49 protein-coding genes (2 of these 49 only partly in view) are annotated in these 57,117 nt (G+C 71.5%); 27 read left to right on the top strand and 22 right to left on the bottom strand.

The window, feature by feature from the left end; translation table 11 throughout:
- The 4 genes from ACFC1K_RS08375 to ACFC1K_RS08360 form a co-directional block, all read left to right on the top strand.
- Positions 1-213: the 3' end of an LpqB family beta-propeller domain-containing protein gene (locus ACFC1K_RS08375; protein WP_375871250.1), read on the top strand. The gene continues 1,497 nt to the left of window position 1, outside the view; only the last 213 of its 1,710 coding nucleotides appear in the window; its start codon lies beyond the left edge, outside the window; it ends in the stop codon at positions 211-213.
- A 96-nt stretch (positions 214-309) separates the two neighbouring features.
- Positions 310-969: a phosphoribosyltransferase family protein gene (locus ACFC1K_RS08370; protein ID WP_375871249.1), complete on the top strand. Its 660-nt coding sequence runs from the start codon at positions 310-312 to the stop codon at positions 967-969.
- Positions 970-1,091: 122 nt separating this feature from the next.
- Entirely contained in the window at positions 1,092-1,751 is a 660-nt protein-coding gene (gene hpf, locus ACFC1K_RS08365) for a ribosome hibernation-promoting factor, HPF/YfiA family (RefSeq protein ID WP_310289407.1), read from the top strand.
- Positions 1,752-1,918: 167 nt separating this feature from the next.
- Complete coding sequence (locus ACFC1K_RS08360) at positions 1,919-3,130, top strand: amidohydrolase family protein (RefSeq protein WP_375871248.1); 1,212 nt, start codon at positions 1,919-1,921, stop codon at positions 3,128-3,130.
- Positions 3,131-3,190: 60 nt separating this feature from the next.
- On the opposite strand, the gene ACFC1K_RS08355 is transcribed toward ACFC1K_RS08360, so the two are convergent.
- Positions 3,191-4,549, bottom strand: a complete 1,359-nt coding sequence (locus ACFC1K_RS08355) for a hypothetical protein (protein ID WP_310289411.1) — start codon at positions 4,547-4,549, stop codon at positions 3,191-3,193.
- Positions 4,550-4,754: 205 nt separating this feature from the next.
- Between ACFC1K_RS08355 and ACFC1K_RS08350 the strand changes: the two genes are divergently transcribed.
- The gene (locus ACFC1K_RS08350) at positions 4,755-6,458 is read left to right on the top strand and encodes a SulP family inorganic anion transporter (protein WP_375871247.1); all 1,704 of its coding nucleotides are present in this window, start codon (positions 4,755-4,757) and stop codon (positions 6,456-6,458) included.
- Between the two features lie 124 nt (positions 6,459-6,582).
- On the opposite strand, the gene ACFC1K_RS08345 is transcribed toward ACFC1K_RS08350, so the two are convergent.
- The 8 genes from ACFC1K_RS08345 to ACFC1K_RS08310 form a co-directional block, all read right to left on the bottom strand.
- The gene (locus ACFC1K_RS08345) at positions 6,583-8,385 is read right to left on the bottom strand and encodes a DEAD/DEAH box helicase (protein WP_375871803.1); all 1,803 of its coding nucleotides are present in this window, start codon (positions 8,383-8,385) and stop codon (positions 6,583-6,585) included.
- A gap of 120 nt (positions 8,386-8,505) precedes the next feature.
- A complete protein-coding gene (locus ACFC1K_RS08340) occupies positions 8,506-11,265 on the bottom strand; it encodes an FtsX-like permease family protein (protein ID WP_375871246.1) in 2,760 nt (919 codons plus the stop codon).
- Between the two features lie 98 nt (positions 11,266-11,363).
- Entirely contained in the window at positions 11,364-12,080 is a 717-nt protein-coding gene (locus ACFC1K_RS08335; protein WP_375871245.1) for an ABC transporter ATP-binding protein, read from the bottom strand.
- Entirely contained in the window at positions 12,077-12,715 is a 639-nt protein-coding gene (locus tag ACFC1K_RS08330) for a PadR family transcriptional regulator (protein WP_375871244.1), read from the bottom strand. Before ACFC1K_RS08330 ends, ACFC1K_RS08335 begins: the two co-directional genes overlap by 4 nt.
- A gap of 57 nt (positions 12,716-12,772) precedes the next feature.
- Entirely contained in the window at positions 12,773-13,984 is a 1,212-nt protein-coding gene (locus tag ACFC1K_RS08325) for an ABC transporter permease (protein WP_375871243.1), read from the bottom strand.
- Complete coding sequence (locus ACFC1K_RS08320) at positions 13,981-14,835, bottom strand: ABC transporter ATP-binding protein (RefSeq protein ID WP_375871242.1); 855 nt, start codon at positions 14,833-14,835, stop codon at positions 13,981-13,983. Before ACFC1K_RS08320 ends, ACFC1K_RS08325 begins: the two co-directional genes overlap by 4 nt.
- Entirely contained in the window at positions 14,832-15,761 is a 930-nt protein-coding gene (locus tag ACFC1K_RS08315; protein WP_375871241.1) for an efflux RND transporter periplasmic adaptor subunit, read from the bottom strand. The genes ACFC1K_RS08320 and ACFC1K_RS08315 overlap by 4 nt, the downstream gene beginning before the upstream one ends.
- Before the next feature lie 128 nt (positions 15,762-15,889).
- Positions 15,890-18,277 (bottom strand): glycoside hydrolase family 5 protein, encoded by a 2,388-nt coding sequence (locus ACFC1K_RS08310; protein ID WP_375871240.1) that lies wholly within the window; start codon positions 18,275-18,277, stop codon positions 15,890-15,892.
- A gap of 213 nt (positions 18,278-18,490) precedes the next feature.
- Here ACFC1K_RS08310 and secA point away from each other — a divergent pair, with 213 nt between their 5' ends.
- The 3 genes from secA (at position 18,491) to ACFC1K_RS08295 (ending at position 23,067) form a co-directional block, all read left to right on the top strand.
- Positions 18,491-21,328, top strand: a complete 2,838-nt coding sequence (secA, locus tag ACFC1K_RS08305) for a preprotein translocase subunit SecA (protein ID WP_375871239.1) — start codon at positions 18,491-18,493, stop codon at positions 21,326-21,328.
- Positions 21,329-21,411: 83 nt separating this feature from the next.
- Positions 21,412-22,638 (top strand): pyridoxal phosphate-dependent aminotransferase, encoded by a 1,227-nt coding sequence (locus ACFC1K_RS08300; RefSeq protein ID WP_310289426.1) that lies wholly within the window; start codon positions 21,412-21,414, stop codon positions 22,636-22,638.
- A gap of 72 nt (positions 22,639-22,710) precedes the next feature.
- Complete coding sequence (locus ACFC1K_RS08295; RefSeq protein ID WP_375871238.1) at positions 22,711-23,067, top strand: hypothetical protein; 357 nt, start codon at positions 22,711-22,713, stop codon at positions 23,065-23,067.
- A 117-nt stretch (positions 23,068-23,184) separates the two neighbouring features.
- Here ACFC1K_RS08295 and ACFC1K_RS08290 read toward each other — a convergent pair whose 3' ends face one another.
- Complete coding sequence (locus ACFC1K_RS08290) at positions 23,185-23,625, bottom strand: Rv3235 family protein (protein WP_375871237.1); 441 nt, start codon at positions 23,623-23,625, stop codon at positions 23,185-23,187.
- 129 nt (positions 23,626-23,754) lie between these two features.
- Between ACFC1K_RS08290 and ACFC1K_RS08285 the strand changes: the two genes are divergently transcribed.
- Positions 23,755-24,363, top strand: a complete 609-nt coding sequence (locus ACFC1K_RS08285) for a hypothetical protein (protein ID WP_375871236.1) — start codon at positions 23,755-23,757, stop codon at positions 24,361-24,363.
- A gap of 37 nt (positions 24,364-24,400) precedes the next feature.
- Here ACFC1K_RS08285 and ACFC1K_RS08280 read toward each other — a convergent pair whose 3' ends face one another.
- Complete coding sequence (locus ACFC1K_RS08280) at positions 24,401-24,682, bottom strand: excisionase family DNA-binding protein (protein ID WP_056370437.1); 282 nt, start codon at positions 24,680-24,682, stop codon at positions 24,401-24,403.
- Positions 24,683-24,780: 98 nt separating this feature from the next.
- On the opposite strand from ACFC1K_RS08280, the gene ACFC1K_RS08275 reads away from it, so the two are divergent.
- Genes ACFC1K_RS08275 through ACFC1K_RS08265 form a run of 3 tightly spaced genes read left to right on the top strand, consistent with a single transcriptional unit; the run spans position 24,781 to position 28,231 of the window.
- Complete coding sequence (locus tag ACFC1K_RS08275; protein WP_310289433.1) at positions 24,781-25,413, top strand: SAF domain-containing protein; 633 nt, start codon at positions 24,781-24,783, stop codon at positions 25,411-25,413.
- Positions 25,410-26,723: a CpaE family protein gene (locus ACFC1K_RS08270; RefSeq protein WP_375871235.1), complete on the top strand. Its 1,314-nt coding sequence runs from the start codon at positions 25,410-25,412 to the stop codon at positions 26,721-26,723. The genes ACFC1K_RS08275 and ACFC1K_RS08270 overlap by 4 nt, the downstream gene beginning before the upstream one ends.
- 23 nt (positions 26,724-26,746) lie before the next feature.
- The gene (locus ACFC1K_RS08265; protein WP_310289436.1) at positions 26,747-28,231 is read left to right on the top strand and encodes a histidine kinase N-terminal domain-containing protein; all 1,485 of its coding nucleotides are present in this window, start codon (positions 26,747-26,749) and stop codon (positions 28,229-28,231) included.
- A 73-nt stretch (positions 28,232-28,304) separates the two neighbouring features.
- Here ACFC1K_RS08265 and ACFC1K_RS08260 read toward each other — a convergent pair whose 3' ends face one another.
- A complete protein-coding gene (locus tag ACFC1K_RS08260) occupies positions 28,305-28,553 on the bottom strand; it encodes a WhiB family transcriptional regulator (protein WP_018171995.1) in 249 nt (82 codons plus the stop codon).
- Positions 28,554-28,800: 247 nt separating this feature from the next.
- Here ACFC1K_RS08260 and ACFC1K_RS08255 point away from each other — a divergent pair, with 247 nt between their 5' ends.
- Complete coding sequence (locus ACFC1K_RS08255; RefSeq protein ID WP_375871234.1) at positions 28,801-29,226, top strand: histidine kinase; 426 nt, start codon at positions 28,801-28,803, stop codon at positions 29,224-29,226.
- Here the strand turns inward: ACFC1K_RS08255 and bcp are convergent.
- From bcp to aroA, 3 genes are all read right to left on the bottom strand, one after another.
- Positions 29,223-29,693 carry a thioredoxin-dependent thiol peroxidase gene (gene bcp, locus ACFC1K_RS08250; protein WP_375871233.1) on the bottom strand — a complete coding sequence of 157 codons (471 nt, stop codon included), beginning with the start codon at positions 29,691-29,693 and terminating at the stop codon, positions 29,223-29,225. The genes ACFC1K_RS08255 and bcp overlap by 4 nt on opposite strands.
- A gap of 9 nt (positions 29,694-29,702) precedes the next feature.
- Positions 29,703-30,764 (bottom strand): ribosome small subunit-dependent GTPase A, encoded by a 1,062-nt coding sequence (rsgA, locus tag ACFC1K_RS08245; protein ID WP_375871232.1) that lies wholly within the window; start codon positions 30,762-30,764, stop codon positions 29,703-29,705.
- A gap of 83 nt (positions 30,765-30,847) precedes the next feature.
- Complete coding sequence (gene aroA / locus ACFC1K_RS08240) at positions 30,848-32,221, bottom strand: 3-phosphoshikimate 1-carboxyvinyltransferase (protein ID WP_375871231.1); 1,374 nt, start codon at positions 32,219-32,221, stop codon at positions 30,848-30,850.
- 62 nt (positions 32,222-32,283) lie between these two features.
- On the opposite strand from aroA, the gene ACFC1K_RS08235 reads away from it, so the two are divergent.
- Together ACFC1K_RS08235 and ACFC1K_RS08230 are read left to right on the top strand one after the other, a co-directional pair.
- A complete protein-coding gene (locus tag ACFC1K_RS08235) occupies positions 32,284-33,006 on the top strand; it encodes a sigma-70 family RNA polymerase sigma factor (protein ID WP_375871230.1) in 723 nt (240 codons plus the stop codon).
- Positions 33,003-33,245, top strand: coding sequence for a zf-HC2 domain-containing protein (locus tag ACFC1K_RS08230; protein WP_045297433.1), 243 nt, complete (start codon positions 33,003-33,005; stop codon positions 33,243-33,245). Before ACFC1K_RS08235 ends, ACFC1K_RS08230 begins: the two co-directional genes overlap by 4 nt.
- Before the next feature lie 17 nt (positions 33,246-33,262).
- Here the strand turns inward: ACFC1K_RS08230 and ACFC1K_RS08225 are convergent, their stop codons facing one another.
- Together ACFC1K_RS08225 and ACFC1K_RS08220 are read right to left on the bottom strand one after the other, a co-directional pair.
- Positions 33,263-34,168, bottom strand: a complete 906-nt coding sequence (locus ACFC1K_RS08225; RefSeq protein WP_375871229.1) for a diacylglycerol kinase — start codon at positions 34,166-34,168, stop codon at positions 33,263-33,265.
- The gene (locus ACFC1K_RS08220; protein WP_375871228.1) at positions 34,165-35,829 is read right to left on the bottom strand and encodes an FAD-binding oxidoreductase; all 1,665 of its coding nucleotides are present in this window, start codon (positions 35,827-35,829) and stop codon (positions 34,165-34,167) included. The genes ACFC1K_RS08225 and ACFC1K_RS08220 overlap by 4 nt, the downstream gene beginning before the upstream one ends.
- 34 nt (positions 35,830-35,863) lie before the next feature.
- On the opposite strand from ACFC1K_RS08220, the gene ACFC1K_RS08215 reads away from it, so the two are divergent.
- From ACFC1K_RS08215 to ACFC1K_RS08205, 3 genes are all read left to right on the top strand, one after another.
- Positions 35,864-36,451 carry a TetR/AcrR family transcriptional regulator gene (locus tag ACFC1K_RS08215; RefSeq protein WP_375871227.1) on the top strand — a complete coding sequence of 196 codons (588 nt, stop codon included), beginning with the start codon at positions 35,864-35,866 and terminating at the stop codon, positions 36,449-36,451.
- Positions 36,448-38,007, top strand: coding sequence for a glycerol-3-phosphate dehydrogenase/oxidase (locus ACFC1K_RS08210; RefSeq protein WP_375871226.1), 1,560 nt, complete (start codon positions 36,448-36,450; stop codon positions 38,005-38,007). Before ACFC1K_RS08215 ends, ACFC1K_RS08210 begins: the two co-directional genes overlap by 4 nt.
- Positions 38,008-38,096: 89 nt before the next feature.
- Entirely contained in the window at positions 38,097-39,488 is a 1,392-nt protein-coding gene (locus ACFC1K_RS08205) for an APC family permease (RefSeq protein WP_375871225.1), read from the top strand.
- A gap of 33 nt (positions 39,489-39,521) precedes the next feature.
- Here the strand turns inward: ACFC1K_RS08205 and ACFC1K_RS08200 are convergent, their stop codons facing one another.
- A complete protein-coding gene (locus tag ACFC1K_RS08200; RefSeq protein WP_375871224.1) occupies positions 39,522-43,259 on the bottom strand; it encodes a multifunctional oxoglutarate decarboxylase/oxoglutarate dehydrogenase thiamine pyrophosphate-binding subunit/dihydrolipoyllysine-residue succinyltransferase subunit in 3,738 nt (1,245 codons plus the stop codon).
- 178 nt (positions 43,260-43,437) lie between these two features.
- Between ACFC1K_RS08200 and ACFC1K_RS08195 the strand changes: the two genes are divergently transcribed.
- Entirely contained in the window at positions 43,438-44,895 is a 1,458-nt protein-coding gene (locus ACFC1K_RS08195) for a GuaB1 family IMP dehydrogenase-related protein (protein WP_375871223.1), read from the top strand.
- Between the two features lie 228 nt (positions 44,896-45,123).
- Here the strand turns inward: ACFC1K_RS08195 and ACFC1K_RS08190 are convergent, their stop codons facing one another.
- Positions 45,124-46,092, bottom strand: a complete 969-nt coding sequence (locus tag ACFC1K_RS08190) for a hypothetical protein (protein ID WP_375871222.1) — start codon at positions 46,090-46,092, stop codon at positions 45,124-45,126.
- A gap of 344 nt (positions 46,093-46,436) precedes the next feature.
- Positions 46,437-47,312, bottom strand: a complete 876-nt coding sequence (locus ACFC1K_RS08185; RefSeq protein ID WP_375871221.1) for an LLM class flavin-dependent oxidoreductase — start codon at positions 47,310-47,312, stop codon at positions 46,437-46,439.
- 134 nt (positions 47,313-47,446) lie between these two features.
- On the opposite strand from ACFC1K_RS08185, the gene ACFC1K_RS08180 reads away from it, so the two are divergent.
- Positions 47,447-48,775 carry a hemolysin family protein gene (locus ACFC1K_RS08180; RefSeq protein ID WP_375871220.1) on the top strand — a complete coding sequence of 443 codons (1,329 nt, stop codon included), beginning with the start codon at positions 47,447-47,449 and terminating at the stop codon, positions 48,773-48,775.
- Positions 48,772-49,830, top strand: a complete 1,059-nt coding sequence (locus ACFC1K_RS08175; protein WP_375871219.1) for a hemolysin family protein — start codon at positions 48,772-48,774, stop codon at positions 49,828-49,830. Before ACFC1K_RS08180 ends, ACFC1K_RS08175 begins: the two co-directional genes overlap by 4 nt.
- Positions 49,831-49,890: 60 nt before the next feature.
- Here ACFC1K_RS08175 and ACFC1K_RS08170 read toward each other — a convergent pair whose 3' ends face one another.
- On the bottom strand, positions 49,891-50,955 hold the full coding sequence (locus ACFC1K_RS08170; RefSeq protein WP_310289467.1) for an NADH:flavin oxidoreductase/NADH oxidase: 1,065 nt from the start codon (positions 50,953-50,955) through the stop codon (positions 49,891-49,893).
- Positions 50,956-50,996: 41 nt separating this feature from the next.
- Here ACFC1K_RS08170 and ACFC1K_RS08165 point away from each other — a divergent pair, with 41 nt between their 5' ends.
- The 5 genes from ACFC1K_RS08165 (at position 50,997) to ACFC1K_RS08145 (ending at position 55,633) form a co-directional block, all read left to right on the top strand.
- A complete protein-coding gene (locus tag ACFC1K_RS08165; protein ID WP_310289468.1) occupies positions 50,997-51,920 on the top strand; it encodes an ADP/ATP-dependent (S)-NAD(P)H-hydrate dehydratase in 924 nt (307 codons plus the stop codon).
- Positions 51,921-51,955: 35 nt separating this feature from the next.
- Positions 51,956-53,167: a glycosyltransferase 87 family protein gene (locus tag ACFC1K_RS08160; RefSeq protein ID WP_375871218.1), complete on the top strand. Its 1,212-nt coding sequence runs from the start codon at positions 51,956-51,958 to the stop codon at positions 53,165-53,167.
- A gap of 31 nt (positions 53,168-53,198) precedes the next feature.
- A complete protein-coding gene (locus ACFC1K_RS08155; RefSeq protein ID WP_310289471.1) occupies positions 53,199-53,525 on the top strand; it encodes a thiamine-binding protein in 327 nt (108 codons plus the stop codon).
- 124 nt (positions 53,526-53,649) lie between these two features.
- Positions 53,650-54,834, top strand: a complete 1,185-nt coding sequence (locus ACFC1K_RS08150; RefSeq protein WP_375871802.1) for an MFS transporter — start codon at positions 53,650-53,652, stop codon at positions 54,832-54,834.
- A gap of 40 nt (positions 54,835-54,874) precedes the next feature.
- Positions 54,875-55,633, top strand: a complete 759-nt coding sequence (locus ACFC1K_RS08145) for an NUDIX domain-containing protein (RefSeq protein ID WP_375871217.1) — start codon at positions 54,875-54,877, stop codon at positions 55,631-55,633.
- 11 nt (positions 55,634-55,644) lie between these two features.
- Here the strand turns inward: ACFC1K_RS08145 and ACFC1K_RS08140 are convergent, their stop codons facing one another.
- On the bottom strand, positions 55,645-56,850 hold the full coding sequence (locus ACFC1K_RS08140; protein ID WP_375871216.1) for a homoserine O-acetyltransferase: 1,206 nt from the start codon (positions 56,848-56,850) through the stop codon (positions 55,645-55,647).
- Between the two features lie 101 nt (positions 56,851-56,951).
- On the opposite strand from ACFC1K_RS08140, the gene ACFC1K_RS08135 reads away from it, so the two are divergent.
- Positions 56,952-57,117, top strand: the 5' portion of a protein-coding gene (locus ACFC1K_RS08135) for a hypothetical protein (RefSeq protein WP_375871215.1). The gene runs 80 nt beyond the window's last position; only the first 166 of its 246 coding nucleotides appear in the window; the start codon lies at positions 56,952-56,954; the stop codon falls past the right edge of the window.

Raw genomic sequence — 57,117 nt, 5'->3', positions numbered from 1 at the left:
GCCGACTCGACGGTCATCGAGCAGGTGGTCGGCGCGCCGACCTCCACCTCGACGGCGTCTTCGGGCATGGCCTCGATCGCAGGAGGGAGCGGCATCTCGAGTCTGCGGCTGCGGGCCGAGGACGGGACGCTCTACGTCAAGCGCGGCACGAGCTGGCAGCCCACCGCGACGGGGATCGGGGTTCTCGCGACCCAGCAGGGCGCGCCGCAGTAGGGGGTTCCTCCCCAGGGCGGTGCCGGCGCCGGCGGTCCACCGATCCGGGATGCGGGAGCCGACACCGCAGCGCGTCTCCGAGATGCTGAGGCGGTGATGCCGGAGATCCTCGTCGCCGTGCGGGAGGCGTGCGCCGATGCGCTGGCGCTGCTGCTTCCCGTCTCGTGCGCGGGGTGCGACGAGACCGACGTCGCCCTCTGCGAGCGCTGTGCGCTCGCCCTTGCTCCCGACCCCCGGGGGCAGCTCATCGAGGCCCCGGGCGGCCCTGTCGCGGTGTGGAGCGGCCTGGCCTTCGAGGGGGTCGCGGCGCGCGTCCTGCGCGCGATCAAGGAGGACGGGCGCACGGGCCTGGCCGAAGCACTCGCCCCGGCGCTCACGGCGGCGCTCGTCCACGCCGGTGCCGAAGACGCCGTGTGCGTGCCCCTGCCGACCTCGCGCCAGGCGTATCGCCGACGCGGCTACCGCGTGCCCGATCTGCTCGTGCGTCGCATCGGCCGGCGGCCGCGCCGCCTGCTCCGGTACGCCCGTCGTACCGGGGATCAGCGCGGGCTCGACCGCGACGCCCGGGCGCGGAACGTCGCGCAGAGCCTCGTGGCCACGGGCGGCGCGGGGCGGCGGGTCGTGGTCGTCGACGACGTCGTGACGACCGGTGCGAGCCTCGCCGAAGCGGTCCGCGCACTGCGTGCGGAGGGTGCCGACGTGGTGGCGGCGATCACCGTCGCAGCCACTCCGCGGAGGCATCCCACGGGTCGGTGAACGGCTTCCCGACGCAATCGAAACTCACAGGTGACAGAGTCCGAACGCCCGGCTAGCGTGGGGGTGACAAGGCGACTGATGGTCCGCCCTTGGCCGGGCGGACCGGAACAAGGAGGTCAAGGATGGAAACCAGCATCGTCGGCGTGGGAGTGGGGATCACAGATCGCTTCCGCGGTGTCGTCGAGGAGAAGGCCCTCCGCATCGAGAACCTCGCGCCCCGCGCTCAACGCGTGGAGGTCAAGGTCACGCACCGGGCGTATCACAACGGTCGCATGGAGGATGAGACCGTCGAACTCACTGTCAACGGCAAGGGGCCCGTCATCCGGGCCGAGGCGACGGACGGCGACAAGTTCACCGCCCTCGACCTCGCGGTCGACAAGCTGTGCGAGCAGCTGCGCCGCGCGAAGGACAAGCGCGTCGACGCGCGCAACCACCCCCGCGGCGCCAAATTCGAGAAGGGCAGCGGCGCGCTCCAGGGGATCGATCTGCAGCCGGCATCCGTCGACGTGCTCCGCGCCGTCGCCACCGGCGAGATCCCGATCATCACGGGCAACGAGGAGGAAGAGGGCTACACGCCCGTCGTCATCCGCACGAAGGAGTTCCACCCCGAATGGATGTCGGTGGAGGAGGCCGTCGACCGCATGGAACTGGTCGGCCATGACTTCTTCCTCTTCATCGACGCCCGCACCGACCACCCGAGCGTCGTGTACCGCCGCAAGGGCTGGGACTACGGCGTGATCTCGCTCACCACGCAGACGCAGCCGGACGAACTGGCGTCCTGACACGTACTCCGAGGGGTGCGGCTGCTCCGGCAGCCGCACCCCTCGTGCATCTCCGGACGAGAACGGATGCCGCGGCCCCGCCGGAGTGCGATGGTATTCGGTATACCATCGACACGTCGCGTCGGTCCGGCCGCGGCATCCGCTCATCCCGTCGAGAGGCACCACACGTGATCATCCGCAACGCGCGCCCGTGGGGCGCCGAGCCCGCCGACATCGTCATCGAGGGCGGCCGCATCGCCGAGATCCGCGCCCACGACGCTTCCGCTCCGGCGGGCGCGAACGACGTCGACGGCCGTGGCCGGCTCCTCCTGCCGTCGTTCAGCGACGTGCACGTCCACCTCGACTCCTCGCGCATCGGGCTGCCGTTCCGTCCTCACACGGGCGCGCCCGGAGTGTGGGGCATGATGCTCAACGACCGGAACAACTGGCGGAACACCGATGTGCCGCACGCCGAGATCGTCGCGGGCACCCTCGAGCAGATGATCGCGAGGGGCACGACGCGCGTGCGCACCTACGCGCAGGTCGACGTCGACTGCAAGCTCGAGAAGTTCGACTCCGTGCTCGCGGCGAAGGAGCGTTTCCGCGACCACGCCGACGTGCAGATCATGACGTTCCCGCAGGCCGGCATCCTGCGAGAGCCGGGCACCGTCGAGTACCTCGAGGAGTCGCTCAAGCAGGGCGCCGACGTCATGGGCGGGATCGATCCCAGCCAGCTCGACCGCGATCCGGTCACGCACCTCGACATCGTGTTCGGCCTCGCCGAGAAGTACCAGGTCGAGATCGACATCCATCTGCACGAGCCCGGCGCCCTGGGCGTGTTCAGCACCGAGCTCGTGCTGGAGCGCACCCGCGCCCTCGGCATGCAGGGCAAGGTCACGATGTCGCACGCCTACGACCTCGGCTCGGTGTCGGAGACGGTGAGCCGCCGCCTCATCGAAGAGTTCGCCGAGCTCGACATCGCCATGGCCACGGTCGCGCCGTCGACCACGGGGCATCTTCGACTCGTCGATCTCGTCGACGCCGGCGTGCGCGTCGGCCTCGGAGAAGACGGGCAGCGCGACTACTGGAGCCCGTACGGCAACTGCGACATGCTCGACCGCACGTGGCAGCTCGCCTTCGTCAACGGCTTCCGCCGCGACGACCACATCGAGCTCGCGCTCGCCGTCGCCACCATGGGCGGAGCCTCGATCATGAGCCACGCCTCGCCTCGCGTCGCAGGCGTGGGCGATCGCCCGGGTCTGGCCGCCGGCGACCGCGCCGACCTCGTGCTCGTCGACGGCGAGACGCCGACGAGCGCGGTCATGGACCGCGGCGTCGACCGCACGGTGATCCACGATGGGCGAGTGGTGGCCGACGGCCTCGAGGTCGTCACTCTGTGACCCCGGCTCCGTCCCGCCCGTGTTTCGGCGCGAGGACGGGGGTGGCGACGAGGCGGGACGTCAGTCGAACATGCCGTCGAGGAGGCTGCCGATCACGAGCCCGCCCAGGATGCCGCCCATGAGGTCGGAGCCACCGCTGCGACGGCCGCCGCCGTACCCCTGCTGACCGTACCCCGGTCCGCCCCACTGGTCGGGCTGCGGACGTGCGGCGTCGATGTCACGCTGCGCCAGCTGCAGCGCCTCGCTCGCGAGGAACGCCGCACGGCGGGCCATCGCGAACGCCTGCTCGCGGTGGTCCTCGTCGATCGCGGTGACCGCGGCGGCCGAGGAGCCGAGGTACCGGTCGAGGTCGAGGCGCACGCGCTCGGCCTCGGCGAACCGGGTGCGCGCGTCGGCGCCGATCCACCCGCGGTGCCCCGCGATCACGTCGCGCGAGACGGCGAGCTGCCGGTCGGCGTCATCGATGGCGTGACGCACGTGCTCGAGGGGCGGGATGGGTCGGGCGGCGCGCTCGCGTGCGGCCGCGATCGCGGCATCGAGTCCCGCATTCGCCTCGCGCAGTCGCGAGAGCTGCTCGAAGGGGTCGGTGTTCACGCCCGCGGCCGGAAGGGCCGCCAGGGCGGCCTGCAGCTCCTCGATCGCGGTCTGCACCGCGGGGGAGTGCGGCTCCTTGAGCGCGACGACGAGGTCGCCGCGGGAGTCCTCGACGATCGCGGCGAGCGTCGACTCGGCGCGCAGCGCCTCGACCTCGAACGTCTCGACCGCGTCGAGCAGCGTCTCGGCGCGCCGCACGGACTCGGTCGAGGCCTCGAGCGCCATGTTGGCCTGCTCGCGCTGACCCGCCTCGCGACGGCGCTCGGCGACGCCGGCGCTGTGCTCCGCGAAGCCGAGCAGCTGCTCCGCCTCCGCGGGGTTCGCGTCGATCTGCGACAGTGCGTGCGACGAGTAGCGGATCGCCAGCCGGTCGACGGTGGAGCGGGCGTCGGGGAGGCGCAGGCGCAGGCGCGCAGCATCCGCCCGCACCTTCGCGATGATCTCGGGAGCGCGCCGCGCGCGCTCGATCGGCGCGGCGAGCGCCTCGGTGCGGTCGTCGAGGAGGTCTTCGGCCCACTCGCACAGCTGCACGATGCGCGCGTTGCGGGTGCGCAGCTCTTCGGGGGTGTCGGGGATCTCGTCGTGGTTGAGCTGGTGGAGGTGGAACGCCTCCTGCAGGTGCGTCCGCACCGACCCGAGCGCGTCGCGCAGCTCCGCGGTGGGGCCGGGGCCGAGTTCCGCGTCTGCGAACGCCAACTCGTCGGTCGTGAGGCGGATGCGCTCGTCGGCCGCCACCAGCGCCTGCTGCGCGCGGCGCGCCAGGTCGGCGTCCTGCGTGTTCAGTTCTTCCTGCTCGCGCTTGCGTCTGCCCCAGAATCCGGCCATGAATCGATCCTACGGGGGCCGCTGGGAGCGGGCTGAGGCGAGCGGGCGCCACCGTGGAATGTTCGCGCAGAGCGTGGCTCTGGCGCACGCGCGCCCCGGTGCCCCAGAATGAGCGCACACGTCGCGTGGCCGGGTGCCTGGGGGCCCTCGCGGCCCTCCTCGCCGACGCGGAGGGGCCGGCGCGATCCTCGCCAAGGGAGTCGACATGGCCCTGCCCACCTTCCTCGTTCCGGTCTCGCTGCGCGGCTACAAGATGTCGTGGCTTCCCCGCGACATCATCGCGGGCGTGACGCTCGCCGCCGTGGCGATCCCGGAAGTGATGGGGTACACCTCCATCGCGCAGACCCCGATCGTCACCGGCCTGTACACGATCCTGCTGCCGCTGCTCGCGTTCGCCCTGCTGGGGTCGTCGAAGCTCCTCGTCGTCGGGGGCGATTCCGCGACGGCGGCGATCATGGCGGGAGGCCTGCTGACCGCCGGCATCGCCGGACTCAATCCGGGCTCACCCCAATGGGTGGCGCTGTGCGGGTTGACGGCCCTCGTCTGCGGGCTGCTGCTCATCCTCGCCCGGGTGCTGCGGCTCGGCTTCATCGGCGATTTCCTGTCGGCCTCGGTGCTCATCGGATTCCTCACAGGCGTCGGCATCCAGGTGGCGACGAGTCAGATCCCCGACATCCTCGGCGTGCCGAAGGGTTCGGGCAACTGGTTCCAGCAGCAGTGGGCGTGGATCTCGGAGCTCGGCCAGCTGTCGTGGCCGACCCTCGCCTACGGCGCCGCAACCATCGGCATCATCTTCGCGTTCAAGATCTTCCTGCCGAAGGTGCCCGGCGCGATCATCGCCGTGGTGGGGCTGCTCATCCTGGCCACGTTCACGAACGCGTCGAGCTACGGGGTCGACGTCATCGGCGCGATCCAGGGCGGATTCCCGCCGATCGGCTTCCCGACGGGAGTGACATGGGGTGATGTGCCCGCGGTGCTCTCGACGGCGTTCGCCTGCTTCATCATCATCATCGCCCAGAGCGCGGCGACCTCGCGGAGCTTCGCCGCAAAGCACGGTGACCGGGCGGATGTGAATCGCGACATCGTCGGGCTCGCGGCATCCAATCTCGCCGCCGGCTTCAGCGGCACGTTCGTCGTCAACGGATCGCCCACGAAGACGCAGATCCTGGACGGGCAGAAGGGGCGCACGCAGGTGGCCAACCTCACCGTCGTGGCCGTGGTGCTCATCGTGTTGCTGTTCCTCACGAACCTGCTCACCGACCTCCCGAAAGCGGTGCTCGGCGGCGTGGTGTTCGTGATCGGACTCGAGCTCATCGACATCCGCGGCCTGATGCGCGTGTCCCGCGTGCGTCGCGGCGAGTTCTTCATCGCCCTCGCGACCGCGCTCACCGTCTTCATCGTCGGCGTCGGCGCGGGTGTGATCCTCGCGCTCGCGCTGTCGCTGCTCGACGTCGTGCGCCGGCAGTACCGCCCCCGCGACTTCGTGCTCGGTGTGCGCGGCAAGGAAGGGTACGAGTACACGACGGCGGCCGCCGGCGCGCAGACGGCACCGGGGCTCGTGGTGTTCCGGTACGACGCCGACCTCTTCTACGCGAACGCGTCGCGGTTCGTCGACGACGTGCAGCAGGTCGTGCAGAACGCGCCCGATCCGGTGAAGTGGCTCGTGCTCGACTGCGCCGGCATCTCCGACATCGACTACTCCGCCGGCGAGGCGTTCTCGAGCCTCGTCGACTGGCTCGACGCCCGCGGCGTGGCGCTCGTGCTCGCGCGGCCGGAGACCGCGGTCCTGGACGAGTTCACGGCCTACGGCATGGCGAAGCGCATCCCCGCCGACCGCATCTACAACGACCTCGAGGATGCGGTGCGGGCCTTCCCCGCGCAGCAGGGGACGACCGGCTCACCCGCCTGACACGCTTCACCCGGAGTCCCGTTCGGGTGGCGCAACACGCCGGGTCGCGTCAGCGATCCCGCGTGTCGTCACACCTGAACCGGGGGGGGTGATGGATGCTGCGGCCCCGGGCGCAGCCGCCGGGTCAGCCGTCGCTGCGCTTGTGGCGAGGCTTGCGCGCCGGGCGGTCGTCGCCGTACGAGCCGTGCGAGCCCGAGTCACGGTAGGAGCCGCGATCGCCGGAGCCGCGGTTGTCGCGGTACGACCCGCCGCCCGCGGCGTCCTTGCGTCGCTGCGGACGCCCGCTGTCGGGACGCAGTTCGATGAGCTGACCCGAGATGCGCGTGTCGGCGAGGCGGTCCAGGGCACCGGCAGGGAGGTTCGCCGGCAGTTCGACGAGCGAGAAGTCGGGCATGATCTTGATCGCGCCGAAGTCGTCGCGGCGCAGGCCGCCCTCATTCGCGAGCGCGCCGACGATCTGACGCGGCTCGACACGCTGACGCTTGCCGACGTTGATGCGGTAGGTCGCGAAGCCCTCGCGGGGCGTGCGGCGCTCGCTCCGCTCGGGCCGGTCGCCGTACGCGGGACGGTCGCCGCGATCGGTCCGCTCCGTCCGCTCGCGCCGCGGAGCCGGCTCCGGGTCGGCCTCGAGGAGCAGGGGGGTGTCGCCCTGCGCGACGACGGCGAGGGCCGCCGCCACATCCGCCTCGGGCACGTCGTGGTTGCGCACGTAGTGGGCCACGATGTCACGGAAGGCTTCGATGCGCTCGGCCTCGCCGAGGGCCGCCGTGATGCGGTCGTCGAAGCGCGACAGGCGCGTCACGTTGACCTCGTCGACGCTCGGCAGCGGGATCTCGGTGAGCTCCTGGCGGGTGGCGCGCTCGATCATCCTGACCAGTCCGCGCTCACGGGGCGTGACGAAGCTGATCGCGTCGCCCGTGCGCCCGGCACGGCCGGTGCGGCCGATGCGGTGCACGTAGGACTCGGCATCCGTCGGGATGTCGAAGTTCACGACGTGCGACACGCGCTCGACGTCGAGGCCGCGCGCGGCGACATCGGTCGCGACCAGGATGTCGAGCTTGCCCGACTTGAGCTGGTTGACCGTCTTCTCGCGCTGAGGCTGGGCGATGTCGCCGTTGATCGCGGCGGCGGAGTAGCCGCGGGCGCGGAGCTTCTCGGCGATCTCCTCGGTGACGCTGCGGGTGCGGCCGAAGACGATCATCGCGTCGAAGTTCTCGACCTCGAGGATGCGCGTCAGGGCGTCCATCTTCTGCTGCCACGCGGTGATGAGGTAGCGCTGCGAGATGTTCGCCGAGGTCTGGGTCTTGGACTTGACCGTGATCTCTTCGGGGTCGTTCAGGTACTGCTGCGCCAGGCGGCGGATCGTGGCGGGCATCGTCGCCGAGAACAGGGCGACCTGCTTGGTGTCGGGCGTCTCGGCGAGGATCGTCTCGACGTCCTCGGCGAAGCCCATCTTCAGCATCTCGTCGGCCTCGTCGAGCACGAGGTACTGCAGCGCCGACAGGTCGAGGGTGCCCTTCTCGAGATGGTCGATGATGCGGCCGGGCGTTCCGACGACGATGTGCACGCCGCGTCGGAGGGCCGAGAGCTGCACGCCGTAGCCCTGTCCGCCGTAGACGGGGAGGACGTGCACGTCCTTCAGGTGGCCTGCGTACTTCTCGAACGCCTCGCACACCTGCAGCGCGAGCTCGCGCGTCGGGGCCAGCACGAGCGCCTGCGGGGTCTTCTGGCCGAGGTCGAGGCGGTCGATGATCGGCAGGGCGAACGCGGCGGTCTTGCCCGTTCCGGTCTGCGCCATGCCCACGACGTCGCGGCCGCCGAGCAGCGTCGGAATGGTCGCCGCCTGGATCGCCGAGGGGGTCTCGTAGCCGATGCCTTTCAGCGCCTTGAGGACGGGCTGGCTCAGCCCGAGGTCGGAGAAGGTCATCGCTGCGGGCTCGGTCTGAGCCTCGGCTTCGATCTGGTCGGCGTTCGTGTGCACAGTCAACCGTAGCGCGGCGCGCCTGTGAGGCGACAGGATGCCGTTTGCCCGCGCACGTCGCGGACGTCAGGTGATCGCGGTGCGACGGGTCAGATCGGGGTTCCGCGGCGGCACGAGCCAGTTGGTCACCGCGATCGCCAGGGGAAGCGCGACGACCAACGCGGCGATGAGCCACCACGGGATGTCCGCGACCTGCTGAGCGCCTCCGGACTGGATCGAGAAGCCGATCGGCGGGAGCACGCCGACGGCCGCCCCGGCGACGGTGCCGAGGCCGGCGATGATGAGCCCCTGCCAGAAGCCGATTCCGCGTCGGAGCGACCTCGTGCCGCCGACGGCGGCGATGGTCGCATCGTCGGGACGGCGCTCGAAGCGTGCCAGGCCCAGGGCGACCGCGCTCGCGCCGAGCACGAGGACGGCCACGGCGGCGAGGAGAGGCACCATCCACGCCGCATCGCTCGGGGGGCCCTCCTCGACGTCCGGCGCGAGCGTGAAGGAGGCGCCGCTCAGGAGCTCCGCCTGCGCCTGCATGCGGTCCCGCTCCGCCCACGTCGGCGGAGCGGGCGTCGTCGCGACGACGCGTTCCGGCATCAGCGCCATGTCCAGGCGCTCCCCCGTGCTCGGCGCGACGGCGATCGCCACCGGCTGCAATGGGGCATCCACGACGATCGCCTCCCGTCGCTCGGTGCGCTGCGGTTCGGCGACCGGGGGAGCGTCCGGCCGGCGCTCCCAGATGTTGTCGGGGACACGCCCCTCGTAGACGTCGGTGCCCGCGAACGTCGCGATGTCGATCGCCCCGCCCGAGACGAACCGATCGTCGGCGACGAGTGCGGCGCCGTCCCGGTATGCAGCGAGGGCGGATGCCGTCAGCTCCACTCCCATCACCACCGCCACGTCCTCGGCTGCCACGACGGAGATCGGGTTGCTCGGGTCCTGGCCGAACGAGGAGTAGGAATCCTGCACCTCGGGGTCCAGCAGGTGCTGATCGCCGAGAAGCGCGATCGTGAATGTCACGTCGTCGGGCACCTCGTCGGCGGACGGGTACTCCCAGACGGTGTTCAACTGGCGGGACACCACGGCCGCCCGGTCTGCACCCGCGTCGTGTGCGATCTGGAGGGCGGCGGCGGTTCCGGCCTCGGCGTCTTCGGAATCGAGCACGCCGGAGGACGAGGAACCGGGCCAGATCGGGATGGCGATGCTCCCCGGCGGCGCGTCGTAGTACCACAGCCGGGCGGTCTGGGCCGTGTGCATCGAGGACTGGGAGAGCGCGAAGACGCCGATGAACACCGTCGCGGCGATGGCGGCGAACGCCGGAACGGTCCGTGAGGCGTTGGCGGCGGCGTCCCTCGAGGCGAGCTTCGCCGCCATGCCGATGCGGGAGAGGCCGCGCGATGCCGTCCACAGCAGCCACCGACCAGAGAGAAGGATGCCGAACTGCGCGACGATCGGCCCGACCACGATGCCGTAGGCGGGCAGGTAGCGCATGAGCGAGTCGTAGCCGAAGAAGTTCGTGGCGTTGATGGCGGCGACCGCGAATGCGCACAGCAGTGTGATCGCCACCCCGCTCACGATCAGCACCGAGCCCCAGATGGGACGCGCGACGACGGGTCGCTGCGGGCGGCGCGCGCCGCGCAGTGCGCGGATCGCGTCGGTGCGACCGACAGTGCGGGCCGGCATCCAGGCCGACACGGTGCCGACGATCACGGCGAAGACGAGCACGGCGGCGATGAGTTCCCACGGCACGTGGAAACCCCAGAACATCGTCGTGCCGCCGCCACCCAGGGCGATCACGAGCGCGGCGATGCCGATCCCGCCGGCGATCCCCACAACCCCGCCCACGAGACCGAGCGCGGTCCCCTGCAGCAGCACGACGCGCGACAGATCCCGGCGGTCCGCCCCGACGCTCGCGGCGACCGCGAGTGCGCGCTGCTGACGTCGTGCCGCGACGGCGAAGGCGGCGCCGGCCAGCATCACCACCACATAGCCCGCGAACAGCGCCGCGACCGACAGCATGAGCACGAGCGGCCACATCTTCGCCCACCGGTCCGTCGAGGCGGACGAGTAGTAGCGGTTCGAGAACTCGGGCGCCTCGAGCGCCACGGTGCGTGAATAGGCGACGACACCGCCGTCGTCATTGAGCCGCTGCACGTCCGCCCACGAGAGCCCGAGCTCCGGGAGGTACCACTTCCGGGTGCCTCCGACGGATCCTCGTGCGTGCTCGGGAAGGAAGACGGCCGCGACGCCGTCGGCGATGGTTGCGGCGTCGAGCGTGCCGGTCACCGTGAAGGCCGGACCGTCCGACAGCCGGAGCGTCTCGCCGATCTCGAGCCCGAGCCGTTCCAACGCGGCGGTGGTGACCATCGCCTCGCGAGCCGTCACCGGGCGATCGCCCGCCACCAGGACGAACGCCTCACCGAAGCGCGGATCCCACGTCGTCCCGGCCCACGCCGGGAGGACCACGGAGCCGTCATCGGTGGCGACCGACACCATGCCCCTCGACACGGGGAGAACCTCGGTGCCCGCCGCCAGCAGCCCGGTCGGGTCGTCCAGCGGTTCGCCGTCCGGCATCGTCATGACCCCGTCCGCGTCGATCGGGTACCCGCTCCACTCGGGCTCGGTGGGCACCTGCCAGAACCCCTCGCCGGGAACGCCGGACGGCGCGATCCACGCCTCCATGTCGCCGAGTTCGGCAGCCGTGCGCTCCTCGGGGGTCGCGATCGCGCTGGCGGTGAAGATGAGGAATCCCGTCATCCCCGCGATGGGAAGCGCCACCAGCGTCGTCACGAGCAGGCTCGACACCCATGCGCGTCGCAGCTGCCGCTGTGCCATCCGGACGGCGACCCTCCAGCGGGCCGTCCGCGAGACCGGGCCGCGGCTGCGCGGACAGGCCGAAGAGGGCGCGTGGACGCTCGGCTCGAGGGTGCTGGTCATCGTGCCTGCAGAAGCGAGTCCGCGCCCGCGCGCCGCGACTCGTCGACGATGCGGCCGTCGCGCAGGAACACGATGCGGTCGGCGAAGGCGGCGTGGCGTGCCTCGTGGGTGACGAGGATGCCGGCGGCTCCGGCATCCACTCGCGCGCGCAGCATCTTCAGCACCATCTCGCCCGTCACCGAGTCCAGCGCGCCGGTCGGCTCGTCGGCGAGGATCAGCCGGCGCCCGCCGACGACGGCGCGGGCGATCGCCACGCGCTGCTGCTGGCCGCCCGACAGATCGTCGGGGTAGGAGCCGGCCTTGTCCTCCAGGCCGATCGATGAGAGCGCGTCACGTCCGGCGCGTCGTGCCACCCGGGACCGGAAGCCGTCGAGCTCGAGCGGCAGCGTGACGTTCTCGAGCGCGGTGAGCGTCGGGATGAGGTTGAAGTCCTGGAACACGAAGCCGAGCGAGCGCCGCCGGAGACGCGCGAGCTGTGCCGGCGTCTGCTCGCTGAGGTACTGCCCCTCGACGACCACCTCGCCGGACGTCGGGATCGCCAGACCGCCGGCGATCGACAGCAGGGTCGACTTGCCCGAGCCCGACGGCCCCATCACCGCGACGAGCTCGCCCTGACTCACGTCGAAGTCGACGCCCGACAGCGCCGAGACGGCCGTCGCACCGGTGCCGTACTGCTGCGTCACGCCGATGAGACGCAGCACGGTGTCGGTCATCGTGCCTTCTCGGGCGCTTCGACAGGCTCAGCGACCGGTCCCTGAGCCTGTCGAAGGGCCGGACGCCCGCGCTTGGGCTTGGCGGTCGAGAGCTCGAGCGCCATGGCGCGATGCGGGTGCAGCGCCAGGCGCTGCTCGGAGTGGTCGAGCCAGCGCACCTCCGCTTCGGCCGAGAAGATCATGGAGTCGACGACGAGCGACCACGCGAGCTCCTCCGGTCCGTCGGGGTTCGCCCCGGCGTACTTCGCCCGATTCAGCTCCTGCAGCTGCGCGAGCGACGAGCGGCGCTGTGTCTGGATGATGTCCGCCACGTCCACTCCCGGCAGGGTCGCGGCGACCGCGAGCTTGATCGCGAGCTCGTCGCGGGTGCCCTGCGCGCGCTGCACCGGCGAGGCCAGCCAGTCGCGCACCTCGGCGGCTCCGGCATCCGTGATCTCCCAGTAGACGTGACCGTGCTCGTCGACGTCGCCCTTCTCGACGAGTCCGTCGCGTTCGAGGCGGTCGAGCGTGTTGTAGATCTGGCCCACGTTGAGCGGCCAGGTCGATCCCGTGCGCCGGTCGAACTCGGCACGCAGCTGGTAGCCGTAGCACGGGCCCTGATCGAGGATCGCGAGCAGACTCTGACGAACGGACATCGGGTTCTCCTTCGGGTGGAGGGGCAGAAGCCCTGAACAGCTAGAAGCCCTGAACAGCTAGAAGCGGAGTGCGTCGATGACGTTGGAACGCACCGCCATGAGCGCCGGGATGAAGCCGGCCAGCGCGCCGATCGCGACGGCGGCGACGAGCCCGGTGACGGCGGCGCGCACCGGGAAGGGCGGGATGTCCTGCATCGCGGAGAACATCTCCATGACGAACGGCGCCTTGAGCACGGCCACCGCGATCGCGATGCCGATGACCCCCGCAACGGCCGTCGCCACGACACTCTCGAGCAGCACCGACGTGAAGATGCGGCCCTGCGTCGCTCCGAAGCTGCGGCGCACGCCGATCTCGCGGATGCGCTGGCGCATCGCGACCAGCTGGATGTTCACCAGACCGAGCCCGCCGAGCAGCAGCACGAGGGCCGCGATGCCGCCGGTGACGAGCTCGAACACCGCCATCGAGCTCTGCGCATCGGGGCGCGACGCCCAGTCGGTGCGCATGACTGAGACCTCGGTGCTGTCGTCGAGGCCCGCGCGCAGGTCGGCCGCGAGTACCGGGCCGAGCTCGGCGACGCCGTCCTCGGGCACCCACACCTCGTACATGACCATCACGTCGGCCGGAAGCGCGTCGAGCCGCGCCGCGTACGAGTCGAACATCATGGTGATGCGCTTCTCCTCGTCGCCGTTGTACTGCCGCGGTGTCACGCCGATCACCGGGTACGCGCCCGCCGTGTCGCCGGTCGTGCGGAGGGCGAAGCCCGCGCCGAGATCGGGGCGTCCGTAGACGTCCCACAGTGCCTCGCTGATCACCACGGGCGGTGCGAGCAGCTCCGCGTCCGCCTCCTGGAACCAGCGCCCTTCGAGCAGGGGAGTGCGGTGGATGACCGGGTACGCCGGGTCGACGAGCCGCGCGTTGACGGGGCGCACCTGCTCCGGCGTCTGCACCTGCAGCGGCACCGGGTCGACGATGCGCGTGAGGTAGTCGAAGGAGTACCGCTCCGACACCTGGGCGACGTGGGCGTCGAACGCGTCCCAGTCCATCGGGGCGCCGTCGGTGCGCGACACCGAGATCGACACCGTCGCGGGCCGTCCGCCGCTCTGGTCGGACTGCTCCTCCATCTGCTGCTGCTGGTACTCGCTGAGCGCCACCACCGCCGTGAGGGCGCCGACCGACACCGCGATGCCGATGAGGCTCAGCAGCACCCGCAGCTTGTGGTGGCGCAGCTCCGACCACGCCTCGCCCAGCGCTCCGACGAGCCCGCTCACGAGGCCACCTCCGCCGGCTCGGCGCGTTCGTCCCGGGATGCGGGACGGACGGATGCTGCGTTCCCCGCGTCTGCTCGGGCGTCGGCGAGCGGTGCGCCTTCGGTGGCGGGTTCGTCCACGCTCTCAGCGACCTCGGGTGCACCGGCGGTATCGCCCGCGGTCGCGTTGAGGTCGAACTCCGTGAGCACGCCCGCCTCGAGCCGGTAGTGGCGGCGGGCGCGCGCGGCGACGTGCAGGTCGTGGGTGATCGTGACGAGTGCGGCGTCGGCCTCGGACGCGATCTCGTCGAGCAGTTCCATGACGCTGCCGCCCGTCTCGACGTCGAGCGCGCCGGTGGGCTCGTCGGCCAGGATCAGCGCGGGCCGGCGCACCAGGGCGCGCGCGATCGCGACGCGCTGCTGCTCGCCGCCCGACAACTGCTCGGGCGTGGACTCGAGGCGGTGCCCGAGCCCGACGCGCTCCAGCATGCGGGTCGCTGCCGCCCGCCGGGTCCAGAAGGCGCGGCCCGAGGCGTACCCGAGCGGCATCTCGACGTTCTCGAGGGCGGTGCGCCCCGCCAGCAGATTGAACTGCTGGAACACGAAGCCGACGTTGCGGCCGCGCAGGCGATCGAGCTTGCCGCGGCGCATCTTCCGGACCGGCTCGCCGTGGAACCAGACGGCCCCCTCCGAGGGGGAGTCGAGCATGCCGAGCAGGTTCAGGAGCGTCGACTTGCCCGACCCGCTGCGACCGACGATGGCGACATGGTCGCCCGCCGCGACGGCGAGGTCGACGCTGCGCAGGATGTCCAGGCGCGTGTCATCGGGCAGCAGCACGTGCTTGGCCACGCCCTCCAGCCGGACGAGGGTCACCAGTTCCACCCCGCGGGCTCGCAGTACTCGCCGCCCATGCCGTCGTCGTAGCAGACGGGCTCATCGGCCGCGGCGACGCCGGGCACGTACTGGCGCACCTGCTCGCCCTCCTCGACGCCGCTGGTCACCTCGACGATCGTGCCGTCGCTCACGCCGAGCGCGATGGTGCGCTCCTCGAGCTCGCCGTCGCGGCCGTCGATCCAGACGACGCCCGAGCCCGCGCCGCCCTTGACGGCGGTGGTCGGTACGACGAGCACATCGCTGACGGTGCCGAGGTCGATGTCGAGCTGTGCCTGAAGACCTGCGAACACGACCTGGTCGGCGGGCACCGCGCAGGTGACGGAGGTGGTGCCGTCCTCGGCGACCTCGACCTTGAGGCCGGTGCACGTGAACGGCGCCGGGCCGCCCTGGATCGTGACCGAGCCCTCCGTCGGCGCACCCTGCAGACGGTAGAGCTGCACCGGCTCGACGGTCGCCCGCACGTGGTAGCGCGCCGGCGTCAGCTTCGCGAGCTCCGCGCCGATCGACGCCGGCTGCCCCTTGACGACGGCGAGTTCCGTGATGTCGCCGGCCTCGGGCGCCAGCACGTCGATGTTCTTGACCGGGTCGGCCTGCTTGATCGTGAAGAGCTTCTGCCCGGCCGCGACCGCCTGTCCCTCGCCGACGTGCACGGCGGTGACGGTGCCGTCGATCTCGGAGCGGAGGGGATAGGCCGCATCCCTCGCGATCGTCCCCGGGAGGCTCAGCGCGTTGGCGACCTCGGCGCGCTCGACGGCGACGACGGGATCGGCGATCTGCGCGGACGGCTGCAGCGCGGCGGTGGGCGCGGTGTCGGGGAAGAACGCGATCTTCACCAGGGCGAGGGCCGCGGCCCCCAGCACGAGCACCAGCAGGATCGGGAAGATCCATCGACGCCAGACCACCATGTCGCACCTCTCCGTCGGGGTATACCCAGTATGTAGTCACCGAGTATATGCATACCGGGAATGCATGACGGATGCTGCGGCCCCGCGTGTCGCGGGTAGCGCCGCGACGTCGGCGAAGGCGACGCGGATCAGCCGGCGGACGCGGAGTAGTCGCCGCCCTGGGCGCACGCGGTCATCGTCCAGCCGCCGTCCTGCGCTTCGAGCCGCACCTTCGTGAGCCCCTCCGTCTGAACGTCCGGCTCAGCGGCGCCCGGGATCCAGACGTCGAGGCCGCACGTCGGCTCGTCGACCGCGCCCGCGAGCGCGAACCGCGCGCCGTCCGCCTCGAGCGAGCCGAGTGCGCCCGGCGCGGCACGCGGGTACGCCCGGCTGAGCTCGCCGAGGAGCACCTCGTTGCCGGCCGCGTCCTCGCCGGTCGCACAGTCCTGCGGAACGAGCGCGAGCCCGATCGGCCCGATGCCGTTCTGCGGGTCGCCGCACGCCTGCTTCCACACCCAGTAGGCGCTGCCGAGCAGGTGGGCGTCCTCTGCGTCGGCGTAGCGCTGCATGCGCGCGTTCACGTCCTCCGGCTCGCCCCAGTAGCCGTATTCGCCCGACCACAGCGGGATGCCATATTCGTCGGCCACGCGGCGGGCGAGGTCGAACTGGCGCTCCATGCTCACGATGGAGGGGATGCCGAGCGAGCGGTCCATCGTGATCGACTCGGCGTACAGGTGCGGCGAGAAGACGATGTTCGCGTCGTCGGTGAACCCGAGCGACGGGCCGCTGTCGAAGCCGAGGCCCGACCACAGGATGCTCGGCTCGACGAACACGATCTGCGGCGCCCCCGCCTCGCGGATCGCGTCGATCGCGCGGTCGTAGTAGCGGCCGAGCAGCAGCGACGTCGTCACCGGCGCCGTCTGCCCGAAGCCGGGCTCGTTCATGAGGTCGAACCCGGCGACGGCGGGCTCGTCCGCGTACCGCGCCGCCAGCTCGCCCCACGTGCGCACGAGCGCCGTCTGGACGCCCTCGGTGTCGAACCAGAAGTGCTCGAACGCGCGGTCGCCGGCGGGGGAGATGTCGCGCCCGGTGAACGCGCAGCGCGGCGTGCCGTCGAAGATCGTCGCCCAGCCGGGCGCGCCGTCGTAGCCCCACATGGGGTCTGTGCCCGGGCGGCACTCGGTGCGGGGAGCCGTCGGCGCGTTCGACCAGCCGTCCTGGTGCAGGTCGATGAGCGTGCGGATGCCGTTCGCCTCCGCCCAGGCGACCGCGTCGTCGATCTTCGCCAGATACGCCGCGTCGAGCTCGCCGTCCTCGGGCTCCAGGGCCGACCACGAGATCCCCAGCCGCACGGCGTTGAAGCCGTAGGAGGCCATGCCCTCGAAGTCCGCCTCGGTCAGCGGCCGCGTCGCAGGCACGTCGTCCTGCGGCTGGTAGAAGTCGACGAGCTGGTTGACATTCGCCCCGCGCAGCAGCACGTCGTGCCCCTCGCCGTCCGTGATGCGATCGCCGTCTGCGCGCAGGAACCCCGCGGGGACGGATGCCGCATCCGCCGCCGCGTCGTCGGCGCCGGCCGCCACCGCGACCGGGGTGACGACGAGCGCCGCCGCGACCGCGGCGACCACCGCCACGGCGACGGGGCGGCGCGCCGGCGCCGGCTCGATCGTGTCGGCATCGGTGTCGGCATCCGTCGTCCGTGCCACGGCGCGCCGTTCGCGCAGACGATCGGCGACGAGGGCGGCCAGTGCCGCGACCCAGCCGAGGCACGCGGCGAACGACAGGCCGTCCGCGACGTGCACGTACGCGGCCATGAGCGGCCAGAGGTCGCCGCGGAACCCGTCGTCGACCACCACCCCGATGGCCGACTGCAGGAGTCCGAACAGCGCCCCCGCGGCGAGGATCCCGAGCCACGTCCCGAGGAAGCCGGGCACGCGCCGGCGCATCCATCGCACGCACACCCAGGCCGAGGCGATCATCAGGACGACGGCCACGGCCACCGACAGGAAGCCGCGCTCGGGGCGCGCCGACGGGATCAGGTCCGCGTAGGCCGCGCCGGTCCACCACGATCCCGCGGCAAGGGGCGCGATCACGCCGAACGCCACCACGGCGGGCCACACCGCTCCGCGGTCGAACACCGGGCGGGTCGACCGCCCGCCCGCCCAGCGGGTCACGGCAGCGATGATCGACGCCGCCGGCAGGGCCTTCGCGGTCACATAGCCGGCCGCCCACGCCGAGAGCGCAGCATCCGTCGTCATCGCGAAGCACGCGGCCGCCTGCGCGAGCAGCACCGCCAGCACGACGCCCGCGAACATGGTCCAGAAGCGCTCGCCGGCTCGGGCGGCGGCCCACCAGACGACGCCGAGCAGCACCGGAAGGAACACCAGGTACGGCGCGAGCGACCAGCCGAGCTGCCACTGCAGGGTTCCGCCGGGCCAGCCGACGAGAGCGAGGAGTCCGGTGGGATCGAGGATCGCCTGGATGAGGACGAGAACGGATGCCGTGGCCACGGCGATGATCGGACGGCGGAACCGGCGCATGAACACTCCATCGTGTCTGCAGAGGGCGAGGGCCCACCCGCTTCGGGATCACGGGGGAGCAGCATCCTCTCATCCGTCCCTATGGATGAATGCACACCCAGCGCACACCAAGGTCACGGGTGGATAACATAGGCAGGTATGCCTGGGGTCATGCACCCCGGCGGCACTGGCGCCGTTGCGCCGCTCCCGAAAGCTTGAAGATGGAGACACTCCGTGGCCAACCCCCTCGAGAAACTGCTTCGCGCCGGTGAGGGTCGCATCCTCCGGCGGCTCCAGCAGGTGGTGAAGGCCGTCGGCGCGCTGGAAGAGGACTACGAGCACCTCACCGACGAAGAGCTCCGGGGTGAGACCGCCGAGCTCCGCGCCCGCTACCAGGCCGGCGAGACCCTCGACCACCTCATGCCCGAGGCGTTCGCGGCCGTCCGCGAGGCCGCGAAGCGCACCCTCGGGCAGCGCGCCTACGACGTCCAGCTCATGGGCGGCGCCGCGCTGCACCTCGGCAACATCGCCGAGATGAAGACCGGCGAGGGCAAGACGCTCACCGGTGCGTTCCCCGTCTACCTCAACGCGATCGCCGGCGAGGGCGTGCACGTCATCACGGTCAACGACTTCCTCGCGTCGTACCAGTCCGAGCTCATGGGCCGCATCTACCGCGCGCTCGGCATGACCACCGGCACGATCGTCGCGGGCCAGACGCCCGAGGTCCGCCGCGAGCAGTACAACGCCGACATCACGTACGGCACGAACAACGAGTTCGGCTTCGACTACCTGCGCGACAACATGGCGTGGCGCAAGGAGGACCTCGTCCAGCGCGGTCACTTCTACGCGATCGTCGACGAGGTCGACTCGATCCTCATCGACGAGGCGCGCACGCCGCTCATCATCTCGGGGCCGTCGTCGGGCGAGGCGAACCGCTGGTTCGTCGAGTTCGCGAAGATCGCGAAGACGCTCGAGTCGGGCGTCGACTACGAGGTCGACGAGAAGAAGCGCACCATCGGCGTGCTCGAGCCCGGCATCGAGAAGGTCGAGGACTATCTCGGCATCGACAACCTGTACGAGTCCGCGAACACGCCGCTCATCTCGTTCCTCAACAACTCGATCAAGGCGCTGGCGCTGTTCAAGCGCGACACCGACTACGTCGTGATGAACGACGAGGTCATGATCGTCGACGAGCACACCGGCCGCATCCTGGTCGGGCGCCGCTACAACGAGGGCATCCACCAGGCCATCGAGGCCAAGGAGGCCGTGCCGGTCAAGGCCGAGAACCAGACGCTCGCCACCGTCACGCTGCAGAACTACTTCCGCCTGTACGACAAGCTCGCGGGCATGACCGGTACCGCCGAGACCGAGGCGGCCGAGTTCATGTCGACGTACCAGCTCGGCGTCGTGCCGATCCCGACGAACAAGCCCATGATCCGCAAGGACCAGGCCGACCTGGTCTACAAGAACGAGACGGCGAAGTTCGCCCAGGTCGTCGAAGACATCGCCAAGCGCCATGAGGTCGGCCAGCCGGTGCTCGTGGGCACCGTGAGCGTCGAGAAGAGCGAGTATCTGTCGCGCCTGCTCGCGAAGAAGGGCATCAAGCACGAGGTCCTCAACGCGAAGAACCACGCGCGCGAGGCCGAGATCGTCGCGCGGGCCGGTCGCCTGGGCGCCGTGACCGTCGCGACGAACATGGCCGGTCGAGGCACCGACATCATGCTCGGCGGCAACGCCGAGTTCCTCGCGGTGCAGGAGATGAAGACCAAGGGCCTCGACCCGGTCGAGACGCCCGACGAGTACGAGGCCGAGTGGGACGCGGTCTACGAGTCGACGCGTGACCGCGTCGCGCAGGAGAGCACGAAGGTCGTCGAGGCCGGCGGTCTCTACGTCCTCGGCACCGAGCGCCACGAGTCGCGCCGCATCGACAACCAGCTGCGGGGCCGCTCGGGTCGTCAGGGCGACCCGGGCGAGAGCCGCTTCTACCTGTCGCTGACCGACGACCTGATGCGCCTCTTCCAGTCAGGCGCCGCCGAGGCGATCATCGCCCGGACGAACTTCCCCGACGACGTCGCGATCGAGTCGGGCATGGTCACGCGCGCGATCAAGTCGGCGCAGAGCCAGGTCGAGGCGCGCAACGCCGAGATCCGCAAGAACGTCCTCAAGTACGACGATGTCCTGAACCGCCAGCGCGAGGCGATCTACTCCGACCGCCGCCACATGCTGCAGGGCGACGACATCGCCGACCGCGTGCAGCACTTCATCGAAGACGCGATCAACGCCGTGATCGACGACCACACCGGGTCGGGCCACAGCGAGAACTGGGACTTCGACGCGCTGTGGACGGAGCTCAAGACGCTCTACCCCGTGGGTGTCACCATCGACGAGGTCGTGGCTGAAGCGGCAGGCCGCAAGGGCGGCATCACCGCCGACGGGCTCAAGCGCGAGATCCTCTCCGACGCCCGCATCGCCTACGACACGCGCCAGAACACCCTCGGCGAGGCCGCGACGCGCGAGCTCGAGCGCCGCGTGGTGCTCCAGGTGCTCGACCGCCGCTGGCGCGACCACCTCTACGAGATGGACTACCTCAAGGACGGCATCGGCCTGCGTGCCATGGCCCAGCGCGACCCGCTCATCGAGTACCAGCGCGAGGGTTACCAGATGTTCCAGGCGATGATGGGGCAGATCAAGGAGGAGTCGGTCGGCTACCTCTACAACCTCGAGGTCGAGGTGCGCCGCCAGGGCGAGGCCGGCGCCGAGCAGGTCACCCAGGTCGAGGCCAAGGGGCTCGGCGCGCAGCCGGTCGAGGCCCAGCGCCTCCAGTACTCGGCGTCGAACGACGCCGGCGAGGTCGAGGTGCGCAACGATCGCGGCCAGGTGCAGCAGGCGGCGACCACGCGTCTGCGCCAGGCGGCTGCCGCCGCAGCCGCGGCTCCCACCCCGCAGCAGGCGCCCGCCGCCGAGCCGCAGCGCGGAGCCTTCGGCCAGCGGACGGATGCCGAGGCCCCGGCTGCGCCGGCGGCTCCGCAGAACCGCGCGCAGCGTCGCGCGGCCGAGCAGCGCAAGAAGTAGGACTCGCTCACCAGGTGGCCCGCGCGCGAGCGCGGGCCACCTGGCGTCCATTGGCCCTCCTCGGCCGCGGATATCCTGAAGCGATGAGTCCCCTCCGCCCCCTCGATCAGTCGAGCAAGCTCCAGAACGTTCTCTACGAGATCCGCGGGCAGGCACTGGCAGAGGCAGACCGGCTGGAGGACGACGGCCACACGATCCTGAAGCTCAACACGGGCAACCCGGCGGTCTTCGGGTTCGAGGCGCCGTTCCAGATCGTGCGCGACATGATCGAGGCTGTCCCGCACGCGCACGGGTACAGCGACAGCAAGGGCATCATGTCGGCGCGGCGCGCGGTCGTGTCGCGGTACGAGCAGGTGCCCGGGTTCCCGCAGTTCGACCCCGACGACGTCTATCTCGGCAACGGGGTGTCCGAGCTCATCACGATGACCATGCAGGCGCTCCTCGACGAGGGCGACGAGGTGCTCATCCCGGCGCCGGACTACCCGCTGTGGACGGCGATGACGAGCCTCGCCGGCGGCACGCCCGTGCACTATCGCTGCGACCCCGACGCGGAATGGCAGCCCTCGCTGGAAGACATCCGCGAGAAGGTCACGCCGCGCACCAAGGCGATCGTCGTCATCAACCCCAACAATCCGACCGGCGCCGTCTACAGCCGTGAGGTCCTCCAGGGGATCGTCGAGATCGCGCGCGAGAACTCGCTGCTGCTCCTCTCGGACGAGATCTACGACCGCATCCTCTACGACGAGGCGCAGCACATCCCGCTCGCGACGCTCGCGCCCGACCTGCTGTGCCTCACGTTCAACGGCCTGTCGAAGACGTACCGCGTCGCGGGCTATCGCTCCGGCTGGCTCGTGATCACGGGTCCGAAGAAGCACGCCGCAGGTTTCCTCGAGGGCATCCAGCTGCTCGCGTCCACGCGTCTGTGTCCCAACGTGCCGGCGCAGTACGCCGTGCAGGCCGCGCTGTCGGGCGTCCAGTCGATCGACGCGCTCATCGCGCCCGAGGGCCGCCTCCATGAGCAGCGGGACGCGGCGTGGGAGGGCCTCGAGCGCATCCCGGGCGTGACGTGCCTGAAGCCCAAGGGTGCGCTCTACGCGTTCCCGCGGCTCGACCCGAACGTGTACGAGATCCGCGACGACGCCAAGCTCGTCTACGACTTCCTCGTCGCCGAGCACGTGCTGCTGGTGCAGGGGACCGGCTTCAACTGGCCGACCCCGGACCACCTGCGCATCGTCACGCTGCCCGAGGCCCGCGTCCTCGCCGAGGCCGTCGAGCGGCTCGGCAACTTCCTCTCGTCGTACAGGCAGTAGCGACGGGCTCCGCGCGCCGTGCGGTTCGTCAACCCCCTCGCGTGACACGGGTCTGCGTCGTACCTTCGCGGCATGTCCATCCAACTGAACCAGCCGGCGCTGCGCCACGCGCGCGCGCTCATCCGGGACGGCAAGGTCGTGCGCGATGAACGCGACGATTGGTCGGAGGCCGCGCCGACGGCCGACGAGGAGAACTCGTACATCGAGCGAGAAGGATGGACCGAGTACTCCCACTGGCACATCGGCATCGACCACCGCGAGAACGAGGAGACCAAACAGGCGTACTCGTTCCCGGTGGGCGACTTCACGAAGGTCCACCGGTCCGGGGTGATCTCGGCCGAGAGCCGCGCCGGACAGCACGACCACTATGAGATCCGCGACGCGCTGCGGTCGCTGCTGGAGCTCATCGACAAGGACGACAAGAGCTGACGACGGGACCGGCCGCATCGTCGGGGCCGGTTCCGTCGCAGGGTCGTACAGCCGCCGCAGCCGCCGCGCGGCGCCGTCAGACGTGCGCGTGCGACGACAGCTTCGTCGGGGCGTCGGTCAGAGGAGCGCGAGCGAGGTGGCGCGCCAGCGGCCGTCCATACCCTCGATCCGCACGGCCAGGGCGCGCGTGCGCGCAGGCCCCCGGACGACGACGACCGCTTCGATGATGCCGTCGGCGGGGGAGGACTCGTGCACCGACATGATCGTGTGCACGGGGCGCTTCGCCGCCACACCGCGGGCGCTGCGGGCCCGCGTCGCGAGGTTCGCACGCGTGACGAGCTTGCGGTAGGCGTCCTCGGTGAGCCAGCGGGCGAGCTGGTCGACTTCGCGGACACCCGCGAAGACTTCGAGCACGCCGACCGTGAGGTTGCGCAGGAACGGCTCCGGAGCGGGGAGCGCTGTGGACGGCGTCCGCTGCGGCGCGAAGAACTCTGCGACCTGCGCGCTGCTGCGGGACGCATAGGGTACGCGGGCGGTGCCCGCGGGCGTCGTTGCCATGGGTGCCAATCTCGACAGGGGGATGTCTTCCCGGACAGTAGACCACACAGCGAACTCTCAGGAAAATCCGCCCTGGTCGGCTGTGGATAACTCGTCGGCCGATCGGCCGCGGTGCCCTACTCTCGCTGAGTGCGCTGGGACCGCTTCTTCGACGACCTCGAGGATCAGCTCGCCTCCGAATGGGAGGCCGAGCGTGCCGCGCTCGACACCGAGGCCGAGCGTCTGCGGCTCTCGCGGGTGCAGCTGTCCGAGCGCCTGACGCTGCTCGCCGCCCGCGATGGCGCGTCGCCGACCGTGGCGTCGTTCGACCTCGCCGATGGTGCGACGGTGCGCGCATCGGTGACCGGCGTGGGCGCCGACTGGGTGGCTCTGGCCCTCGCCGACGGACCGGGTGGCGCGGTGGTCGTGCCGTTCGCCTCGATAGGGGCCGTCGGCTTGCCGCACGCCGACCTCCTGCGCACGGCGCGCCCGGCGCCGCCGCGATCGCCCTTGGCCGACCGGCTCACCTTCGGGTTCGTGCTGCGCGATCTCGTGCGCCGCCGGGCGGGGGTCGCCGTGCACCTCGTCTCGGGGCGGGTCCTCACCGGCACGATCGATCGCGCCGGCGCCGACCATCTCGACCTCGCGGTGCACGACCAGGGCGCGCCGCGGCGTGCCGACGCGGTATCGGGCTACCGTCTGGTGCCGTTCGCGGCCGTCGCGTGGATCCGCGCGGACGAGGCGCCGGCGATCCCCTGAGCGCCGAGTCGGCGCATCCGCGCGAGGGCTGCCGTGTTCAGTCCGGGTGGCGGACGATGCTTCCGCCCCACAGCTCGGGGAAGCTGGCGGTCTGGGACTGACGCCAGAGCGCCATGCGCCGGGCCTCCTCGGCCTGGTCGTCGAGGTAGTCCCCGACGCTCGCAGCGTCGATCCGCCAGCGCGCGGGTGCGCCGACCCGCAGGCCCCGGAGCCGCCCTTCGTGGACCAGAGCCATGACCTCGTCGACCGAGACGCCCAGCACCTCGCCCACCTGGGCGGGTGCGTAGAGCCGCACGTCGGACGTCGGGTCATCTGACATGCCCCCATTATGGACCTGCCTCCCCGGTGCGGGCTGGGCGCCCTCACCCCTGTGGATAACGCCCGACGGCCTCACGCAGAGTCGGCGACGATGGACGCATGACCGCCGCCCACGACCCCGTCCGCACCCCGCGCCGAGCCTTCTGGGGCGATGCGCGGTTCTTCCTCGGCGTGCTGCTCGTGGCAGCATCCGTCGTCGGCGTGTGGCTCGTCGTGTCGGCCGCGCGCCAGACCGTGCCGGTGTACGCCGCCGCCCACACGATCGTCCCCGGCGAGGCGATCGGGACCGGCGACCTGAAGGTCGTCGACGTCGCACTCGGAACGCTCGCCGGAACCTACCTCACCGCGGACGACCTCGACGAGCCCGTCGTCGCGACCCGCACGATCGAGGCGGGCGAACTGGTGCCCGCGGCATCCGTCGGCGATCCCTCCTCCGCGCGCACCACGAGCGTCGTCGTGCGCAGCGACATCGACGTGCCGGCGTCGGTCGAGGCGGGCAGCGTCGTCGAGGTCTGGTCGGCCCCGCTGCTCGAGCAGGGGGCGTACGACGAGCCGCGCGTCCTCGTCGCCGACGCCACCGTGGTCTCGGTGACGCGGGACGACTCCATGATCGGCGGCGGTGCGGCCGCCCTCGAACTCGTGATCCCGCGGGCGGACGTGCCGGCGACGCTCGCCGCGATGGCCGACGAGTCCGCGCTCTCCATCGTCCCGACGACGGGTTCCGGCTCGTGAGGGTCGTGGTCGCCGTCGACGACGCCCGGCTCCTCGTCGAGGGGCTGCGGCGGGAGGGGATCGACGTGATCGCGGAGGTCGCGGCATCCGCTCCCGCCCTCGCTGCGGCGGATGGGATGCTGGGCGCCGACGCCGAGACGCTGCTCCGGGCGCTCGCCGACGCCGACGCGCTGGTGGTCGCGGTGTCGCGGGCCACGATGTCGCCGACCGTCGTCGCCCTCTGCGACCGAGCCGGCACGCGCGTCGTGCCGCTCGTCGAGGACGCGGCGGGGGAGCGGATCGCGGCGTCGTGCGGCCTCGAGGCTCCGCTGAATCTGCACACCGAGCCATGGCGCATCGCCGAGGCGCTCTCCGCGGCGCCGCGCGCGTCGGCTGCGGAGCCGCCCGCGCGCCCGCAGCCGCGCGTGATCGCGGTGTGGGGTCCCGCCGGCGCCCCCGGGCGGTCCACCGTCGCGACGGAGCTCGCCGTCGAGCTCGCGCGCGGCGGGCGCCACGTCGCTCTGGTCGACGCCGACACGCATGCGCCGTCGCTCGCCCTGACGCTCGGGCTCGCCGACGAGGGTCCTGGATTCGCCGCCGCGTGCCGGCAGGCCGAGCTCGGCGGTCTCGACGCGCGCGAGCTCACCCGCATCGCGGTGCCGCTCGGCCGCACCGGGGTCGACGTGCTCACGGGCATCAACCGGCCCTCCCGCTGGCCCGAGCTGAGCGACCGGCGCGTGGGCGCCGCCCTCGCCGCCTGCCGCGAGTGGGCCGACTACACGGTGGTCGACGTGTCCTCGTCGCTCGAGCGCGACGAGGAGATCATGAGCGACCTCGACGGGCCGCGACGCAATGCCGCCACCCTCGCCGCGCTGCGCGCCGCAGACCTCGTGGTCGCGGTGGTGGCGGCCGATCCGGTGGGCGTCGCGCGGTTCCTGCGCGGGCACGCCGACCTCCGCGCCACCGTCGGCGCGACCCGGGTGGCCGTCGTCGCCAACCGGCTCCGCCCCGGAACCCTCGGCATCGACGCCCGCGGGCAGGTGCGCCGCACCCTCGACCGATTCGGCGGCATCGAGGACGTCTGGTTCCTCCCGCAGGACCCGAGATCCGCGGATGCCGCGATCCTCGCGTCGCAGCCGATCGCAGACGTGGCGCCCCGATCGCCCTTCACACTCGCGCTCCGCCGGTTCGTGGGCGAGGCGATCGTGCCCGCTCCTGCGCCGCAGCGCGCCGCCAAGCCGCGGCGCCGGGGCGTCCACCGCACCGGTTCCGAGCGACCCGCGCACGCCGACGCCGACGACATGGCACGTGTCGGCGAACGAGTCGTGTGATCGACGCGCTCTAGGCTAGGTCCGTGTCGACCCTCAGCGATCTCGTTTACGCCCAGGGCCGCTCCAGTGAAGAGGACGTGGAGTGGCTGCACCGTCTCGCAGGAGATGGCCAGCTCCTCGCCGATCTGGCGTTCGCCGACATCGTGCTCTGGGTGCCCACCTCCGACGACTCCTTCGTCGCCGTCGCGCACACCCGTCCCGGCGGCGCGGCGACGCTCTTCTACCGCGACATCGTCGGCGACCGCGTGCGGCCGCAGTGGCGCACGCAGGTGCGCGAGGCGTTCCAGACGGGTCGCATCGTCGACTCGGCGTCGCCCGACTGGTTCGAAGAGACCCCCACCCGCGTGCGGGCGGTGCCGGTGGCCCGCAAGAGCGGGAAGGAGGCGACGGTGATCGGTGTGATCACCCGCCACACGAACCTCGGCGAGGCCCGCACGCCCTCTCGGCAGCAGATCACCTTCAACGACTGCGCCGACGACCTCTTCGGCATGATCGCGTCGGGCGAATTTCCCGACCTGTCCGCGCCGACGTCGCCGCGGCGCGGCGCGCCGCGTGCGTCCGACGGTCTGGTCCGGCTCGACGTCGACGGCATCACCACCTTCGCGAGCCCCAATGCGCTGTCGGCGTTCAACCGCCTCGGCTTCGACGACGAGCTCGAGGGCGAGTCGCTCGTCGAGGTCGTGACCGGCATCCTGCCGACGAAGCGCCAGTTCGACGAGTCGCTCCCGGTCGTGGTCACCGGCCGCGCGCCGTGGCGCGCCGATCTCGAAGCGCGCGGGGTGACGGTGTCGCTGCGCACCATTCCGCTGCGCGATCACGGCACGCGCATCGGCGCGATCGTGCTCTGCCGCGACGTGACCGAGATCCGCCACCAGGAGCAGGAGCTCATCACCAAGGACGCGACGATCCGCGAGATCCACCACCGCGTCAAGAACAACCTGCAGACGGTGGCGTCGCTGCTGCGCATCCAAGCCCGCCGCTCTCACACCGAGGAGGCGCGTGACGCGCTCACGCAGGCCATGCGCCGGGTGTCGGCGATCGCCGTCGTTCACGACACCCTCTCGGAGGGCCTCGCGCAGAACGTGGACTTCGACGAGGTGTTCGCCCGCGTGCTGAAGCTCGTGGCCGAGGTCGCCGCGGCGCCGAACACGCGCGCCAAGACGCACTCCACGGGCCGCTTCGGCACCCTGCCCAGCGAATACGCGACGCCGCTCGCGCTCGCCCTCACCGAACTCGTCACGAACGCCGTCGAGCACGGGCTCGCGGGGCAGGAGGGCGATGTCGAGATCATCGCCGAGCGCACCGACGACCGCCTCGAGGTACGCGTGCGCGACACCGGCTCCGGGCTCCCGGAGGGTCAGGTCGGTCGCGGCCTCGGCACGCAGATCGTGCGCACCCTCATCCAGGGCGAGCTCGGCGGCACCATCGACTGGCACACCATCATGGGCAGCGGCACGGAGGTCACGATCGACATCCCGCTGCGCTACATCGAGCGCTCCAAGGGCTGAGCCCGCGGGTTCGGCCCGCGAACGTGCAGAACGGATGCCGCGGGATGCGGCATCCGTTCTCTGCAGGTCTTCGCTAAGAGGCGCGGCGCGCGCGGGCGGCGCGGCGCTTGAGCGCGCGGCGCTCGTCCTCGGAGAGGCCTCCCCACACGCCCGAGTCCTGACCGGTCTCGAGGGCGTACTGCAGGCAGATCTCGGTGACGGTGCAGCGTGCGCACACCGACTTGGCCTTCTCGATCTGATCGACGGCCGGACCGGTGTTCCCGACGGGGAAGAACAGTTCGGGGTCGACGGTCAGGCAGGCGGCCTTGTCGCGCCAGTCCATGGTGGTGCTCCTTGTGACAGAGGGGTGGGGAATAAAGGCCCGGTTCGGGTCCGGTACCCTGTGGGATGTGCGAGAAGAATCTCGCCCCACGTCGCTGTGGGAGCACACGGCTTCACCAATCGTCCCATAGCGGTTTACCTGAATCAAGGGTTCATCGGCGGGTTTGTGTAGGACTTGCTGAGTGTTCCCCAGGGCGTATGGAGGGTTCGCACAAACCGCTGTCGGTGGAAGAAGGAGTCGACGGAGAATGCGGACAAACCTGTCCGGAAGGATCGCCGCCGTGCTGGTGGGGCTCGAGGGACTCGGCCTCGCCGCGCTCACGGTGCGCGAGATCGTCGCGATCGTCTCGGGCGACACCGGCTCGATCGAGAGCGCGATCGCGCTGGCGGTGCTGACGCTCGTCGGCGCAGCCGCGGTCATCGCGTTCGCGTTCGCGATCTGGCGCGGTCAGTCGTGGGGGCGTTCGGGCGGCATCGTCACGCAGCTGCTGATCCTCGCGGTCGCCCTCGGCGCAGCGACGGGCGCGTTCGCCGATCCGGCGGCGGCGCTCGCGCTCGCCGCCCCGGCCGTGGTCGTCCTGGTGCTCCTCGTGCTCGCCGTACGCGACGCCGGACGGGCGGCACGCCGGCAGCGCGACGAGGAGTCCGACGGGCAGGCTCCGGGCGGCGCTTAGACGCCCAGGAGCGTCCGCACGCGCGCGACGTGGCCGGTCGCACGCACGTTGTACAGCGCGTGCGTGAGGCGGCCCTTCTCGTCGATGACGAACGTGGAGCGGATGACGCCCATGAAGGTCTTGCCGTAGTTCATCTTCTCGCCCCATGCGGCGTACTTCTCGAGCACCTTGTGGCCGGGGTCGCTCAGCAGGTCGTACGTGAGGCCGTCGCGCTCCCGGAACCGGCGGAGCTTCTCAGGCTCGTCAGGGGAGATGCCGAGCACCGTGTAGCCGGCGGCCTGGAGTGGGGCGAGGCTGTCGCGGAAGTCGCACGCCTCTTTGGTGCACCCGGGAGTCATCGCCGCGGGATAGAAGAAGAGGATCACGCGTCCGCCCCGCAGGGCCTTCAGCGTCACGGCCTGCTCGTCCTGGTCGACGAGCGTGAAGGCGGGGGCGAGGGAACCGGGTTCGAGGCGCGTCGTGGTCACCGTCCCACTCTAGGCGCCGGGCTCCTGGCCCTTCTTGGCGAACGTCTCGAGCAGTCGCTGCAGCGAGTCGAGGCGGGCGGCGCCGCCCGGGCCGAGCCGGCCCTCCTCGACGGCCTCGACGATGGCGCAATCCGGCGCATCGGGGAGGTGCGTGCATCCGCGGGGGCACTCCTCAGCGATCGCGTCGAGGTCGGTGAAGGCCCGCAGGATGTTCGCGGGGTCGACGTGGCCGAGACCGAACGAGCGAACACCGGGGGTGTCGATGACCCAGCCGTTGCGTCCTTCGCCGCGGTAGCGCAGCGACACGGTCGAGCTGGACGTGTGCCGCCCGCGGCCGGTCACGACGTTGACGTGGCCGGTCGCGCGCTTCGCATCCGGCACGAGCGCGTTGACGAGCGTCGACTTGCCGACGCCTGAGTGCCCGACGAACACCGTCGAGTGGCCGACGAGCGCCGCGCCGATGCGCTCGAGCGGCATCTCCTCCCGCCCGCTGGTGAACACCTCGAGGTCGAGGCCGTCGAAGTGCGCGAGGAACTCCGCCGGATCGGCGAGGTCGGTCTTGGTCACGACGAGGAGAGGACGGATGCCGGCGTCCAGCGCCGCGACGAGGTAGCGGTCGACGAGCCGCGGGCGCGGCTCGGGGTCTGCGGCGGCGACCACGACGAGCATCTGGTCGGCGTTGGCGACGACGACGCGCTCGACCTGGTCGGTGTCATCGGCGCTGCGTCTGAGCAGCGAGGTGCGCTCCTCGATGCCGACGATGCGCCCGAGTGTGCCGTCGTCGCCCGACGCGTCGCCGACGACGCGAGCGCGGTCGCCGGTCACGATCGGCGTCTTGCGCAGTTCGCGCGCCCGGGCGGCGAGCGCCGTGCGCTCGGTCGGCAAGTCCTCGTCGACGAGCACGGTGTACCGGCCGCGGTCGACGCCCAGCACACGCGCGATCTCGGCGTCGCTGTGCGCCGGACGACGTTTCGTCCGGGGGCGGTTGGCCTTCGGATTGGGCCGCACGCGCACGTCGGCCTCGTCGAACTCCGGCTCGTCGTCGTCGTCGAGGTCGTCGAGCCAGCTCACGGTGTCGTCCCGCTCATCGAGTCATCCCGGATCGGTTCACGCTGGTCATCCCGATCGCTCTGCGAACGTGTCCACGCGCTCCCTCACGAGGCGCGCATCGTCTCCTCGGAGACCCCGCCGTCGGCGTGCTCGCCGTCGAGCATCCGCTGCCAGATCTGCGGGAACTCGGGCATCGTCTTGGCGGTCGTGCCGATGTCGTCGACCTCGACCCCGGGCACGGCCAGGCCGATCAGGGCGCCCGTGGTCGCCATGCGGTGGTCGTGGTACGCGTGCCAGGTTCCGCCGTGGAGAGGGCGGGGGACGATGCGGATGCCGTCGGGCAGCTCTTCGGCCTCGCCGCCGAGGCCGCGAAGCTCCGCGACGAGCGCCGCGATGCGATCGGTCTCGTGGCCGCGGATGTGACCGATGCCGTGCAGGGTCGAGGGGGAGTCCGCGAAGGCGGCGAGCGCGAAGATCGTGGGCGTCAGCTCGCCGGCGGCCGACAGATCGAGATCGACCCCCTGGATGCCGGCTCCGGCGGTCACGGTGAGCGCGCCGCCGCGGCGCACCACGCGGGCGCCCATGAGCGACAGGATCTCGGTGAGCATCGCACCGGGCTGGGTGGAGTGCGCGGGCCAGCCGGTGACCGACACCGCGCCGCCGGCCACCATGGCCGCAGCCAGGAACGGCGCCGCATTCGACAGGTCGGGCTCGATCGCCACGTCCTTGCCGCGGATCGGACCGGCCGGCACGATCCACTCGCCCACGCCCGGGCGCTCGACATGCACGCCGCGATGCCCGAGGGCTTCGACGGTCATGTCGATGTGCGGGATGCTCGGCAGCCGCTCGCCGGCATGACGCAGCTGCAGCCCGACGTCGAAGCGCGGCGCCGCGAGCAGGAGACCGGAGACGAACTGGCTCGACGCGCTGGCGTCGATCGTCACCTCGCCGCCGCGCACGTGGCCGTGCCCGCGGATGATGAAGGGGAGCGCCCAGTGGCCGCCGTCGTCGATGTCGACGCCGACGTCGCGCAGCGCCGTGATCATGGCGCCCATCGGGCGGTGCAGCGCGCTCTCGTGCGCCGTGAGCGTGACGTCGCCGCGGGCGAAGCCGCCGAGACCCGCCACGAACCGCATGACCGTGCCCGCCTGCCCGCAGTCCACGACCGTGTCGCCGTGCAGCGGCCACACCGGAGTCACCTCGATGTCGTCGCCGTACCGTCCGCTGCCTTCGACGCGTTCGATGCCGACGCCGAGCGCGCGCAGCGCGTCGATCATGCGGGCGGAGTCGTCGGAGTGCAGCGGTGCGATCAGGCGGCTCGGGGCGTCAGCGAGGGCGGCCAGGATCAGCTCGCGGTTCGTCAGCGACTTCGACCCGGGAACGGTGACCGTGGCGTGCAGTGCGCCGTCCGCGACGGGCGCGGGCCAGTGGCCGCGCTCGATCGGCGCGGAGGTCGGGGAATACGCGTCGGCTGTCATCGGGTTCTACCCTACTGAACCCGGTGGGCACGAGCCGGGAGCAACCTACTGAGCGGAGCCGGATGTTCGCCACCCTCGAGCGCCTCGATCGCGACGCGCCCCTCCTCGCCGAGCGTGACGCTCGCGTCCCAGGAAGCCTGGATCAGGCCGCCGTAGACTGGCGCGTGATGAGCGACTCGACCGACCAGGCTGCCGAGGCGGACCTCGATCAAGATCCCCGCGCGCAGTTCGAAGAGCAGGCGCTGCCCTTCATGGACCAGCTGTACGCCGCGGCCATGCGCATGACCCGCAACCCCGCCGATGCGGCGGATCTCGTGCAGGAGACCTTCGTCAAGGCGTTCGCCTCGTGGCGGACCTTCACGCAGGGCACCAACCTCAAGGCGTGGCTGTACCGCATCCTGACGAACACCTATATCAACACCTACCGCAAGAAGCAGCGTGAGCCGTACCAGGGCACGATCGACGAGCTCGAGGACTGGCAGCTCGGCGGCGCCGAGTCGACCACGGCCACGAGCACCCGCTCGGCCGAGGCCGAGGCAATCGACCACATGCCGGCGTCGGTCGTGAAGGACGCGCTGCAGTCCATCCCGGAGGACTTCCGGCTGGCGGTGTACCTCGCCGACGTCGAGGGCTTCGCCTACCAGGAGATCGCCGACATCATGAAGACCCCCATCGGCACGGTCATGAGCCGTCTGCACCGTGGCAGGCGGATGCTGCGTGAACTGCTGGCCGACTACGCGAAAGAGCGCGGCATCACCCCCGCCGCCACGAGGAGCACGAAATGACCGACTGCGGCTGTGAGAAGGCGCGGCGCGACCTGGAGGAGTACCTGCGCCACGAGGTCTGCAAGACCGAGCAGAGCGACATCGCCGAGCACCTGGCGAACTGCGAGGGCTGCCGCGACGAGGCGCTCGTCGCGACCACGCTGACCGAGGTGCTCGCCCGGGCGTGCAAGGAGAGCGCGCCCGAAGAGCTGCGCGATCAGGTGCTGGCCAAGCTGCGGGCGGTCCAGGCGGCGCACTGACGCCGCGGCCCGCGGGGTCAGCCGGCGGGCGTGAAGATCGTGAGTGCGCCCGGCGCCACGTCGACGGTCAAAGGCAGCGCACCGATCGGGTCTCCGTCGGCGTACGCCGTGACCCCCGGCGACGACAGCCGCACCGAGCGCACACGTCGCATCGCGACCTCGGGCACGCCCGCGTGGGTGCCCTTGTACACCCGCGGGAGGAGCCGCAGCAGGCGCAGCCTCCCGGCGGGACGCACGAGCACGACGTCGAGCAGGCCGTCGGCCGGGTCGGCATCGGGACAGATCGGGATGCCGCCGCCATACGTGCGCCCGTTGCCGACGGTGGCCATCACGAGGTCGCCGCCCACGTGTTCGCGCGCGCCGTCGGCGAGCTCCAGCTCGACCTCGTACGGAATGCCGGCGAGCGTCAGGAACTCGACCAGGATCGCGATGTTGTACCGCGAGCCGCCGCGCGGCCAGCGCATCGCGTTCGCGCGGTCGTTGACCTTGGAGTCGAACCCGCTCGCGAGCACCGATCCGAAGTACCGGGTCGATCCGTCCTCGCGGGTGACGCGGGCCACGTCGATCGCCCGGGTGCCGCCCGCGGCGATCGCGTCGGCCGCCGCGGTGACATCGAGCTCGCGCAGCCCCAGCGTCGCCGCGAAGTCGTTGCCGGTGCCCGACGGCACGATGCCGAGCGGGATGCCGGTGCCGGCGACCTCCTGGATCGCGAGGTTCACGGTGCCGTCGCCGCCGGCGACGACGACCGCGTCCACGCCGACCTCGATCGCGGTCCGCAGCAGCGCGGATGACTCCGCCGCGCTGCCACCGCTCAGAATCGAAGTCTGCACTCCGTGTGCGCGCAGGCGCTCGGCGGCGTGGGTCGCGGCGCCGGTGTGGGCGCCGGCGCGCGCCACGGGGTTGACGAGCAGCGCGACCTTCATGCCCGCTCCGGCGCCTCGGCGGCCGGCTCGACCAGTGCGCCGGGGTTCATGATCCCGTGCGGGTCGAGCACGCTCTTCACCGCGCGCAGCACCTCTACGCCGAGTGGTCCGATCTCGGCCTCGAGATACGGCCGATGATCGCGCCCCACGGCGTGGTGGTGGGTGATCGTGCCGTCGGCGTCGCCGATCGCGAGGGACGCGGCATCCTTCGCCGTCATCCACTGGGCCTCAGGATCGTCGGTGAGCGCGGCGACCACCGTGAAGTAGAGCGACGCGCCCGCCGGATACACGTGCGAGATGTGGCACAGCACGATGGGCTTCGTGCCCGCGGCCGCGAGACTCGCGGTGAGCGCGCCTGCGACGGCGGCCTTGAGGGCGGGCAGGTTCGCCCAGGTCGTCGCGGTCTCGAGGGTCTCGGCGAGCACGCCGACGTCCATGAGGGTGTCGCGAAGCGCGGGCGACGCGAAGCGGCCGCGCTCCCACGAGCGCGCCGGATCCTCACCGCGCGACGACGCGCCGTGCGCGCGGAAGACCGCGTCGAGCGCCTCGCGCGTCGACTCGGCCTCGGCGGACGTCGCGCCCTCGAAGGTGGCGACGGCGAGGCATCCGCGCATCCGCGTGAGGTGTCCGCCCATCGCCGCGTTCACCCGCGTCTCGGTCTCGTCGCTCAGCCGCAGGACGGTGGGACGGATGCCGCGCTGCGTGGCTTCGCGGAACGCCGACGCTCCCGCGGCGAAATCGGGGAACGACCAGGCGCGGTACGCGGTCGCCGCGGGGACCGGGCGGATGCGCACGGTCACCTCGGTGAGGACGCCGAAGGCACCCTCCGAGCCGAGGAACAGCTCGCGCAGGTCGGGGCCGGCGGCGCTCGCGGGGGAGCGCCCGAGGTCGAGGTCTCCGGCCGGAGTGGCGACGCGCAGCGCGTGGACGAGGTCGTCGAATCGGCCGTAGCCGCGCGAGGCCTGGCCGCTCGACCGCGTCGCCGCGTACCCGCCGAGGGAGGCGTACAAGAAGCTCTGCGGGAAGTGCCCGAGCGTGTAGCCGCGGGCGCCGAGCAGCTCCTCGGCCTGCGGACCGGTCGTGCCGGCGCCGAACGTCGCAAGGAGCGAGACCTCGTCGAGTGCGAGGAGCGCCGCAGTGCGGCTGAGGTCGAGGGCGATCACGGCACGCTGCGCGCCGCGCACGGGGTCCACGCCGCCCACGACCGAGGTGCCCCCGCCGAAAGGCACGACGGCGATGCCGCGCTCGCCGCACACGCGAAGCACGGCGGCGACCTCGGAGTGATCCGCGGGGGAGACCACCGCGTCCGGCGCGGCCTGCAGATCGTCGAGCCGCCGGCGCAGAAGATCGGGCGTGCTCTTGCCGCCGAGGTGCAGCAGGCGCACCGCATCGTCCTGCGTCGCGGCGTCGGCGCCGACCACGGCGGCCAGCGCCGCGAGGTCGTCGTCGGGCAGTACCGAGGGCGTGAGGACGGGCGCGGCGCGGTGCGGGACGGGATGCGCCTTGCCCGGCAGCAGCGTCGCGACGATCGCCTTCGCGGCCGCCGGCAGGCGGGCCGGCTCGGAGCCCCAGGCGTCCCAGTCGCCCCGGGGGCGGGGTGTCGGGACGGCGAGCGGACGCACCGGGTCGCTCGAGGAATCGGTGGGCACCGTCGCAGCCATGGCGACAGTATGACACATTCTGTATGGTTGTCACATGGCCGATGGAGTGCCCGATACCGAGACCGCGATCCTCGACGCCGCGCTCGCCGAGGTGCTGGCGCATGGCATCCGCCGGACGACGGCCTCCGACATCGCCCGACGCTGCGGGATCGCCCGCCAGACGCTCTATCGCTACTGGCCCGACGCGCAGGCGGTGTTCGCCGCCCTCGTGACGCGCGAGCTCGTCGCGGCGCTTCCCGCCGCGGCCGGGGAGTCCTCCGACCTCGACGAGCTGGTCGCGCTTCTCGTCGAGACCGCCGACCGCGTGCGACGTCTTCCCCTCGTCGACCGGCTCCGCGACACCGATCCCGAGCTGTTCGCCCGGTACATCCTCGATCGGCTCGGGACGAGCCAGCGGGTGATCCACGCCGAGACGGCCCGGCGCATCGCCGCGGGGCAGCGCGCCGGCTTCGTCCGCGCGGGAGACCCGGCGCAGCTGGCGGCCATGGTGCTGCTCGTCGCGCAGTCGGCGGTGCAGTCGGCGCCGCTCGTCGCCGAGTGGCTGCCCGAGAGTGCGTGGCGCGCCGAACTGGCGCACGCGCTGCGCGGCTATCTCGCACCGACCGCGGAGGGGCAGCGATGACGACGCGCATCGTGGGGCGCACGCCCGGATCGTCCGCGCTCTCGGCGGGCCGGCGCACGCGCGAGCTCGACGCGCTCGCCGACCGCGGCGAGATCGACCTGCTCGTCATCGGCGGCGGCATCACCGGCGCCGGGATCGCGTTGGATGCCGCGAGCCGGGGCCTGCGCACCGTTCTGGTCGAACGGCACGACCTCGCGCACGGCACCAGCCGCTTCAGCTCCAAGCTCGTGCACGGCGGCCTGCGGTACCTCGCGTCGGGCCAGATCGGGATCGCCCACGAGAGTGCGACGGAGCGTCACATCCTCCTCACCCGGACGGCGCCCCACCTCACGCGTGCGCTGGCGCAGGTCGTGCCGCTGCACGAGCCCGGCCACGTCGCACGCGGTGCGTACATCGGCATGGGCTACGAGCTCGGCGACGGCCTGCGCCGCGCGGTCGGGACTCCCGGGTCGCTGCTGCGGCCGCCCGGCCCGATCGGCCGCGACGCCACCCTCGCCCTCGCGCCCGCCGTTCGCGCCGAGGGTCTCCGCGGCGGAGTGCGGGGCTGGGACGGGCAGCTCATCGACGATGCCCGGCTCGTCGTCGCCGTCGCGCGGACGGCCGCCGGGTACGGGGCATCCGTCCTCACCCGTGTCGAGGCCGTCTCGGTCACCGGCCGCGAGGCGACTCTGCGCGACCTCGCGACGGGCGAGACGCTCCACGTGCACGCGCGCGCCGTCGTGAGCGCGACGGGCGTGTGGGCGGGAGAGCTCGACCACGACGTCCGCCTGCGGCCGAGCCGCGGCACGCACCTCGTGGTGTCGACGGCCCGCCTCGGCGGTTCGGATGTGTCGCTCACCGTGCTGGTCCCCGGCTCGTCGAGCCGGTTCGTGTTCACGCTGCCCGCGCAGCACGGTCGCACCTACATCGGCCTCACGGACGTGCCCGCCGACGGGCCGATCCCCGACGTCGCGCACGCGACCGAGACCGAGATCGACATGCTCCTCGGCACGGTCAACACCGTGCTGGACGAGCCCCTCGTCCGCACCGACGTGCTCTCGACCTTCGCCGGCCTTCGGCCGCTGCTCGCCGGCGCCGACGACCACGACACCAGCGACCTGTCGCGCCGTCACGCGATCATCGAGTCCTCCAGCGGCGTGCTGAGCATCGTCGGGGGCAAGCTCACGACGTACCGGCGGATGGCGGAGGACGCCGTCGACGCCGTGATCCGGCGCGACCCCGGGTTCGCCTCCCGTCCGTCGCGCACGCGTTCGATCCCGCTCGTCGGCGCGTGGCCGCGGCACCGTCTCGGCGAGATCGCCGCGGCGCCGCGTCTGGTGCGCCGGTTCGGCGCCGAGGCGCCCTACGCGGCCGCCCTGCCGACGGGTGCGGCCGCCGCGTGCGGCGTGACGGCCCAGGAGCTCCAGTGGGGGGTCTCGGTCGAGGGCGCCCTGAGCGTCGCCGACCTCCTCGACCGGCGCACCCGCCTCGGCCTCGTCGAGACCGATCGTGAGCAGTCGACGGATGCCGCCGCCGCCGCCTTCGCCCGCGCCGGTGTCGAGCCGATCGAGGCCTGAGCCGCGGCCTCTGAGGGTTGGCAGGAATCCGCTCCAGGACGGCGGCGCAGACGGGTCGGGGTGTCGCACGTCCCCGTCACACTGGAACGGTGACTCACAGCGGAACCCGCGGCGGACTCGGCGTCGTCCAGGGCACGGCGCTCTACATCGCGTCGGTGCTCGGCACCGGGCTCCTCGTGCTCCCCGGCCTCGCGGCCGACGTGGCGGGTCCGGCGTCGATCGTCTCGGTGCTGGCCGTCATCGTGCTCGCCGTGCCGCTGGCGGGCACCTTCGCCGCCCTGGCCGCGCGCTATCCCGATCCGGGAGGCGTCGCCAGCTACGTGCGTCGCGCGCTCGGTCGCACGGCCGCCCGCGCGACCGGCTACTGGTTCTACTTCGGCGTGGCCGCAGGGTTCCCGGTGCTCGCGGTCCTCGGCGCCGAGTACCTGACCGCGATCCTGCACATCGACCGCGTCGCCGTGCCCATCCTCGTGTTCGCGATCCTCATCCCGCCGTTCGCCGTCAACATGCTGGGGGTGCGGGTCGCCGGCTGGGTGCAGTTCGTCCTCACCGGCCTCCTCGTCGGCATCGTCGTCTTCGTCGTGGCCACGGCCTTCCCCGCCGTCGAGGCGTCGAGCTTCACGCCGTTCCTGCCACACGGCTGGGCGGGCGTCGGCACGGCGATCAGCCTCTTCGTCTGGGCCTTCGCGGGATGGGAGGTCGGCACGCACATCTCGGGGGAGTTCCGCGACCCGCGCCGCAGCATCCCGATCGCCACCGCCATCGCGCTCGTCGTGACCGGCCTCGCATATCTGCTGCTGCAGGTCGTGACCGTGGGTGTGCTCGGCGAGGACGCGGGCGCCGGCGCTGTTCCGCTGCTCTCGCTCGCCGAGGCGGTGGCACCCGGCTTCGGTCCGACCGCAGTCGGCGCCGTCGCCGCGATCGTGGTGCTGGGCGTGATGAACGCCTACCTCGCCGCGTTCGGCAAGCTCGGCGCGTCGCTCGCGTCGTCGGGCGATCTGCCCCGGGTGCTCGCGCCCGGTGCCGAGTCGGGCGGAGTGCCTCGCCGCGCCCTGCTGCTGACCTTCGTGATCGCGATGGTCTACTGCACGATCGCGCTCGCGACCGGCGGCGACCTGCAGACCTTCATCCTCATCCACACGAGCAACATGGTGTCGATCTACGCCGCCGGCATGATCGCGGCGACGCTGATCCTGCCGCGCTTCACGGCGGGCTGGTTCATGGCGGTCGTCGCGGCCGTGCTGTCGGTCGGCCTGCTGCTCCTGGCCGGAGCGAACCTGCTTCCCGCCGCCGCGCTCGCCCTCGCCGCGATCCTCGTGACGGTCTGGAAGCGGCTGCGGCGCTCGTCGCGGCACGCGGATGCGCCCGGCGACGAGATCGCGGCGGCGGAGGCCGCAGACCCCGGGTCCATCGTCGAGGTGAAGACGACGACGGTCCCGGCAGAACGCCGTTCGGCCCTGGACTCCTCAGCGCAGAGCTGAGTCCTCCAGGGCCGAACCGGCGGAGAGTTCCGCCTACAGCGTGAGCGCCTGCTGCATGATCGCGGCTTGCTCGGCCGCGTGCACCTTCGGCGAACCGGTCGCGGTCGACGCCGCCGACGCGCGCGAGACGCGGCTGATGGTGCGACCGTTGAGGTTCTTCACGACCTCGAGGGCGATGAAGGGCCATGCGCCCTGGTTCTCGGGCTCGTCCTGCACCCACACCAGCTCGGCGTTCGGGTACGCGTCGATGACGGCGTTGAGCTCGTCGATCGGGGCCGGGTAGTACTGCTCCAGGCGCACCAGGGCGATCTCGGGGTTCGGGTTCTTGTCGAGCTCGGCGCGCAGATCCCAGTGGATCTTGCCGGCGTGCAGCAGCACGCGCTTGACCGCCGACTTGTCGAGACCGCGGTTGTCGTCGATCACCGGCTCGAAGCGGCCGGTCAGGAAGTCCTCGACCGGGCTCGTCGCGCCCCGCAGGCGCAGCATCGCCTTCGGGGTGAAGACGATCAGCGGACGGCGCGGACGCGCGTACGCCTGGCGGCGCAGCAGGTGGAAGTACGACGCCGGGGTCGACGGGCGCGCGACGGTCATGTTGTCCTGCGCGCACATCTGCAGGTACCGCTCGATGCGCGCCGACGAGTGGTCGGGTCCCTGGCCCTCGTAGCCATGGGGGAGCAGCAGCACGACGCTCGACTGCTGGCCCCACTTCTGGTCGGCCGCCGAGATGTACTCGTCGATGACCGACTGGGCGCCATTGGCGAAGTCACCGAACTGGGCCTCCCACAGCACGAGCGAGTCGGCGCGCTCGACCGAGTAGCCGTACTCGAACGCCATGGCCGCGTACTCGCTCAGCAGCGAGTCGTAGACGTAGAAGCGCCCCTGGTCCTCGCTCAGGTTCGTGAGCGGGATCCACTCCTGGCCGTTCGCGCGATCGTGCAGCACGGCGTGGCGCTGCACGAAGGTGCCGCGACGCGAGTCCTGGCCCGCGAGACGCACGTTGGTCTTCTCGAGCAGCAGCGAGCCGAACGCCAGCAGTTCGCCGAAGCCCCAGTCGATCGAGCCGTTGCGGCTCATGTCGAGGCGCTTGTCGAGCAGCTGCTGCAGCTTGGCGTGGACGGTGAAGCCGTTGGGCTTGTTCACGAACGTGTCGCCGATGAGGGAGACGACTTCGCGCGAGACGCCGGTCGTCGCGGGCTCGCCGGCGGCCGGCTGGGCCCCCGCGTCGGGAACGAGGATGGGCGACGAGCCGGTCTCGGCCGCGTGCGTCTCGGCGAACGCGATCTCGAGGCGGTTCTGGAAGTCCTGCTTCGCCTTCTCGTACTCTTCCTCGGTGATGTCGCCGCGACCGACGAGAGCCTCGGTGTAGAGGCGGCGCACGGAGCGCTTCGCCTCGATGAGGTTCGTCATGAGGGGCTGCGTCATCGACGGGTCGTCGCCCTCGTTGTGACCGCGGCGGCGGTAGCAGACGACATCGACCACGACATCGCGGTGGAACCGCTCGCGGTAGGCGAAGGCCAGCTGCGCCACACGCGTGACGGCCTCGGGGTCGTCGCCGTTCACATGGAAGATCGGCGCCTGGATCGTCTTGGCGACGTCGGTCGCGTACACCGACGTGCGCGCATCGGTCGGTGTCGTGGTGAAGCCGACCTGGTTGTTGACGACCACGTGGACGGTGCCGCCGGTGCGGTAGCCGCGCAGCTGCGACATCTGCAGCGTCTCGACCACGACGCCCTGGCCGGAGAAGGCCGCGTCGCCGTGGACGAGGATCGGCAGCCACGTGAACGTCCCGATGGGCTTGCGATCCTGCTTCGCGCGGACGATGCCTTCGAGCACGCCGTCGACGGTCTCGAGGTGCGACGGGTTCGCGGCGAGGTACACCGGCAGCTCGGACTGGTTGTCGGCGACGAATGTGCCCTCGGTGCCGAGGTGGTACTTGACGTCGCCCGAGCCGCTCTTCGAGCCGATCGCGACGGAGCCCTCGAACTCGCGGAACACCTGGCCGTACGTCTTGCCGGCGATGTTCGTCAGCACGTTGAGGCGACCGCGGTGCGCCATGCCGATCGCGGCGCCGTCGAGGCCTGCCTGGGCCGCGCCCTGCAGGATCTCGTCGAGGAGGGGGATCAGCGACTCGCCGCCCTCGAGGCTGAAGCGCTTCTGGCCGACGTACTTCGTCTGGAGGAACGTCTCGAACGCCTCGGCCTGGTTCAGCTTGTCGAGGATGCGCAGCTGCTCGTCGTGGCCGGGCTTCTGGTACTTGACCTCGACGTTCTCCTGGAACCACGCGCGCTGCGTCGGGTCCTGGATGTGCATGTACTCGATGCCGATGGTGCGGCAGTACGAGTCGCGGAGCACGCCGAGGATGTCGCGGAGCTTCATCTGGCGCTTGCCGCCGAAGCCGCCGGTGACGAACTCGCGGTCGAGGTCCCAGAACGTGAGTCCGTGCTGCTCGATCTCGAGGTCGGGGTGCGTGCGCTGCATGTACTGGAGCGGGTCGATGTCGGCCATGAGGTGGCCGCGCACCCGGAACGAGTTGATGAGCTCCTGCACACGCGCGGTCTTGTCGACGCGCTCGGCGAGGTCGACGTTGATGTCGGACGCCCAGTGGATCGGCGCGTACGGGATGCGCAGCGCGGCGAAGATGTCCTCGTAGAAGCTGCGCTGCCCGATGAGCAGCTCGTGCACCTTCTTGAGGAACTCGCCTGACCCGGCACCCTGGATGACGCGGTGGTCGTAGGTGCTCGTCAGCGTGATCGTCTTGCCGATCGCCAGCTCGTTGAGCGTCTTGTCGCTCGCGCCCTGGAACTCTGCCGGGTACTCGAGGGCGCCCGCGCCGACGATGCAGCCCTGGCCCTTCATCAGACGCGGCACCGAGTGCACCGTGCCGATGCCGCCGGGGTTGGTCAGTGAGATCGTGGTGCCCTGGAAGTCGGCCGCGGTGAGCTTGTTGCCGCGTGCACGCGAGACCAGGTCCTCGTAGGTCGTGAGGTACTCGTTGAACGTCAGCTGCTCGGCGCGCTTGATGCTCGGAACGAGGAGAGCGCGGGTGCCGTCGGGCTTCGGGAGGTCGATCGCGATGCCGAGGTTGATGTGCGCGGGCGCGACGAGAGACGGCTTGCCGTCGATCTCGGCGTAGAACACGTTCTGGCTCGGGAACTCCTTGAGCGCCTGGATGATCGCCCACCCGATGAGGTGCGTGAAGCTCACCTTGCCGCCGCGCGTGCGCGACATGTGGTTGTTGATGACGATGCGATTGTCGATCATCAGCTTCGCCGGCACCGTCCGGACGCTCGTCGCCGTCGGGACGGTCAGCGACTCGTCCATGTTGGCGGCGAGGGTCTTCGGCATGCCGCGCAGCGTCGTGACGACATCGGCATCGGCCTCGCCGTCGGCTGCCGACGGCTGTGCCTTCGGCGCCTGCGCCGGGATCGGCTGCGGCGCGGCCGGGCGCGCGGTGGTGCGCGCCACGGGCTGCGTGCCGATCACCGGGATCGGCGCCGTCACCGGACGAGGCTCGGATGCCGCCGCCGGGGGCGCGGCCGCCGCGGGGGCGGTCGCCGGGGGCGCAGCCTCCGAGGGCGCGGCCGCCGCGGCCGTGGCCTGGGTCGGTGCTGCTCCGTCGACGGGGTGGTAGGCCTCGAGAACGGGCCACCACGCCTTGTCGACGGAGTTCCGGTCGATCTTGAACTGTTCGTACAGCTCCTCGACGAGCCACTCGTTGGCTCCGAACTCTCCCTCGTTCGAAACCCCGACGCCCGTCACCTGGCTCGACACGCTGAATCGCCTGCTTTCATCGGTGAAGTTCTGGGATGCGCGGGGGGCGCGAAACGCCCTCACACACGACGGTTAAGCCTAGCCCAGTCTGCGCGGGAGGTTCCGGCCCTCTGGGGTCGCGAACCTGAAAGAACCCGCATGATTATCCGCACAGGAACTGTCACTAACCTTGGCGGTCATGGAGTTCTACGGCGAAACACCCGACGTCGACCTGACCTACTCTGACGTCTTCCTCGTCCCGCGGCGCTCGGCCATCGCGAGCCGACTCGATGTCGACCTCGCTCCGGGCGACGGCACGACGGCCACCCTCCCGCTCGTCTCGGCGAACATGAACTCGGTCACGGGTGCGCGCCTCGCGGCCACGCTGGCGCGTCGCGGCGGCCTCGGAGTCCTCCCGCAGGACATGCCGCTGCAGGAGCTCGACGCCGCGATCCGCTGGGTCAAGGCGCAGCCGGTCGCGTGGGACACCCCGCTCGTGCTGCCGCCCGATGCGACCGTCGCCGACGCGGCGCGGCTGCTCCCCGCCACCGAGGGGCACGGCATCGTCGTCGCCGACGCCTCGTCCGGTCACGTCGACGCCGACGAGATCCTCGGCATCGTCCCGGCGACCCGGCTCGGCACCGCCCTGCCCGACGCACGCCTGGGCGACCTCGCGCGTGGGCGCGCAGCATCCGTCGATGCCGATGACATCGAAAGCGCGCGCCACGCGTTCGACGTCATCGTCGCCGCCGAAGCCGAGACCGTGTGCGTGCTGCACCACGGACACCTCGTCGGCACCCTCTCTCGCCGCAGCGCACTGCGCTCGACGCTGTACTGCCCGGCCGTCGACGCGTCGGGCCGCCTCATCGTCGCCGCGGCGGTCGGCATCAACGGCGACGTCGCGTCGAAGGCGAAGGCCCTCGCCGGCGCAGGTGTCGACGTCCTCGTCGTCGACACCGCCCACGGGCACCAGGAGGGCATGCTGCGGGCTCTGCGGACCGTCGCCGACCTCGACCTCGGCATCCCCATCGCCGCGGGCAACATCGTCAGCGCCGAGGGCGTGCACGACCTCGTCACCTCCGGCGCCACCATCCTCAAGGTCGGCGTAGGCCCCGGCGCCATGTGCACCACGCGCATGATGACCGCCGTCGGCCGTCCGCAGTTCTCCGCCGTCCTGGAGACGGCCGAGGCCGCCCGCATCATGGGTGCGCACGTGTGGGCGGACGGCGGCGTGCGCTACCCGCGCGACGTCGCGCTGGCGCTGGCGGCGGGTGCGGCATCCGTCATGATCGGCTCGTGGTTCGCGGGGACCATCGAGGCGCCCGGCGAGCTGCAGATCGACGACGCCGGCCGGGCCTACAAGGAATCCTGGGGCATGGCCTCGACGAAGGCCGTGCACGAGCGCTTCGGGCGCCTCGATCCGTACGAGCTCGCGCGCAAGGAGCTCTTCGCCGAGGGCATCTCGTCGTCGAAGATCTACCTCGACCCGCTTCGCCCCGGCCTGGAGGACCTGCTCGACATGATCACGTCGGGCGTGCGGTCCTCCTTCACGTACGCAGGCGCCTCGACGGTCGCCGAGTTCCACGACCGCGCGCGCGTCGGCCTCCAGTCGGCGGCCGGTTACGAAGAGGGCAAGGCTCTGCCGGTCAGCTGGTGAGGATGTTCCGGATGCTGCGGCCCGCGGCATCCTGGATCCCGCGACTTATGCGCGGCGCGGTTGCCCGCGAACGGCTCCGCGCTGCCGGGATCGACATCCGCTGTTCATCTCGCAGCGGTCCCTTGCTGTGCGCGGTCGAGATCGGCAAGCGCTGTGGTCCGGTTCGGGCGCTCAGGCCGATTTCTACAGCGCAATGCGGGAGGACCAGGTCGAAGGACGCCGACGGCGTCATGGTCGTTGTTGGGAGCTCGGCAGCCCGTCGGCAGTCAGGATGTCGTACACCTGCCGCGGGTCGTCGAAGTCAGTGGCCTCCAGTCGGGAGAAGCCGCGGACCTCTCGGCGGATCTCGTTCTCGCGGTTCTTCTCGTCGATCACGATCTCGTCCGGATCGCGGTGGTCGCCGAATTCGGGGCTGAGATACTTGCCGCGGCCATCGATCTCGAGCCAGTGGTCGAACTCGGGGAAGTAGCGATCGCCGAACACGAGGCGCCCGCTGCGGAGCACTCGCCGCTCCTGCGAGCGTGATTCGGGGAAGCCGAGTCGGCGCAGCACGTGGGCAGCCTGCGTTTCGCGAGGGTTCGCCGCCCCGGTGTCGGCGAACGCGAGGACGCGGCGGGCCCGCACGTCGCCCCGCCGCCGCGGCTCGCTGCTGAGGAGCCGGATCAGTTCGTCGATCGTCGTGAGTGGCCCGCCCTCGCGGCCGATCCAGACCGCCTGGTCGACGGCGGCCGCCGCGACGAGGAACGGGGCCACGCGGGCGAGGTCGAGCGCCGTCTGTGCGGGCGTGGTGAGTTCGTGCCGCCCGAAGGGGGCTCGTTGGACCCCTTCGAGACCGAGCGCGTGCCGCCTGACCGCCCCACCGGATCGGCCGCCGGTCGCGCGTTCGATCATCACGTCCACCTGTCTCGGCCACCGTCCGAGGATGTCGATCCCGTGCTCGGCAGCAGCTGCGAAGTGCGACAGCACCGCACCAGGTTCGAGTCGGCGCGCGACCTCCGAAACGACGATGCGATGTCGTTCGAGAGGGCGGAGCCTGCGCCATTCGACGCTCAACACATAAGAACCCGCTGTCACCCGGGTCCACTCGCCCGATGCCAGGTTCTTGCGAATCCGACGGTCGTCAGCGAGGTCGAACTGATCGCGCCGGCGGAGGATCGCGATATCGGGCGTGATTCGTGGCTGTGTGGTGGACGTCACTGTCCCACGGTGGTCGCGGCGGCGCCTGGTGGAGGGCGATGCGGCCGCTTCGGTGGAAACCGAGACGCGACGCTCATCTGGGGAGAAGTCGCGGGTCGCGTCGGCGGCGTGGTGCGCAGTGACGGAACGGCCGCGCCGAGCTGCGATGCCCGCGCGGTCCTGATCGGCATCCGCTGCCGGTTCGGCCTACCCCAGTGGTTGCGCGCTGTCGAAATCGTCGTGAGCTGTCGTGCTGTTGTGGCGCGAACGCCGATTTCGGCAGCGTCACCGATCAAGACGAGCGAGAGCAACCGCGGAGATGACGGATGCTGCGGCCCGCGGCATCCGTGATGCCGCAGGCTCTGTCAGCGCAGGCGGGCGAGCGCCCGCTCGTGGACGGCCGGGTCGGAGTCCATTCCGGCCGGTGACTCGGGTGCGTACACGACGAGCTCGGTGAAGCCGAGTGCCGTGGCGTGCTCGGCGGCCGCGAGGTACGCGTCGACGCTGGTCGTGGGGCGCACGCGGCCGAATCCCAGCAGCAGCGAGCGACGCACGGCCGACGGATCCCGGTCAGCGGTCCGGCACGCCTCGTCGAATCCCCGCGCCTGCTGTGCAAGCAGCGCCCAGTACTCCTCGGGGTCGAGCTGTGTCGACCCGGGGCCGCCGTACGAGTTCCAGGTGTCCGCGTACGCGGCGGCGAGCGCGAGCGCGCGGGGTCCGTGGGCGGCGAGCAGGAGCTCCGGGCGGGCGACCCCCTCGGGTGCCGGCAGGGTCTCGAGGCCCCGGAACGACGTCGTGCGACCTTCCCAGTCGGTCGTCCCGTCGAGCACCGCCAGGTAGCCCCGCACCACGTCCGCGAAGCGCGCCGACATCTCGGCAGGGCTCTCGCGGGTGCCGTGGTCGGCCAGCGCGCACGTCGGCGCACCCATGCCGAGCCCGAGGACGAGACGACCGCCCGAGATGTCCTGCACGGTCATCGCGACGCGGGCGAGCGTGACCGGCGTACGGAACACAGCTGAGGCCACGAGCGTGCCGAGCCGGATGCGCTCGGTGACGGCCGCCGCGGCCGTGAGCGTGGTGAAGGCCTCGCTCAGCCACATGCCCGGCGCCGTCGCGTGGGTGAGGTGGTCGTAGGCGTAGACGACGTCGTAGCCGACCTGCTCGGCCCAGCGGTACCACTGCTCCTGTTCGCGCCACGATCCGACCGGGGGAATCACGAGGCTCATCCTGTCCAGTGCCATGGCGCCATGCTGGCACCGATCCCCAGGATCGCGCGGGATGCCTGCCGTAGACTTGTCGGCACGATGGACGACCCTCCTCCTTGTAGACCCTCGCCCCACCGACCCTCCACCCCGATGAATGGGGGTGATGCGTGATGGATTACGTCATGTTGGGCGTGGGGCTTCTTCTCACAATCGGCACCGGCCTGTTCGTCGCGAGTGAGTTCGCGCTCGTGAACCTCGACCGGGCGGACCTCGAGTCCCGCCAGGCGGCCGGTGAAACCCGGCTCTCGCTGACGATCAGCGCGCTGCGCATCACCTCGACCCACCTGTCCAGCGCGCAGCTCGGCATCACCCTGACCACACTGCTCACCGGCTACACGATGGAGCCGGCGATCTCGAACCTGCTCGCGCCGGTGTTCGACGCGTGGGGCATCCCGAGCGGCGTGTCACGCCCGCTCGCCGCCATCATCGGCGTCTCGATCGCGACCGTCTTCTCGATGATCATCGGCGAGCTCGTGCCCAAGAACTTCGCGCTGGCGGTCCCACGTCAGACCGCCAAGCTCGTCATGCCGTTCCAGGTGGCGTTCACGACGGTGTTCCGCCCCGCGATCGTCGTGCTCAACGGCAGCGCCAACGGCGTGCTGCGCTCCGTCGGCATCGAGCCGAAGGAGGAGCTCTCCGGCGCCCGCACCGCCGAGGAGCTCTCGAGCCTCGTCCGCCGCTCGGCGAGCGCCGGCGTGCTCGAGGAGGACACCGCGTCGCTCCTTGACCGCAGCCTCACGTTCGCGCGGCTCTCGGCGGCCGACGTCATGACGCCGCGCCCGAGCATCCACGCCCTCGCGGCCGACGACTCCGCGGAGGACGTCATCCAGCTCGCCCGGCGCACCGGCCACAGCCGGTTCCCCGTCTATGGCGAGGACATGGACGACATCACCGGCATCGTGCACCTGAAGGCCGCGGTCGGCGTTCCCCGTGAGCGTCGGGCCGACGTGCCCGCCGCCGCGCTCGCGACCGAACCGCTGCGCTACCCCGAGGCGGTCCACCTCGACGTGCTGGTCGCCGAGCTGCGCGCCCGCGGGTACCAGATGGCCGTCGTCGTCGACGAGTACGGCGGCACGGCCGGCGTCGTCACCCTCGAGGACCTCGTCGAGGAGATCGTCGGCGAGGTGCTCGACGAGCACGACCGCCGTCGCGCGGGCATCGTCCGGGTGGAGGACACCGTCATCTTCCCCGGCGAGCTCCGCCCCGACGAGGTGCGCGACCGCACCGGCATCCGCATCCCCGAGGGCGACGTCTACGACACCGTCGGCGGGTACATCATGAGCGTGCTCGAGCGCATCCCGGTCGTCGGCGACAGCGTCGAGATCGAGGACGGCACCATCGAGGTGCAGCGCATGGAGGGCCGCCGCGTCGACCGCGTGAGGTTCACCCCCACGCCGATGCCCCATGAGGACGCGAACGAGGGGGGTGATCGTCGATGAGCGACTGGGCTGGAATCGCCTGGCTGGTGGTGCTCCTCATCGCCAACGCCTTCTTCGTCGGCGCCGAGTTCGCCGTCATCTCGGCACGCCGCTCGCAGATCGAGCCGCTCGCCGAGAAGGGATCGCGCGCGGCCAAGACCGCGCTGTACGCGATGGAGCACGCGACGCTCATGCTGGCGACGAGCCAGCTCGGCATCACGATCTGCTCGCTGCTGATCCTGAACGTGTCGGAGCCCGCCATCCACCACCTGCTGGCCGAGCCCCTGGGGCTCACCGGCTGGTCGGAGGCCGTCGTCGACGGCGTCGCCTTCGCGGTGGCGCTCATTGTGGTGTCGTACCTGCACGTCGTGTTCGGCGAGATGGTGCCGAAGAACCTCGCGTTCTCGGTGCCCGATCGCGCGGTGCTGATGCTCGCGACGCCCCTGGTGTGGGTGTCGAAGATCTTCCACCCGGTGATCGTGACCCTGAACTGGATCGCCAACCACATCGTGCGTCTGTTCGGCGTCGAGCCGAAGGACGAGGCCGCCTCGACCTTCACGCTCGAAGAGGTCGCCACGATCGTCAATCAGTCCCGCATCGAGGGCGTGCTCGACGATGCGTCGGGCACGGTGGCCGCGGCCGTCGAGTTCACCGACAAGAAGGCGGCAGATGTCGCGGTGCCGCTGTCGCAGCTGGTGACGCTCCCGGTGGTCACGACGCCCGACGAGATCGAGCGCGCGGTCGCCAAGCACGGCTTCTCGCGTTACGTGATCGTCGATGAGACGGGCCTGCCGCTCGGCTACGTCCACCTGAAGGACATCCTCCGGGCGGCGGAGGGACCGGATGCCGCGACCGACGTGGCGCTCCCGATCGCGACGAAGCGCATCCACCACATGGTGCCGGTGCTGGAGTCGACCGACCTGGAGGACGTGCTCGCCGTGATGCGCCGCGCCGGACGCCACCTCGCGCAGGTGCGCAACGAGGTCGGTGAGATCACCGCGGTGCTGTTCCTCGAGGACATCATCGAGGAGCTCATCGGCGAGGTGCAGGACGCCACACGCCGACGCGGCTTCTGACGAACGAGATGAGCGGATGCTGCGGCCCGGGGCCGCAGCATCCGCTCATCGCTTTTCGTGTCAGAGGCGGGCGCGGAGGTACTGCGCCGGCCAGTAGTCGATGTCGGCGCCCAGCTCGGCGGCGGCGCGCAGGCCGTAGTGCGGGTCGCGCAGCCACTCGCGGCCGGCCATGACCGCGTCGGCGAGGTCCTCGGCGAGCACGCGCTCGGCGTGGGCGGCGTCGTCGATCATGCCGACCGCGTTGACCGGAACGCCCGCCTCGCGCCGCACGCGCGCCGCGAGCTCGACCTGGTACCCCGGACCCGTCGTGAGCTTCTGGTGGGCGACGAGTCCGCCGCTGGAGATGTCGAAGAAGTCCGCGCCGCGCTCCGCGGCCCAGCGGGCGACCGTCGCGGTCTCGTCGGGGTTCCAGCCGCCGTCGGCCCAGTCGGTGGCGGAGAACCGCACGATGAGCGGCACGCCGGGGGCGGCCTCGGTCACCGCGTCCAGCACGCGCAGCAGCAGGCGCGCACGATTCTCAAGCGAACCGCCGTACTCGTCGTCGCGCAGGTTCGACAGCGGCGACAGGAACTGGTGCAGCAGGTACCCGTGGGCGCCGTGCAGCTCGAGCACCTGGAACCCGGCGGCGAGGGCGCGGCGCGCGGCCGCCGCGAAGTCCGCCACGATGCGGTCGATGCCCGAGAGATCGAGGGCGACGGGCTCGGCGTAGCCGTCGAACGCGACCGCCGACGGCGCGACGGTGGTCCACCCGCCCTCGCCCCTGGCGACGGAGCCGCGGCGGCCGGAGAACGGCGACCAGGTGGAGGCCTTTCGCCCGGCATGGGCGAGCTGCACGCCCGCGACCGCGCCGCGGCTGCGGATCGCGGCGACGATCGGCGCCCACGCGTCCTGCTGCGCGTCGTTCCACAGCCCGGTGTCCTCGGGTGAGATCCGGCCCTCGGGCGACACCGCCGTCGCCTCGGCCATGACCAGGCCCGCGCCACCCGACGCGAACTGCGCGAGGTGCGTGTGGTGCCACTCCTGCGGCACCCCGTCGACCGCGCTGTACTGGCACATCGGTGAGACCCAGAGGCGGTTGCGCACCGTGACGTCGCGCAGGGTGAGGGGGGTGAAGAGGCGGCTCATCGGGTCTCCGGATCGGATCGGGTGGGCGGTACTGTGGCCGCATGGTGAGGACGTGGACGCGCGCCGACGCCGCTCGCGCCCTGCGGAGGCCAACCGCCGACGACGACAAGTATTCCCGAGGCGTGCTCGGCATGCGGACGGGCTCCGAGGCCTATCCGGGGGCGGCGGTCCTCGGCGTCGAGGCCGCGTGGCGCACCGGCCTCGGCATGGTGCGCTACCTCGGACCCGACCGTCCGACGGGCCTGGTGCTGGCACGCCGGCCCGAGACGGTGACCGCCGACGGGCGCGTGCAGGCGTGGGTGATCGGATCGGGAACGGATGCCTCGGCTCGCACGCCGTCCGACACCGCAGCGCTGCGCGCGCTGCTCTCCGACACCGACCCGGTCGTCGTCGATGCCGGGGCGCTGGACCTCGCCGCAGAGGCCACGGCGCCCCGCATCCTCACACCGCACGACCGCGAGCACGCACGCCTGCGCTCGGCGCTCGGACTCGGGCACATGCCGTCGGATCGCGTCGCCGCCGCCCGCGAGACCGCCGAAGCCACCGGCGCCGTCGTCCTGCTCAAGGGCGGCGTCACCGTCGTCGTGGCGCCCGACGGATGGGCGGCGACGGTCGAGGCCGGCACGCCCTGGCTCGCCACCGCCGGGACGGGTGATGTGCTCGCCGGTGTGATCGGAGCCCTGGTCGCGGGAGCGATGGCGCTCGAAGGAAGAACGGTCCCCACGCCCTCTCCACACGGCGCTGGCGCGCCGCGCGGAGCCTCTGGGCGCGTGGGCCCAGCCGCGACCCTCGCCGAGCTCGCCGCATCGGGCGCGTGGCTGCACGGGCGGGCGGGGGCGATCGCCGCGCAGGGCGCGAGCATCGCGGGGGCATCGAGCTCCCCGCCGTTCGGCGATGGGCCGATCACGGCGCTGGATGTCGCGGACGCTCTGCCCCGCGCCGTCGCCGAGGCACTGAGCCGCTGACGGAAGGCCGCACTTCTCGTCCCTAGGATGAAGGGGTGTTGCGGCGGACGTGGGTGTGGATCGCGTTCGTCCTCGTCCATGCGGTGGTCATCTGGCTCGGCTTCTTCGACGACCACGCCGCCTCGTGGGACGTCGACCAGCTGTACCGCTGGTGGGCCGGACTCACGCTCGGGGGCGATGCCATGCCGGGCATCACCGAGGACTGGATCTATCCGCCGCTGGCGCACCTGCCGATCCTTCTCGTCGGGGCGTTCCGCGCGGTCGTCGACTACACCCTGGGCTGGGGGCTGCTCGTGACGGCGCTCGATGCCGCGGCCTTCGCGGTGCTCGTCGGCCGGGGACGCTCGCGCGGCCGCATGATCGCCGCGTGGTTCTGGCTGGCGGCGATCCTCGCGCTCGGCGGCGTGGGCATGTTCCGGCTCGACGGCGTGACGGTGCCGATCGCGGTCGCCGGTTCACTGTGGCTCGTCGGTCGACCGTGGCTGGGCTCGGTGCTCCTCGCTGTGGCCACCTGGATCAAGGTGTGGCCGGCGGCACTGCTCGCCGCGGCGGTCATCGCGGTGCGCCGCAGGCTCGCGGTCGTCGGCGGCGCGGCCGCCGTCTCTGCGGTCGTCGTGGGGGTCGTCCTGCTCGCCGGCGGCGGACCGCATCTGCTCGGCTTCGTGGGCGACCAGACCTCGCGGGGCCTCCAGATCGAAGCGCCGGTGAGCAGCGCGTACTTGCTGCTCGCCCTGGCGGATGTGCCCGGTGCGCGGATCTTCTACGACCCCGACCTGATCACTTTCCAGATCACCGGCCCGTCGGTCGACACCGTCATCATGCTGATGACCCCGGTCCTCATGCTCGGGATGCTCGCCATCGCGGTGATCGGTGCCGTCAAGGCCTGGCGGGGCGCGTCCTTCGTCGCGCTGTTCCCGCCGCTGGCGCTCGCGCTGGTGCTCGGCTTCATCGTCCTCAACAAAGTGGGGTCGCCGCAGTACATGACGTGGCTGATCGCGCCGGTCGTCGTGGGTCTCGCGATCGATCGGCACCGGTGGCTGCGCCCCGCCGTGCTCACGGTGCTGATCCTGGCCCTCACCCAGTGGCTCTTCCCGTTCGCCTACGACTGGCTTCTCGTGCTCTGGCCCGCGGCCGTCTTGCTCGTCGTGCTGCGCAACGTCATGCTCCTCGCGCTGTTCGCGTGGGTCGTGGTGCGTCTGGTGCGGCTCCCGGCGCGCCAGCCGGTGCGGCTGCGCGTGTCAGAGTAGACCTCGTCCCCCTCGAGACCCGGAGGTTCCCATGCTCGTCGCCTTCTCTGTCGCCCCCAGCGGAACCGGCCGCGCCGACGGTTCGGTGCACGACGCCGTGGCCGCCGCGGTGCGGGTCGTGCGCGACAGCGGTCTGCCGCACCGGACGACCTCGATGTTCACCGAGATCGAGGGGGAGTGGGACGAGGTCTTCGACGTCGTCAAGCGCGCGACCGACGCCGTCGCACCGTACGGCTCCCGGGTCTCGCTCGTGCTCAAGGCCGACATCCGCCCAGGCTACGCGGGCGAGCTCGACGGCAAGATCGAGCGCCTCGAGGCCGCGATCGACCGCCAGGAGGGCGACGCCGAAGCGGAGTGAGCTCTGCCTCCCGACGCGTTCATGATGCTGCGCGTCGACGGCTCCCCGAATCGATTCGACAGGATGCCGCGGCCGCCGCTAGCATGACGCCGTGACCTCCTCGAATCTGACGAGGGGGGCGGCGATGTGGGCGCTCCTTTCCCTCGCCGTCGGCAGCTTCGGCATCGGCATGACCGAGTTCGTCGTCATGGGCCTGCTGCCGAACATCGGCTCCGACCTGCTTCCGTCGCTCTGGCAGCTCCGCCAAGAGGACGCGATCTACCAGGCCGGCTGGCTCATCTCGCTCTACGCCCTCGGTGTCGTCGTCGGCGCTCCGACGATCGCCGGTGCGGTCGCGAAGTATCCGCGCCACCGCGTGATGATCGGGCTCGCGCTCGCCCTCACGGTCTTCAACGCGCTCACGTTCCTGGCGCCGACGTTCGAGTGGGTCGCGGCATCCCGGTTCCTCGCGGGACTCCCCCACGGCGCGTACTTCGGCATCGGGGCGCTCGTCGCCGCCGACGTCCTCGGGCCGGGCAAACGGGCGAAGGGCGTCGCGTTCGTGCTCACCGGCCTCACCGTCGCGAACGTCGTGGGTGTGCCGCTGGGCACCTACCTCGGCCAGCAGCTGGGATGGCGCGCGGCCTTCATTGTCGTGGCAGGTATTTTCGCGGCGGCCACGGTGCTGATCGCGTTCTTCGTGCCCGCGCATCCGGGGGATCCGTCCCGCACGCTGCGTGCGGAGCTCAAGGTGTTCCGCATCGGTCAGGTCTGGCTCGCGCTCGGCGTCGGCGCGATCGGCTTCGGCGGGTTCTTCGCCGTGTACAGCTACGTCGCGCCGCTGGTGACCGAGGTCGCGGGCTCGCCGGAGTGGGTCGTGCCGATCGTGCTCGTGCTCATCGGGCTCGGCATGACGATCGGCAACCTCGTCGGCGGCCACCTCGCCGATGTCGACCTGAAGCGGACGCTCATCGGGGGTCTCGTGGGGCTCGCGGCGGTGCTCGCGCTGCTCGCCCTGACCGCGCAGTGGATCTGGGCGCTCGCGTTCTTCGTGTTCGCGGTGGGGTTCGTGGCGTCGGCGCTGAGTCCCACGATCCAGACGCGGCTGATGGATGTCGCCGAGGACAACCAGTCGATCGCCGCGGCGCTGAACCACTCGGCGCTCAACATCGGCAACAGCCTGGGCGCCTTCCTCGGCGGCGTCGTCATCGCGGCCGGATGGGGCTTCGGCGCACCCGCGTGGGTGGGTGTGGGCCTTGCTCTCGCCGGGCTGGTGCTGGCGTCGGCGAGCCTGATGCTCGAGCGGCGCCGGGTGCCCGTCGCGGTCTGAGCTCCGCGCCGGGGGCTCCGGCGATGGATAGAGTGTGCGGATGCCGGAACCGACGTCGTCCGCCGACCGCGCCCTGCAGGCGCTGAGCGACTCGATCGGCGGCGCTCGCACGCGCCGCCCCGAGGACGCCACCGACCCGGCCATCCCCGTCGCCGCGACCGTCGTGCTGCTGCGCGACGGCGACGACGGGCTCGACGTGCTGATGATCGAGCGGCCGGACCGCGGATCGTTCGCGGGCGCCTGGGTGTTTCCCGGCGGCAAGCTCGAAGACGCCGACCGTGGCGAGGACGGCGAACCGGAGGAGGCCGTCGCCCGCCGCGCCGGCGTGCGCGAGACGCACGAGGAGACCGGACTCGCGCTCGACGCGGATGCGCTCGTGACGCTGTCGTGCTGGGACCCGCCACCGGGCCTCGCGCTGCGCATCCGCACGTGGTTCTTCGTCGCGCCGGCCGCGGCGGGCGCCCTCACGCTGTCGGCCGACGAGGCTGTCGCCGCCGACTGGCTGCGCCCCGCCGACGCGCTCGCGCGACACGGGCGCGGCGGGTTGACGCTGTATCCGCCGACGTGGGTGACCCTGCACGGCCTGGCCGCGCACACCGACGTCGAGTCCGTGGTCGGGGCAGCGCGCCTCGGCGGCGTCGAGCGTTTCGAGACGGTCGCGCGCCGCGGCGGCGAGGGCCCCATTCTCATGTGGCAGGGGGACGAGGAGTGGGAGGCGGACGCCGAGGGCGCAGCATCCGGGTCCCGTCATCGCCTCGAGATCGGCGCCCTGCCGTGGCGCTACGAACGCACGGACTGAGACCGGAGGGGTCAGGCTTCGAGCAGCCGTCGCAGGTGCGCCCCGACGGCGTTCGTCTCGATGAGGAATCCGTCGTGGCCGAAGTCGCTCGACAGCACAACGGCGCGATCGCCGTCGAGCGTGTTGCGGATGCCGCGTGCGATGCGGTGCTGACCGTCGATGGGGAAGAGCCGGTCGCTGTCGATGCCGAGCACCAGGGACTTGGCGGTGATGAGGGCGAGGGCGTCCTCGACGCCGCCGCGGTCGCGGCCGACGTCGTGCGAGTTCATCGCCTCGACGAGCGTGATGTACGAGTTCGCGTCGAAGCGGCGCGTGAACTTGTTGCCGTGGAAGTCGAGGTAGGACTCGACGGCGAAGCGGCCGCCGTGCCCGAGCGGGCTCACCCCGGACTGCCACGTGCGCTGGAAGCGCTGGTTGAGTTCGGTGGGGGAGCGGTAGTTGAGGAGCGCCATCCGCCGGGCGAGCGCGAGCCCGCGGTTCGGACCGTCGCCGTCGCCCGCGTCGTAGTACTCGCCGCCCTGGAACCGCGGATCGATGCGGATCGCCTCGAGCTGCACCGAGTTGAGCGCGACCTGGTCGGCGGTGTTCACCGGCGGCGACGACAGGATGCCGACCCGCTCGACGCGGTCGGGGAGCATGACCGACCACTCGAGCGCGTGCATGCCGCCCATCGATCCACCGACCACGGCGGCCCACACGTCGATGCCGAGCGCGTCGGCCAGGCGCACCTGGGCGGCGACCTGGTCGCGGATCGTCAGGTACGGGAAGCGCGACGCCCACTCGTAGCCGTCGGGACCGATGGATGCCGGACCCGTCGACCCCTGGCATCCGCCCAGCATGTTCGGCGCGACGACGAACCAGCGATCGGTGTCGATGGGAGCGCCGGGCCCGACGATGTCGTCCCACCAGCCGGATGTGGGATGCCCCGCCCCGGCCGGGCCGCGCACGTGGCTGTCGCCGGTGAGGGCGTGCAGCACGAGCACGGCGTTGTCGCGCGCGGCGTTGAGCTCGCCCCATGTCTCGTACGCGAGGCGGTACGCGGGAAGCTCGCGGCCGCCCTCGGTGCGGAACGCCCCGAACGCGGCGAAGTGGCGCTCGCCCACGGGATCGCCGTCGCGCCACGCGCCGGTCGCCGGAGGGCGGCCCAGCAGCAGGCGCGCGTCGGCCTCCGTCACGGGCGCGCTGGGCACCGTGTCTTCGGAGGTCTGCCAGTCCATCCGTCCATTCTCGCCTGAGCATGCGTGGTGGTGCCGTCTGTTACACCGCGACCGGTGGCGAGCGTCATCCGGCGTGCATACCCGCATGGCAGAATGCGCGCATGTCCACCGCTGAGCCCTTCATGCCCGCCCACGAGCCCCGCCCGGCGGTGCCGCCGCAGGAGCACGACCTCGATCACGACACCGACGTCATCTTCGACGAGGCCGATGACTCCGCAGCCGCGGGGGAGCCCTGGCACACCGAGGGCGCACCCACGCTGCCGCGTC

It is taken from the genome of Microbacterium sp. NPDC056057, from assembly GCF_042266945.1.
GTDB lineage: Bacteria > Actinomycetota > Actinomycetes > Actinomycetales > Microbacteriaceae > Microbacterium > Microbacterium trichothecenolyticum_C.
Note: the sequence above shows the minus strand (reverse complement) of the source record. Positions and strands in the feature narration are given on the sequence as shown.

Coding starts and splice junctions, on each gene's coding strand:
- ACFC1K_RS08215 (WP_375871227.1), top strand. CDS start 35,864: ATGGCCGATGGAGTGCCCGATACCGAGACCGCGATCCTCGACGCCGCG.
- ACFC1K_RS08255 (WP_375871234.1), top strand. CDS start 28,801: ATGCGGACAAACCTGTCCGGAAGGATCGCCGCCGTGCTGGTGGGGCTC.
- ACFC1K_RS08310 (WP_375871240.1), bottom strand. CDS start 18,277: ATGCGCCGGTTCCGCCGTCCGATCATCGCCGTGGCCACGGCATCCGTT.
- ACFC1K_RS08225 (WP_375871229.1), bottom strand. CDS start 34,168: ATGAAGGTCGCGCTGCTCGTCAACCCCGTGGCGCGCGCCGGCGCCCAC.
- ACFC1K_RS08210 (WP_375871226.1), top strand. CDS start 36,448: ATGACGACGCGCATCGTGGGGCGCACGCCCGGATCGTCCGCGCTCTCG.
- ACFC1K_RS08175 (WP_375871219.1), top strand. CDS start 48,772: ATGAGCGACTGGGCTGGAATCGCCTGGCTGGTGGTGCTCCTCATCGCC.
- ACFC1K_RS08235 (WP_375871230.1), top strand. CDS start 32,284: ATGTTCGCCACCCTCGAGCGCCTCGATCGCGACGCGCCCCTCCTCGCC.
- ACFC1K_RS08220 (WP_375871228.1), bottom strand. CDS start 35,829: ATGGCTGCGACGGTGCCCACCGATTCCTCGAGCGACCCGGTGCGTCCG.
- ACFC1K_RS08295 (WP_375871238.1), top strand. CDS start 22,711: ATGTCCATCCAACTGAACCAGCCGGCGCTGCGCCACGCGCGCGCGCTC.
- ACFC1K_RS08185 (WP_375871221.1), bottom strand. CDS start 47,312: ATGGCACTGGACAGGATGAGCCTCGTGATTCCCCCGGTCGGATCGTGG.
- ACFC1K_RS08370 (WP_375871249.1), top strand. CDS start 310: ATGCCGGAGATCCTCGTCGCCGTGCGGGAGGCGTGCGCCGATGCGCTG.
- ACFC1K_RS08145 (WP_375871217.1), top strand. CDS start 54,875: ATGCCGGAACCGACGTCGTCCGCCGACCGCGCCCTGCAGGCGCTGAGC.
- ACFC1K_RS08330 (WP_375871244.1), bottom strand. CDS start 12,715: ATGTCCGTTCGTCAGAGTCTGCTCGCGATCCTCGATCAGGGCCCGTGC.
- ACFC1K_RS08280 (WP_056370437.1), bottom strand. CDS start 24,682: ATGTCAGATGACCCGACGTCCGACGTGCGGCTCTACGCACCCGCCCAG.
- ACFC1K_RS08340 (WP_375871246.1), bottom strand. CDS start 11,265: ATGGCACAGCGGCAGCTGCGACGCGCATGGGTGTCGAGCCTGCTCGTG.
- ACFC1K_RS08195 (WP_375871223.1), top strand. CDS start 43,438: ATGGAGTTCTACGGCGAAACACCCGACGTCGACCTGACCTACTCTGAC.
- hpf (WP_310289407.1), top strand. CDS start 1,092: ATGGAAACCAGCATCGTCGGCGTGGGAGTGGGGATCACAGATCGCTTC.
- ACFC1K_RS08335 (WP_375871245.1), bottom strand. CDS start 12,080: ATGACCGACACCGTGCTGCGTCTCATCGGCGTGACGCAGCAGTACGGC.
- ACFC1K_RS08150 (WP_375871802.1), top strand. CDS start 53,650: ATGTGGGCGCTCCTTTCCCTCGCCGTCGGCAGCTTCGGCATCGGCATG.
- ACFC1K_RS08260 (WP_018171995.1), bottom strand. CDS start 28,553: ATGGACTGGCGCGACAAGGCCGCCTGCCTGACCGTCGACCCCGAACTG.
- aroA (WP_375871231.1), bottom strand. CDS start 32,221: ATGACAGCCGACGCGTATTCCCCGACCTCCGCGCCGATCGAGCGCGGC.
- ACFC1K_RS08170 (WP_310289467.1), bottom strand. CDS start 50,955: ATGAGCCGCCTCTTCACCCCCCTCACCCTGCGCGACGTCACGGTGCGC.
- ACFC1K_RS08155 (WP_310289471.1), top strand. CDS start 53,199: ATGCTCGTCGCCTTCTCTGTCGCCCCCAGCGGAACCGGCCGCGCCGAC.
- ACFC1K_RS08180 (WP_375871220.1), top strand. CDS start 47,447: ATGGATTACGTCATGTTGGGCGTGGGGCTTCTTCTCACAATCGGCACC.
- ACFC1K_RS08140 (WP_375871216.1), bottom strand. CDS start 56,850: ATGGACTGGCAGACCTCCGAAGACACGGTGCCCAGCGCGCCCGTGACG.
- ACFC1K_RS08165 (WP_310289468.1), top strand. CDS start 50,997: ATGGTGAGGACGTGGACGCGCGCCGACGCCGCTCGCGCCCTGCGGAGG.
- ACFC1K_RS08230 (WP_045297433.1), top strand. CDS start 33,003: ATGACCGACTGCGGCTGTGAGAAGGCGCGGCGCGACCTGGAGGAGTAC.
- ACFC1K_RS08300 (WP_310289426.1), top strand. CDS start 21,412: ATGAGTCCCCTCCGCCCCCTCGATCAGTCGAGCAAGCTCCAGAACGTT.
- ACFC1K_RS08350 (WP_375871247.1), top strand. CDS start 4,755: ATGGCCCTGCCCACCTTCCTCGTTCCGGTCTCGCTGCGCGGCTACAAG.
- ACFC1K_RS08345 (WP_375871803.1), bottom strand. CDS start 8,385: ATGACCTTCTCCGACCTCGGGCTGAGCCAGCCCGTCCTCAAGGCGCTG.
- ACFC1K_RS08290 (WP_375871237.1), bottom strand. CDS start 23,625: ATGGCAACGACGCCCGCGGGCACCGCCCGCGTACCCTATGCGTCCCGC.
- ACFC1K_RS08355 (WP_310289411.1), bottom strand. CDS start 4,549: ATGGCCGGATTCTGGGGCAGACGCAAGCGCGAGCAGGAAGAACTGAAC.
- ACFC1K_RS08315 (WP_375871241.1), bottom strand. CDS start 15,761: ATGGTGGTCTGGCGTCGATGGATCTTCCCGATCCTGCTGGTGCTCGTG.
- ACFC1K_RS08275 (WP_310289433.1), top strand. CDS start 24,781: ATGACCGCCGCCCACGACCCCGTCCGCACCCCGCGCCGAGCCTTCTGG.